Below are 55375 nucleotides of genomic sequence, written 5' to 3'. Positions count from 1 at the left end.
GGTACCCGCGCCCCCACTCCCCGACACCTGGGGCATCACCGTTTCGCCGAGTTGTCCGGTGGAATGACCGGCGCCGGGTCCGGGGTGGCTCCGGGCACGCCCACCGCGGCCAGGTTGTCGGTGGCGGGATGGTCATGCCCGGCGGGCCCCGCCGCATACGCACGCAGGAGCCGGAGCGTGATCGCGCGGATCGCTTCCCCTGCGGTCGCGTCGTCGTGGTCGGGGGTGCAGTGCGGCCCGAGCGCGCAGATCCAGTACTGCGTGCCCGCGGCGAAGACTCCGGCGCCGCCGGGCACGCTGTAGTAGGTGGTGTCGGCGAAGTCCGGCCGCCCGCCGCAGACCACCGGCGAGTGGAACAGCACCTCGATCGGGCGGGGCGTGGGCACGGACAGGTCCACGCGCTGGTACTCGTTGCCGACCAGCCCGGGCAACTTCTGTCCATTGTGGACGATCCCGGTGAGCAGCCAGTTGTCCTCGTCGGCCACCCGGAGGTCGGCGTGCACCGGATTGCATTGGTAGAAACTGCCGAGCAGCACGCTCTCCGGGCGCGGGAAGGGCGGCGAGCGCCATTCCGGGGTGGCCTCGAGCGGATCGGTCAGGTGCACGGGATCCTGCTCGAAGGACTTGTAGCCGATCTCCAGCCGGTTCGGGCCGAGCGGGCTCGAACCGAACCGGATGTGCCGGTAGATCTCGTTGCCGCCGAAGAAGGCGAGGTTGACGCCGTGGTCACGGGCGGCCGTGGTGTTGCGGCGCATGTCGGTCGACCAGTACTCGTCGTGGCCGAGCGTCACGATCGCGGCCGCGCCGTCGGCCAGATGCGGGTCGGCGTGCAGGTCCACGTCCGTGGCGTAACCCAGCGGAAGTCCCGCCGCCTCGGCGAAGTGCACCATCGGGAGTTCGAAGAACAGGAAGTCACCCGCGCCCTGCATGGCCTGTGCCTGGTAGGGCCGGTCGAACGAGACCGCGCGCGAGCGCTCGGCCCTGCTTCCGCCCGGTGAGTCGTACAGGCTGTAGCCACCCCACCGGTTGTAGGCCTGCCAGGTGGTCACGGCGTTGATGAGGACGATCTTTCCCGCGTTCGAGGGCGTGCGCACGGTCAACGGCACGAACTGCTGGGAGCCGTTGTCCCCGTCGAGCCGGAACAGGTAGTCACCGGGCTCCCAGCCCGCCGTCGGCACGGACAGCGACGGCTGCCACGGCGCGACGACGGTGGAGGCCGGCTGCTGCACCACGGCCGGCGCCTGCCGACGGCCGGGCTGAGATGGTGACGCCCACACCTGCCGCGCGTCCGAACCGGCATAGGCGCCCATCCGGTAGGCCGTCACCGTGAAGTGGGCGGCGGTGGTGCTGACGAACAGCCGGACCTCCTCCCCCGGCAGCACCGAAGTGTGGTCGGCGAATCCCTCGATGTCGTGCTCGGCGCCCGGATGCGTGATCTCCCAGCCCACCGTGCCCGCCTGCGGCACCGGCAGGGCCAGCGAGGGAGGCGGCTCGGCCGAGCCGGGCTCGACCGGGCGGATTTCGTTCGCGCCCTTCGCGCCGCTGGTGCACGCGGCGGCCAGCACGGACGAGACCAGCGCCATCGTGACGAAGGCAGCACGTATCGCGCGAGGTTTCCGGATCCGGGCCATGAAGAAATTGTGTACGCGGTTCGCCATTGAGCCAAACCCGGGTTCTGAACCAGGTGAGTTTATTGAACACCGGAACACTTCGAGGTAAATATCTGCCAATTCCGACAAAGAAAGAACCCTTCGCCGCAACATTTTCGTGGCACATCGTGAGCACCTCGTCACGGTGATATCCGTGACAGTAGCGCTACGCTTCGTGATAGTTCCGCCGAATTCGGCCCGGGGAGGTGTGGACCAGGTTCGCCGTGGGTACTCGGCCTCCGGCTTTGCCCCGGGACGGAAGGACCCACCGCGTTATGGACGTCATCGAGCGGGATGACTGTGTCTCCGGAGTCGCCGAGCAACTGGCTCGGGAATTCGGGAAGAGCGTGCCCAGAGCGGACATCGAGGAAGTCGTGGCCACGGCCAGACGCGACCTCGACGGGCAGGTTCCCCCGCACGCGCTGGACGAGTTGCTGCACCGGCTCGCGCACTACCGCCTGTCCCAGCTCAGCCCGGCCTGAAAACGGTTTCCCCCGGCGCACGGCGGGGTAAAGAGGGCGGGTGACAGCGACAGCCGGCACCATCCGCACCCAGATCCCCGCGAGACTCGACCGGCTGCCGTGGTCGCGTTTTCACTGGCGAGTCCTGGTCGGCCTCGGCACGGTCTGGATCCTCGACGGTCTCGAAGTCACGGTCGTCGGCTCGGTCGCCTCACGCATGACCCAGCACGGCAGCGGAATCGCCCTGACGTCGGCCGGTGTCGGCATCGCCGCGGCCTTCTATGTCGCGGGGGCGTGCCTGGGCGCGCTGCTCTTCGGCAGGCTGACCGACCGGTTCGGGCGGAAGAAGCTCTTCCTGCTCACGCTCGCGGTCTACGTGGGTGCCACGGTGGCGACGGCGTTCGCCTTCGCGCCGTGGTACTTCTTCCTCGCCCGGTTCGTGACCGGGACCGGCATCGGTGGTGAGTACGCGGCCATCAACTCCGCCGTGGACGAGCTGATCCCGGCCAGGGTGCGCGGCCGGGTCGATCTCGTGGTCAACGGCACCTACTGGGCGGGCGCCGCGCTGGGCTCGGCGGCCACCATCCTGTTGCTGAACCCCTCGTTCCTGCCGGTGGACCTGGGCTGGCGGGTCGCGTTCGGCCTCGGCGCGGTGCTCGGCCTGGTCATCCTGGTGGTGCGGCGGCACGTGCCGGAAAGCCCGCGCTGGCTGTTCATCCACGGCCGTGAAGCGGAAGCCGAACGGATCGTGACGGAAATCGAACGTGACGTCACCGAGCGCACCGGAGCGATACTCACCGAACCGGAATCGTCACTGACCGTGCGGCAACGGCGGTCCATTTCGTTCCGGGAAATCGCCGGCACCGCGTTCCGGAAATATCCCAAGCGGGCACTGCTCGGCATCGCGCTGTTCATCGGGCAGGCGTTCCTCTACAACAGCATCACCTTCAACCTCGGCAATGTGTTCGGTAATTTCTACGGCGTCTCGTCGGGGACCGTCCCGGTGTTCCTGATCGTCTACGCGCTCGGGAACCTGCTCGGCCCGGTCACGCTCGGGAGGCTGTTCGACTCCGTCGGCCGCAAACCGATGATCAGCTTGTCCTATCTCGGTTCGGCGGTCGCCACCATCCCGTTGATCTGGGTGTTCGTGACCGGCGCCGGGAACGCCTGGGTGTTCACCGCCCTGCTGGTGGTCACCTTCTTCCTCGCCTCCACCGGTGCCAGCGCGGCCTACCTCACGGTGAGCGAGATCTTCCCGATGGAGACCAGGGCCTTGGCCATCGCGTTCTTCTACGCGGTGGGCACCGGTCTCGGCGGGATCGCCGGTCCGCTGATGTTCGGTCAGTTCGTCGACAGCGGCAGCAAATCCCTGGTGGGTCTCGGCTTCGCGATCGGCGCGGCCGCGATGGCGCTGGGTGGCGTCGCGGAACTGATGTTCGGGGTCAAGGCCGAACGGGCCGGGCTGGAAAGCATCGCCAAGCCGCTGACCGCGGAGCAGCCCGCCTGAGCGGTTGACCGGACGACCGGTGGGTACCCGCCGGTATGGTCAGTTCATTGTTCCGTGGCGCGCTCGCGGGTGCCGCCGGTACCACCGCGTTGAACGCCGCCACCTACCTCGACATGGCCCTGCGCGGCCGGGGTGCCAGCGAAACCCCGGAGCAGACGGTGGACCGTCTGTCGGAAAAGGCCGGGATCACCGTGCCCGGCGACGAAGAACACCGAAGCAACCGGTTCTCGGGGCTGGGCGCGCTGATGGGGATTTCCACCGGGATCGCGGTCGGCGCCGGCTACGGGCTCGCACGCCGCCTCGGCTGGCGGCCCCGGCTTCCGGTGGGCGGGCTCGCCGCCGGGCTGACCGCGATGGCCGGATCGTCCGCTCCGATGACCGTCCTCGGCATCACCGACCCGCGCCAGTGGCGTCCCGCCGACTGGGTCAGCGACCTCGTTCCGCACCTGGCCTACGGCCTGGTGACAGCCGCGACCTACGCCGCCACCGAACGTTCCCGTCGCCGCGGGTGAACCGGGGTTTTCAGGCCACGTACTTCATTTCGCGGCCGTGCACGATGATCGCGTAGATCACCAGCACGTCGACGATGATGATCAGGATCGACCAGATCGGGTAGGCCGCGATGAAGCCCAGGTGCACGATGGCGCTGGCGGCGGCGAGCACGACGCCGCCGACGCGCGCCACGATGTTCCCGGTCAGCAGCGCGGCTCCGATCACCACGGCCAGCACCCCGAGGCCGAACTCGAGCCAGCCCCAGATCGTGTAGTCGACGTGGAGCACAAGCCCGTTCTGGGAGACGAAGTAGTAATTCCGGTCGAAGACCGCGACCAGGCCTTCGACCGCGTGGAACACTCCGAGCAGGATCATCATGATCGCGCCGAAGGCCACCCAGCCGGTCCAGCCGGTCGTTCGCGTGGGCGTCGTGGTGCGGCGCCGGTAATCGCGTCCGGCTGCGTGAGCCATGCCGTCCTCCCGGATTCGCGTGGGCACCTTGCCGGGAGCATGCTCGGCCGCGGGAGGTCGCGTCCTCACTCGGGAAAGGTGAAGCCCGCCGAGCGTCCACAACGGGGCGTTCACGTCCACGGCTTCACCTGGAGCCGGTGACGGGAAACCCGGAACGATGAGGCGACGTGACGGTCACCCTGCGAACCTCACCCGCTTGGGGTGGTGCCGGTTTCGCTCCCGCTTTCGACGCTTTTCCTTGTGACCACGCGCGATGCCGGACGGATCTCGCGGGCGCGCGGCGGCGATGGCCGCCGGGCGCCGGTACACCGGGCGGACCTCAGGATCGAAGCGTGGGGCCCGACACGGGAGGCGTGCTTCGCCGAGGCGGTACGCGCGCTGGTGGACAGTTTCGTGCGGCGGACGCTCCCGGTGCCCGCGTCCACGGTGTCCTACGAGGTGATCGGGGCCGGCGATGCCGCGTTGCTGGTGTCCGTGCTGGGTGAGGTGATCACCCGGATACGGAGGCGCAACGAGGTTCCCGTCGTCACCGAAGTGACGGCGACACCGGGCGGTGTGCTGTTGCGGTGCGAAGTCCTCGACACCGGCGCGGTGTTGTCGTCCGGCGTGCTGCCGAAGGGGATTTCCCGGCCTCGCGCCCGGATCGGGCCGACGGAGAACGGCTGGTTCTGTTCGGTGCGCGTGGACGTCTGAGGAGGCAATGCCCGCCGGTCAACGGTTCTCGGCATCGTCCCTTTCGCCACTGCCCGTTTCATCACTGTCCTGTTCGTCACTGTCCTGTTCGTCACCGCCCTGTTCGCGACTGTCCTTTTCGGACCGTCGTCGTTTCGTCTCGGTGTCCCCGCTGGAAAGGTTGAGCAGCGTGGCGACCCAGCCCGCGCGCGGATCGACGTCGATGAGGGTCGTCCTCACCAGCAGGGTCATCGGGACCGCCAGGATCGCGCCCAGCGGCCCGAGCACCCACGTCCAGAAGATCAGGGCGAGAAACGTCATCACCGCCGACAAGCCGACCGCGTCACCGACGTAGTAAGGCTGGATCAGCGACTGCACCACGAGGTTGAGCACGCAGTACACCGCGATCACGATCAGCATGAGCTGCCATCCGCCGACGAGGAGGGCCAGCAGCGCGGGCGGGATCAGACCGAGGATGAACCCGACGTTGGGAATGTAGTTGGTGACGAAGGAAAGCAGGCCCCACAGCAGCGCCACCGGCACCCCGAGGATCAGCAGCGCGATCGTGTCCAGTACCGCGACGATGAAGCCGAACACGGTGGTGACGGCGAGATAGCGGCGGGTCTTCCCGGCGAACTCGCCGAGCGCGGCCGCCGCGTTGGGCCGCTCGGCGGCGACCATCGCCATCCGCTCGTCGAACCCGTTGGCCTCCACGCTCAGGAAGAGCAGCAGCGCCAGCAGGAACACCACGCTCTCCACGACCCCCGACACGCCGCTCAGGAACGATCCGGCGTAGGCGGCGATCTTGCTGAAATCCGCGGAGTGCGCCAGGTCGCCGATCTGGCCCTTGCCGACACCGAACTTCGCCAGCGTGCCGGTGAAGCGGGCGATCAGCGCGTCGAACCGGTCCGCGTACTGGGGCAGCAAGGTGACCAGACGCGCCACCGAGACGATGAGCACGACGCCGAGCACGACGATCACCCCGTACACGAGCACGACGAGCGCGATCGTCGCCAGCCAGGCCGGGACGCGATGGGTGATCAGCCACCGGTGCACCGGCGCGATCGTGAGGACGATGACGAGCGCGAGCAGCACCGGTGAGACCAGCCAGGACACCGCCTTCACCCCGGCGACGGCGACCACGACCGACGCCGCGCCGACCAGCAGCACGACGGCACGGGGCACCACCGGTGCCGCCTGTGTCTCCGTCTGCCGCGAGGTCATCGCACTGACGCTAGAACCTCCCGCCTCAACCCGCCCTCACCCCACAAGGAGGAGCTGTCGCGCGAAGCGCGCCCGTTGAGGGTGGTGGTGGGCGACGGGAGGGGGAGCTGTCGCGCGAAGCGCGTCTTGAGGGCGTTCGCGCTGCTGGGCGCGATCGTCGTCCAGTTCAGCCCCGCTGAGCCAGGTTTCAGGCGCCGAGTCCGACCGCGCGGTGGAGGTCGGCGGCGTAGGCATCGGGCTGTTCCCAGGCCGCGAAGTGGCCGCCTGCCGGGTGTTCCACGTATTCGCACACGTTCAGGAACGCCTCGGCGTAGCTTCGCGGTTCGGGTTTGATGTCGTGCGGGAACACGGAGAGCACGGTCGGCGTGGCGATCCGGTCGGGGAGGGTGACCGGTTCGGTGTAGGTGGTGAAAGAGGTGCCGATCGTGCCGGTGACCCAGTAGGCGGTGACCCAGGTCAGAAGCTCGTCCCGGGTGAAGGCCGCTGGGCCGGACCAGGACTCCAGTTTCTCGATGATCCATGCCGCGAGGCCGGCGGGTGAGTCGCCGAGGGCGACGGCGAGCGTGTTCGGCCGCGTCGACTGTTCGGCGATGTACCCGCCCTCGGCCCGGAACCACTGCGCCGACCGGGCGAGATAGGCCGCCGCGTCCGGCGCGAGCTTCGCCGGGTCCGCCGTGAGCGCACGCTGTGGAGCGACGTTCGTGAGGTGCAGGGCGGCCACCCGGTCCGGGTGTCCGGCCGCGAGGAGTTCCGCGATGATGCCACCGACATCGCCACCGGACACCGTGTATCGCGAGTAACCGAGCTCGTCGAGAGCGTCGGCGACGATCCCGGCGATCCGGTTCGGTGACATGCCGGGCGTGGTGAGCGGAGCGGCGAACGGGAAGCCCGGCAACGCGGGAACCACTACGTGCAGGTCCGTGAGCAACGGCAGGACGCGCTCGAACCGCAACACCGAGTCCGGCCAGCCATGCAGCAGCACGACAACTCCCGCACCGGGGTCCGCGGACCGCTGATGGATCACCCGCAGTTCGGTGTCGCCTGCCCGCACCGTCACCCAGGGGAATGCGCGGATGCGGCGCTCGTGCACGTCCCAGTCGTAGCCGTCGGCCCAGTGGTCGAGCAGTTGGCCGAGGCGAGAGCCGGTGATGCCGCGCGTCCCGTCCTCGCTCCACGGGATCGTGACGCGCCGGGTCCGCCGAAGTCGTTCGCGTAGGTCGTCCGTCATGTGTATCAGCGTACACATAATGTGTATGCTCGTACACATGAGTGTGCGCAACGCGGCCGCCACCCGGCAACGGATCCTGGACCACGCGCGACGCCAGTTCGCCCGGCACGGGTACGCGGCGGTCACGGTCAAAGGCGTGGCCGACGCGGCCGGCGTGTCACCCAACCTCATCACGCGCTATTTCGGCGGCAAGGAAGGCCTTTTCCTGGCGGCGACCCAGGTGGAGATCCCGGTCTCGGACTCCTTCGACGGGGACCTTCCGGCGCTGGGTTCGCGGCTCGCGGCGAGCATCGTCCAACGCTGGTTCGGTACGTCCGGGGACGACCCACTGCTCGTGCTGCAACGTGCGTCCGGTGAGCGCCGGGAGGCGGCGGAGGCACTGGCCACCTTCCTCGACACGAATTCGCTGGAGCCGCTGTACCGCTACCTGCGCGCCAGTGGTCTGGACGACTCGGATGCCCGGGACCGGGCCGCGGCGATCGACGCCTTCGTCCTCGGCGTCTCGACCCGCCGGCGGGTCCTGCGTTCCGAACTCGGCGACCCCGCTGATCTCCAGGCCTGGCTGAGTGCCACCATCCAACGCCTTGCCGACGGATGACCTGTCCCGCAACGGGGTTGCCGTGGGCAGTTCGCCGCGACCGGCGAACTGCCCACGGCCGGCATGGCTCCCGTCGGCGTGATCAGCTGGTGTACCCGGTGCAGGCGCCGTTGTCGGAGCTCACGTCGTTGGTGCAGGCCTGCGCCGGGCCCGGGGCGTAGACCATGTCCGTGTACCACTGGCCGCCGCCGGCCACGTTGACCACGTTGTTCACCCGCAGGTGCTTCTGGGTCTTCGTCTGCTGTCGTTCGACGCTGATGTCCCAGACGGCGCTGTAGCCGGCGGTGAAGCGGGTCCAGTTCGTCTGGCAGGACGGAGACCAGCGCAGTTCGATGGTGCCCCAGGAATAACTCCTGGTGAAGCCCGGCACCGTGGAGGCGTCCGCCGAGCAGCCCCCCGCCACCGGATCCTGGGAGTCGCAGTTCGCGGTCTTCAGGTCCGGCCGGTCGGACGGCGTGTCATGACAGGTCTGAGCGGGCGCGGGCGGTGCCGCATGCGCGGTGCCGGTCAGCGACAGCGCGATGCCCAGCGAAATCGTGCCTGCCGCGGCGGCGAGGCGAGTCCTTCTCATTGTCCTTCTCCCGTCCGTTCCTCAGCAGCTGATGTCGACGCGGTCGATCGTGTTGTCGTAGCTCCCCATGAGAGTGCGTTGGTAAGGCGAAGTGGAGCCGAGCTCATACCAGAACCCACGCCAGTCGTAGTAGGTGATGGTGCTCGGGCTGTTGTTGTCCACCGACGAGATGCGGTCGTTGATGGGCGGGTTGAACTGGTTCGAATCGCCCAGGTTGTAGGAGCCGCAGGCCGGCGCGCGCCACAGCAGGTTGGTGAAGTTGCCGTTGTCGTAGAAGCAGGAATGACCCGCGCTGCAGCTGTCCGCGGCGGCCGAGCCGGGGACCAGCAGGGCCGCTGCGAGGCCGGCGGCGGCCGTCACGCCGAAAACGCGGAGCCGGAAATTGGTCATGGACGTCCCTCCAGGTGTCGTCGGACCTGAAGGGAAGCAGGCAGGTGACCAGCGGATCCATACGCCGGACCACGCTCGGACCAAGCCCGGACCGCTCGTGGACCGGCCGGCCGGAGATCAGGTGAGGCCGTGTTCCCGGGCGGCGGCGGCCGCGGCGCGGCGGTTGTTCACGCCGAGCTTGGCGTAGATGGCGCGGACGTGGGTCTTGATCGTGTTGACCGACACGGCGAGATCCACCGCCACCTCGTCGAGCGAGGCCTGGGACGTCAGCCGGCTCAGCACCACGTGTTCGCGCTCGGTCAGCGGCCCGTCACCAGGACCGCGTCCGTCCATATCGGACAGTGCGCGGCGGATCCGGGCGGCGAAGGCGTCCGCGCCGCCGAACCCGCCGATCTGCTCGGCGAGCAGCTGCCGCACCTGCTCGTCGGCCTGCCGGAACGGCCGGATCAGCACGTCCGGCTCGGCCAGGCGGACCGCGTTGCCGAGCGCGGTGCGCGCGAACGTCCGGCGGCCCGAGCGGATCGCCACCGCGCACTTGACCAGCCAGCCTTCCAGGCGCACCGGTGACGAAGCGGTGTCGACGACGGTGTCCGCGGCACGGTCGGCGGCGTCGATGTCCCCTCGCGCGAACCGGTCCCAGGCGATCATCAGCGGTAGCTCGGGCGCCCTCGGCGCACGCCGTTTCGCCCACAGGAAGACTTCCCTGGCCGCGGTGTGGTGACCGAGCCGCAGCGCGCACCGGTATTCGGCCAGCGCCGCCGTGACCGCGAGTTCGGGCAGCAGAGCGGTGTCGGCGAGGTCCCACCGCGCCCCGCGCAGGAGCTGGAGTGCGTCGCTGTGCCGTCCGGCGTCGAACCACGCCGCGCCACGCAGGACGCGGACCAGGTACCGCAACGCCGGATCGGGGGCGTCACCGGCGGTTTCCGCCGCGCGCGCGGCGTCTTCCAGCGCCCCGGCCGGATCGAGCCGCATCAGGCGGGCGAATCCCAGCATGAGCCGGCTCATCGCCAGCCACGGGCACCGGCGCCAGTCGTGCCGGTCGGCGATCGCCACCGACTCCGCGCAGGCCCGTTCCATGGTGCCGTAGTCACCGTCCATTCCGGACGCCACGGCGCGCGCGGTAAGGCCGTGCATGACGAGGTAGCCCAGGCCCTGCTCACGCGCCAGCCGGTCCACCGCGTCCAGTTCGCGGCGGGCGTGGTCGCGCTCGCCGGTGCGGATGAACGCCCAGCCCGCGCCCAGGCGGGCCCAGGCTTCCAGGCCGGGCCCGTCACCGAAGACCTCGCGCCACTGGGTCGCCTCGATCTCGGGCGCTTCGCCCCGGGCGAGCGCGTAGGTCGTGGCCACGAGGCGGCGCAAGGACATCAGCTCGCCACGGGAACCCGCCCCGGCGTCGGTCAGGCTGGCGTGGGCCGCGGTCAGCTCGCCGGCTTCCAGGTGCGCGACGGCGGAGATCAGCGCCAGCCACGGGTCCTCAGCCGCGGCCGGAGCGCCGATGATCGACAGCGCCCGCCGGACCAGGAGGTGATCACCGTTGAGCAGCAACGGCACCGCGTGACGGTGCAACAGGTCGACCACGGTTCCGCGTTCGTCGGCCTCGGCCGCGTGATCGAGGGCCTTGTGCGGCTGCGCCCCGGAGGCGAACCACGCCGCCGCGACCCGGTGGAGGTCCGCGGCCAGCTCCGGTCGCCGGCGGTGGAGGTCACCGCGCAGGTAGGTGCGGAGCAGCGGGTGCGTGCGGTACGCGACGACGCCGTCGCGCCCGACGGCCATCACCAGCGCGCTTTCCCGCTCCAGCGCGTCGAGGACGGCGCCCGCGTCCTCTCGTCCCGACAGCACCTCCGCCAGCAGGGGGTCGGCCTCGTCGCACACGCTGATCACCTGCAGGAAGTCGACCGTGTCCTCGGGCCAGCGGGCCAGCACCTCCCCCACCAGGTAGTCGGCGACCGCGTGGTCGTCACCGGCGAAATCGGCGAGGAAGGCGTCACGGTCGCCGGCCTCGCGCAGTGGGCGTGCCGCCAGTCTCAGACCGGCGGCCCACCCGCCGGTCCGCTCCACCAGCAGGTGCAACTGGTCTCCGGTCAGCGTGACTCCGGTGGCGCGCAGCAGCCGCTCGGCGTCCTCCTCGGAGAAGCGCAGATCGTGCGCGCGAAGCATGCCGAGCCTGCCCTCCATCCGCAGCCGTGCCAACGGCAACGGCGGATCCGCACGCGAGGACAGCACCAGCCGCAGCATGGCGGGCTGGTGCCGGATCAACGTCTCGAGACCGTGCATCGTCTCCCGGGCGGTGACCTCGTGCAGGTCGTCGAGCACCAGACAGACGGGGTGGGGCAGGAAATCCAGGGCGTCCACGATCTCGGCCAGGAATCCGGCCTGGTCGCCCGCCTCCGGCGGTTCGAGTTTCGCCAGTGGACTGTCCGTGGGCACGCATTCCCGCAGGGCCTCGAGCGTCCCGCCCCAGAACCGCCTGGGCTCGTTGTCCGCGCCGTCCAGTGACACCCACGCCTTCTCCTCGCCACCGGCCGTCTCGACCCAGTCGGCCAGCAGGACCGTCTTGCCATACCCGGCAGGTGCGGCCACGAGCGTCACCGGTGCCTCGACCGCCTTGCCGAGCAGGGCGCGCAACGGTTCGCGCCGGACGAAACTGGCGGGCATGCGCGGCACGGCGGTCTTGGCGGGCGTAACCCGCGTGCTCCCGGGTTTGTGTCGCATACGGCCGAACCTAAGACCGGACGGCGGAGGACAAGAGGGGCAAACGGTCCATGGCCATGGGCCGAACGGCCCTGCTCCTTCTTTCCAGGTGGCCGGCCGATCAACCGTCGAGCGGCGGATACGGCGTGTCGAGGAGCCCGCGTTCCACCGCGACGGAAACGGCGTCTCGGCGCCGTTTCACCCCCAGCTTGGCGTAGATGGACCGGACATGGGTTTTGACGGTGTTCGGTGAAACGGTCAGGTCCTGGGCGATTTCGTCGAGCGAGCGCAGCGTGGGCAGCAGGCGGAGGACACTGCGCTCCCGTTTCGTCAGCGGCGCCGGAACCGGGGGCGCCCCCAGCGCCCGCCGCGTCGCGAGAACGTCGGCGGCGAAGTCGTCCAGCCCACCCAACTCGCCCCGCCGCGCGCTGATCAGCTCGATGATCTCGGGGGCCGCGGTCACCAGCGGGAACAGCACGCCCAAGGACTTCGACACCGACAGCGCCTCGGTCAGTGCCGTGACGGCCCGGGCCTGATCCCCGGCCTGTCGCGCGATTTCGGTCTCGACCAGCCACGCCTCGGCCACCGACCACGGCAGCACCGTGGGTACGACGCCGTCGAGCACCGGCCGCAGGATCTTCGCGGCGGGCCCCGGGCGGCCGAGCACCAGTTGAGCCCTGGCCCGCATGAGGGCGATCTCGCCGGACTCCGGGAGGGAGGTCCTTGCCCTGCCAAGGACCTCCTGCGCGAGTTCACCGAGGCCGAAGCGCACGGCGGCGCGGTGCTCCAGCACCGCGCTGAGCGCGTTTTCCCCGACGGGGAGGCGAGCGTCACCGACGGCCAGCCGCGCTTCGTGGAGCCGCCGCAGTCCCCCGGTCCAGTCCCCCAGCTCGAACCGGGCCGCCCCGATCAGCACGCCCAGCAACAGGTTCAGGCTCTGGATGCCCGGAGGCGACCCGGTCACGGCCAGCCGTCCCGCCCGGCCGGCCTGCTTGACGCATGCGGCCGGATCGCCCCGGAGCAGCGCGCCGTAGGCGAGCAACACGCAGGCCGCCGCCCCGGCCACGGTCTGCTCCCACCCCCGCCGCGTCGCCTCGCTGTCGGCTTCACCGGCCAGCTCGTTCATCAGCGGGTAGTCGCCCACCGAGCCGGCGATCCAGCCCAGCGCCGTGAGGCACTGGATCGCCACATAGTCCTGGCCGCGATCGCGCGCCGCGGCCAGTGCGGTCCGCAGGTGGTCACGCGCCTCGTCACGGTCTCCCGCGGCCATCAGCGCGGTACCCCGGTGCAGTAACGCCACGGCGTCGAGGACGGGCCCGCGCGCGCTCCGCCGTTCCAGCTCGTCCGTGGTCCGGACCATTTCGTCGACGTCACCGGCGACCTGGGCCTGCCGGGATCGCACGAGCCGTCGCAGCGTCTCCACCTCGGCCGATGGCTCGGCGGGCCAGGCCGCGTCGGCGTGCGCGAGATGCAGGGCGGCCAGTTCCGGCTCACCCTGTTCGAGTTGGAGGAACGCGGAAACGAGCGCGAACAGGCTTTCCTCCGCGATCAACTGGTCGCCGAGGACGGCCAGGGCGCGGCGCAGCGCGTCGTGCTCGCCCGCGAGCACGAGCGTCACGGCTTCGCGCCGGAGGAGACCGGCGACCTGGCCGGCGTCCGACGTCCTCGCGGCATGGGCCAGCGCCCGCACGGGCCTGCCGTGGGCGGCGAACCAGCCCGCCGCCCTGGTGTGCAGCGCCGCGGCCCGGTGCGGGTCGGTCCGGCTCACCTCGGCCAGCAGTACCGAACGGACGAGCGCGTGGACGCGGTACCAGCACTCCGAGGGCGCTTCCGCGCCCGCCCTCGTCAGCAGGGATGTCTTGCGTTCCAAGGTATCCAGCATCGTGGCCGCGTCGGCGCGCCCGGACAGCGCTTCGGCGAGTTCGGCGCACACCTCGTCACACACGCTGACCGCGCGGAGGAAAGCCCGCAGTTCGTCCGGCAGCCGGGAGAGCACCTCGTCGATCAGGTAATCGGCCACGGCGCGGTCGTTCTCGGCGAATTCGGCGAGGAAACGGTCCGGGTCCGCGGCTTCGCTCAACGAGGCGGCGGCGAGCCGCAGGCCGGCCGCCCACCCCTCGGTCTGCTCGAGGAGTTGCCGCGCCTGTTCCGGAAGCAGTTCCACGCCCGCCGAAGAGAGCAGCGCGCGGGCCTCGTCCGGGGAGAATCTCAGGTCACCGGCCCGGATTTCGACGAGCTGGTCCGCCAGCCGCAACCGCGCCAACGGGAGCGGCGGATTGTGCCGCGAAGCCAGCACCAGGCGCAGCCCGGCGGGCTGGTGCCGCATCAGCGTTTCCAGTCCGTGCAACGGTTCCGGGTCGGTCAGCTCGTGCAGGTCGTCCAGCACCAGCCACACCGTGACGGGCACCTCCTCGATCGCGCCGACGGCCTTGGCCAGGAAACCGAGGTCCCGGCTGGGATGCCGGGGCACGGCGAGGGTGCGGAGCGCGCTCCCGGACGGCACCGTTTCGCACGCCTCGAGCGCGCCGAGGATCGCGGACCAGAACCGGCGATCGTCGTTGTCGTCGGAGTCGAGCGATACCCAGGCGACACCGTCGTGGCCACGTGCCCAATCGGCGAGCAGCAACGTCTTGCCGGAGCCCGCGGGGGCACACACCAGCACGGTCATGACTTCCCGTGCCTGATCGAGCACGGACAGCAACCGCGGCCGGACGACGAATCCCGATGGCACGGCGGGCGCCGTGATCTTGATCCTGGGTACCCGCCTGCGCGCCTGTTCTCCTGTCGCTTCGGCCATCGGCCCTCCCTGCGCACCGGCTGACCGCGTGCTCGTCTCGTCGCCGGGCGCCGCCCGGGCGGGCACGAAGGCTCGCCCGCGAGCAGCGCGAGCGGTGCCGCACACCGCCGCACCAGCACTGTCGCACCGGCGCGTCCCCGGCAGCCAGGACGGCGGCGACATCTCATTACCTCCGGGCGATGAATCCCGCCGCGGGGCGCATGACGGTTGGTGACCATGCCGGCATGTCCGTCGGCACCGAGCCACCGAGACAAGGGGAGTCGGAGATGACCCACGCAGAAACCCAGACCGGCGCGGGCGGCGTCGGCACGACCGGAGCGACGACCACACCTTCCGGATGGATGGCCTTCAGCGCCGCGCTGCTGATCGTCGCCGGCCTCTTCAACGTCATCATCGGGCTGGTCGCCCTGTTCAACGGCGCCTACTACGTGGTGGGCCCCAACGCCACACTGGTGTTCAGCCTGGCCGGCTGGGGCTGGCTTCACCTGGGCATCGGCGTCCTCGCGGTGATCATCGGGGCCGCGTTGTTCACCGGAACCATGTGGGCGCGCATCGCCACCGTGGTCATCGCCGGCCTCAGCGCGCTGGCGCACCTGGCGTTCCTGGGCGTCTTCCCGATCTGGTCACTCATCGTGATCGCCATTGACGTTCTGGTCATCTGGTCCGTCACCGTGCACGGCGAACGGATTCGCCTGAGCCAGAGCCAGTGAGCGGGCCCCGCGTCTTCAGGCGGTGTCGAACCGGTGTCACGCTACGAATTCCGGGTGAGCGGGCGGCTGTCGGAACGCGCCCAGCGCGCCTTCGGCGACTACCAGGAAATGCGGATCGTGCCGGCCGCGACGGAGACGCTCATCTACGTCTCCGTGACCGACGAGGCGCACCTGCACGGCGTTCTCGCGTTGCTCGCGAACCTGGGCCTGCACCTGATTTCGGTGAACCGGATGGCGGAACCGGTCGGCGAACCGGGCGAAGGGGAAAGCGGTCGGTGACCTCACTTGCCCCACCGGAGGGGAAAGGAGCGGCATGAACGAGCCCCGCACCCGGCCCTTCCCGGTGCCCGGGGTCCGGGTGCCGTGGTGGGTTCTGCTGGCCGTCGGCGTGCTCTGGCTGGTCTTCGGGATGGTGGTCCTGCAGTTCGACCTGACCTCCGCGAAGTCGATCGCGCTGGCCGCCGGCCTGCTGCTCGTGGTCACCGCGTTCGGGCAACTCGTCACCGCGCAGGCGGCGCACCGGTGGTGGTGGGTCCACGCGCTGCTCGCCGCGCTGTTCTTCGTCGGCGGGATGATCGCGCTCGTCTGGCCCGACCCCACCTTCCACGTGCTCGCCCGCCTGGTGGCGTGGTTCCTGTTCTTCAAGGGATGTGCCGACCTCGTCGTCGGGCTCGCCGTCCGCGCCGACGAGGTCGCGGAAAGGACCCTGTGGTGGGTCTTCCTGGTGCTCGCGGCCGTCGAGATAGGACTGGCGTTCTGGGCGGCGGGCAGCTTTACGCGGTCGGCCGCGCTGTTGATGCTCTGGATCGGTCTGGTCGCCGTGGTCAAAGGCGTCACCGACATCGCGCTCGCGTTCGGTCTCCGCTCGTGGGAACGACACCCTGGTTGAGGACGACCCGCCTGGCGAAGACGGGAAGAACTCACCATTTTCAGGTGGCGCGCACCGGCGACGACCGGCCGAGCGTGGCGAAGGTCGGCAATTTCTTTTCCGCCCGCCATGGGCGGAGGAGTGATCGGAGGCCCCCGTGTCGAACTATCCGCTGCTCAACCTGTTCCTCACCATGCTGTGGTTCTTCCTGTGGATCCTGTGGCTGATGCTGCTGTTCCGCGTGATCGTGGACATCTTCCGGGACGACGACCTGAGCGGCTGGGGGAAGGCGGGCTGGCTGATCTTCGCCTGCATCCTGCCGTTCCTGGGCATCTTCGTGTATCTCATCGTCCGCGGACCCGGTATGGGCGAACGTGAGGCCCGGCACGCGCGGCGCCAGGAACAGGCTTTCCGCGCCTACATCAAGGACGCGGCGGCCGAATCATCGGAGACCCCGACGGCGCCGAAGCCGCGTGCGGGCGTCGACGACCTCGAAAAGCTGATCGGCCTGCGTGACCACGGCGACCTCACCGAGGAGGAGTTCCAGCAGGCCAAGCGAAAGCTGCTGTCGGTCTGACGCGCCGGAACCCGGCTCAGCAGGGGGTGCGATGGGAGAACCTTCCCCCGGGCACCCCGCCGGTTCACGCCGGTGGGCCTCGCTCGCCGCGATCTGCACCGCCGCGGCGATCGTCTGGTTCGCCTTCGCCAATCTCGGCGTGGCGCTCCCGCGCATCGCCGACGAATTCGCCACCGACCTGTCCACCCTGCAATGGGCGAACAACGCCTTCAGCCTCGTCGCCGGCGCGCTGGTGATCGCCGCGGGCAACTTCGGCGATCTGTTCGGCCGCCGCCGCATGCTGGAGGCCGGACTCGCCTTGCTGGCCCTGTTTTCGGTCGTCGCGGCGGTTTCCCCGAGCGCCGGGGTGCTGGTTCTCGGGCGCGGGCTGATGGGGATCGGCGCCGCGCTCGTCCTGCCCGCCACCCTCGCCCTGATCCCGCCCCAGTTCTCCGGCCGGGTGGCGCGCTGGGCGTGGCCATCCTCAGCGCGTTCACGCGGGGCATCACCGTGCGGTCGGCGGAAAGCACCGTGGCCTCCTCGGGCCTGACCGAAACACAGCTCGCGCAGGCCCGGCAGTCACTGGTGAACTCCTCGTCCTTCAGCCAGGCGATCGAGACCCTTCCCTCCGGCATCCGCGACCGCGTCGTCCAGGCCGTGATCGGAGCCTTCACCACCGGCCTGGCCGGCACGATGATCGCCGCGGCGGTCCTGACCGTCGTCGCGATCGTCGCGGTGGCCCTGCTGTGGCCACGGCGATCGGCACGAACGCCCGTCGGCGAGACCGTCAGGCCGTGACCTTCGGCCCTAGCCCCACCTGTCTCCCACCACCACCCTCAATGGACACGCTTCGCGTGACGGTCACGTCCAGCGGTGTCGCCACGGAGCATCGGATGAATGTCACGAAAGGAGCACGCGAATGCGTCTCGAATTGACCGAAGAGGAAGCGGGAATCCTGCGTGAGGTGCTCCGCACGCACCTCGGTGACCTGTCGGCCGAAATCGCCAACACGGACAACCCGGCTTTCCGCCGGGCATTGCGTAACCGCCGCGACCGGCTGGCTCGCGTGCACACCGCGCTCGGGGAAGCCCCCGCCGTCACATCGTCGTCGTAACCACCCGAAGGAGGCCCGCGTCATGGACACTTCACCGTCCACAACGGACACCGCGCACGGTTTGCTGGCGGATCGTTTCGCCCCGCATCCGGATTTCGCGCAGATCCGGCATTCCGTGGTGGATGCCGAGGCAGGTGCCACCTACGCAGCCGCCCGCCACATCGATTTCGCCGAGGTGCACGGCATGCTCGTGGACGCGGCACTGTGGGCACGCGACCTTCCGCGACGGATGCGGAACAAACGAAGCGGAAATGGTGAACCGGGCGGATTCCCGGGCACGCCGGTGGTGACGGAACCGTCCGGCCGTCCCCGGCTTCGCTTCGACGACATGGTCGCCGGCTCGGACTGGGTCATGCTCGGCGAGCGTCCCGGCGAGGAGATCGCCGCCGGCGCGGTGGGACGGTTCTGGACGCCCGTCATCGAATGGCGTGCGGTGAGCGTCGACGAATTCGCCGCGTTCACGGAGCCCGGCTACGGCAAGATCGTGATGTCGTTGTCGGTGCGGCCCTACGGCGCGTCCCGCTCGCTGTTGTCCGACGACATCCGGGTGGTGTTCCACGACTCGGCGAGCCGGTCGCGATTCCGGCTCTACTGGGCCCTCGTTTCGCCGTTCGTCAAACTGATCCAGGACGCCACCCTGCGCGACATCACCCGCCAGGCACAGCGCTTCCCGGTCGGTTCTTCCTGATCTCCACCCTCACGCCCGTGCGCTGGAAACCACCGAGAGGTGGGTGATGAACCAGTCACGGGCCAGCGCCGCGACACGGTCCAGCGCACCGGGTTCCTCGAACAGGTGCGTGGCGCCCGGAACCACCGCGAGCTCGCTCTCGCACGTCATCACCGCACGCGCGCGCTGGTTGAGTTCGAGCACGATCTCGTCGTGCCCGCCCACGATGAGCAGCGTCGGAGTCCGCACATGCGCGAGGAATTCACCGGCCAGGTCGGGCCTGCCGCCACGGGAGACCACGGCGGCCACCTCCGCTGACGGGTCGGTCACCGCCTGGAGCGCGGCGCCGGCCCCGGTGCTGGCCCCGAAATAGCCGATCCGGAGGCCGTCCGTGTGCGGCTGCCGGCTCAGCCATTCGGTCACCGCGACCAGACGGTCGGCGAGCAGCCCGATGTCGAACACGCGCTCACGGTCGACTTCTTCGTGCTGGGTGAGCAGATCGAAGAGCAGGGTGCCCAGCCGTGCCCGGTTGAGCACGGCGGCCACGTGCCGGTTACGCGGACTGTGCCTGCTGCTGCCGCTTCCGTGCGCGAAGACGACCAGTCCGGCCGGATGCTCCGGAATCGTGAGGTGACCGGCCAGCGGCACCGATCCGGCCAGCACCTCGACCTCGTCGTCGATCAGGTACGGATCGTCGTCGTCCATCGCGGCGGCCGCCGGTTCCCGGCGCCGGTCCGCGCGGGCGAGCAGGTCGGCGACCTCCTCGTCGGTGGTCTGCCCGAAGTCGCGATACCACTGGCCCACGGCGGAGAACCAGGACGGCGCGTCCAGCCACACGACCTCGTCCGCGTCCTCGCCGACCGCGATGATCGCGTCGGGCGCCCCCACCGGCACCGCCACCACGACCCGCGCCGCGCCCATCGCCCGCGCCACCCGGCAGGCCGCGCGCGCGGTGGATCCGGTCGCCACGCCGTCGTCGACGATCACCGCCGTCCGGCCCGTCAGGCCGACCGGGGCCCTGCCGTCGCGGAACCGTTCGACGCGGCGGAGAAGTTCGGCCCGCTCGGCCTTTTCCACCACTTCGATCTCGTGCTCGGTCACTTCGACGCCCTGCACGACCTCGTCGTTGAGCACCCGGGTACCGCCTTCGCCGATGGCGCCCATCGCGAGTTCGGGCTGGTGCGGCACACCGAGCTTGCGCACCACGATCACGTCCAGCGGTTTGTCCAGTTCCCGCGCGACCTCGTAGGCCACCGGCACTCCGCCGCGGGGCAGACCCAGCACCACGACGTCGGAGTCACGGTAGGACCGCAGGCGTTCGGCCAGCCGCCGCCCCGCGTCGGTTCGATCGGTGAACAGCATCGCTACCTCCTCGAGCACTCACCCCCGGCCGCGCGCGTCGGCCTCCATCCCGGCCGGCCACGGCCGCGATTCCGGCGCGGAGCAGGTACGAGCGCACTCCACGCAACGCATCGCCCGGCTCCAGCGGGTGTCCGTGTGGGCGACGAGTCCGGCGCTCTCCGGCACGCGGTGAGCGCGCCGCCCGGAAACCAGATGATTGCGGCACAGACCCGCGCCGCAGTCGACGCAGACCGCTGACGCTTCGGCCACCATGCCGGTGGCGGCGCAGTCCAGACACCTCATCGCGCGCCTTCGCTCATGGCAGAACGGTGTCGCATCGGCCGCGCCCGCGGCTAGTGACCTACGGCCCCAATCCGGGGGCCATCGGATTGGAGTCCCGCGCCCTCACTTTCGGACACGGCGCGTCTCCGGAACGGCATCCTCGGGTCGACAGCACCGCGCGTTCGGAGTTTCCTTCGCCGGAGAGGAGCGCACGGCGTCCACAGTGGATGGTGGAGACCGGTGTCACACCGGGAAGTAGTTCCCATCACGTTTACCGCGCGGCGACGGCAGATCTACCCACATGGGGGACAAATTCGATCAATGACCTGCTTGAACCGCGCGAATACGGGTAGCACTGAAGTGATTTTGTCACAGGGTGAGAACGGAAGTTTGGTGAACATCGCGGAACGGCTCGATGTCAGGCGAAGCGAACAGGCCGGATGCCTCGTCGCGACGTTGACGGGAAGGCTCGACACGCGCAGCTACAGCGGTTTGCGGGACCTGCTCGTCAAACTGGCCCTGGAGGAACCCAGAGCCTTGATCGTGGACGTCGACGCGCTCGACATCCACGACGGTGGCGCGCTCACCGTTTTCCCGGCCGCGCAGGTCATGGTCCACGAATGGCCAGGCGTGCCGGTCCTGCTGGCCGCCGGCGACGCGGACCGCCGGACCGCGCTCGGCGAGGGCGCCGCCATGCGTTCCGTGCCCGTCTTCACCGGCGTGGAACCCGCCCTCGATTCGGTGAGGACCGTGGTAACACAGCGCCGCGCGGCGGCGGAGTTCCCGCCGCTGCCGTCGAGTGCCGCGGTCGCCCGCCGGTTCGCCCGCGATATCTGCCGGTACTGGCGCGTGCCGGTCGCACCGCACGAGGTCCTGTGCGTGGTGTCCGAACTGGTGGAGAACGCGGTTCGGCACGCGGCCACCAGGTTCCAGCTCCGCCTCCGGATGCGCGACGGGATGCTCGGGGTGGCCGTACACGACGGAAGCCCGCGGCCGGCCATGCTGCGCCAGGGTCCGTCCGGCATCCCGGCGGGCTTCGGCCTGCGCATCGTGGCCGAGCTCGCCCGGGACTGGGGCTGTCTGCCCGATCTGGGCAACGGCAAGGTCGTCTGGGCCGTGCTCTCCGGCGCCGAGGACTGGTTCCGTGCTCATCCGCCATGGCCGGTGGACGAGCCCTAGCGTGCTTTACGCAAATCCGATCGCGCGCCGGGGAAACACAGTCCTACTCCGGATCCGGCGAACCGCAGTAAGAGGTGTGCGGGTGCGCGAGCGCGGCGGCCACGGTGGCACAGACGGTGAGTTTTTCCTCGAGGCCGACCAGGGACAACACGCGCCGCACCCGGGTACCGGCGACCAACCGCAGCGTGACGGCGCGCTCGGCCGCCCGCGCGGCGGCCGAGACCAGCACCCCCAGGCCCGCCGCGCCGAAGAAGTCCACCTGTGAAAGATCCACCACCAGCAGCGTGGCGGTGGCCAGCTGCTCGGTGAGCGTGACGGCCAGCCGGGGTGCGGTGAGCGCGTCGACCTCGCCCTGCACGCCCACCACCACCGTGCCCGCGGCGCCGGGCCGGAGAATCCGCGACCACAGCAGCGATTCGCCGATCGGCGACTGCGCCCCAGGGTTCATCGGTTCCCGCACGGCTCTTCCCTCCGTCTCGCCCCGCGGAGCCCGCGGTGGCCGCTCCGCTCGCACTGGTCTGCCTGGTAGTACCCCACTAGTGGACCGGGTATGCAGGAGCGAGACAGCCACGACATTCGCGGCTTCGCCCGGCGGGAAAGTTCCGCCTTTCCCCGGCGGCGCGGCGGCGGGACGATAGAGCCGTGGACGAGCCCCAGGACCGGCTGCGCACGCCGTTCGCCATCGGCGTCTTCGTATTCGGCGTGATAGCGGCGATAACCCTCGGTGACGCCTGGTACTTCCTCACCGGCATCATCGCCGCGTTCTGCCTCCAGGTCACCAGCGCCTGAGGGAACCGGCCAAGAGCGCCGTCGGCCCGGTGTTCTACCGTTCCGGATCGTGGAAGCGAATCGTGCGTCCGCGCTCGGCCGTCGTTCGGTGCTGGGCGCCGGTCTCGGGCTGGGTGCGGCCTTGGTGACCGGGTGTGCCGGCGCGCCCCCTTCACCGGCCCCCTCCGCCGCGCCGGGCACCCCTGATCCGCCCCCGTCGCCCCCTCCGGCCCCGCCGCCGTCTTCGTCCCGGCCCGCGGCGGGTCCCGCGACCCAGATCACGCGCTCGTCGTCCGGACGCCCGGAAATCGCGCTCACCTTCCACGGCGCGGGCGAGTTGCCGATCACCCGGCAGGTCCTCGACGTACTGGCGCGGCATGACGTCAAGGTCACCGTGCTCGCCGTCGGTACCTGGCTGACCTCCGTCCCGGACGCGATTCGCGCGGTGCGCGACGGCGGGCACGAGATCGGCAACCACACGTGGAGCCACGGGGACCTCGCCGCGATGCGGCCCGCCGCCGTGCGCGACGAGATCGAGCGATGCCGGGACCGGCTGGCCGCCGTGGCCGGCACCCCCGGCGCGTTCTTCCGCCAGTCCCAGGGTCAGTACGCGACCGCGACCGAACTCGCCGAGGCGGGCCGGGCCGGCTACGACCGGGTCCTGTCCTACGACGTCGATTCCCTGGACTGGACCGACCCCGGACCGGCCCGGATCCGGGCGGCCGTGGCCGCCGCCAAGGCGGGCAGCATCGTCAGCATGCACCTCGGCCATCCCGGGACGGTCGCCGCGCTGCCCCTCGTGCTCACCGATCTCGCCGGCCGTGGCCTGAAACCGGTCACCGCGGGCCAGTTGCTCACCTGAACGATCCCCCACCGAACCGAGGCACCCCTTGAGACACCTTGTTTTCCGCAGAGTCACCGGTTTCGTCGCCGGTGTGGTGGTCGCCGCCACCACGCTCGCCGCTTGCTCGTCCAGTGAGCCCGCGGCTCCGCCTCTCCCGCCGCCGCCCCCGCCGAAGACGGAGACCACCTCGGAAGCACCCGCGGCTCTGGCCGACGCGCACAACGTCTACGCGGGTGCCGGCGCCAACATGTTCTCCGACGCGGCGAAGGCGGCCAAGCCGCTGGTCTACGTCCCGCACGCCAAGTCGGGCGACGTGTGGGTGATCGATCCGGCGACGTTCGCGGTGGTCGGGAAGTACCCGGCGGGCAAGGAGATCCAGCATGTCGTGCCCTCCTACGACATGAACACCCTCTACGCCACCGACGACATGGCCAACCACGTGCTGGCCTTCGACCCGAAGACCGGCCTCCCGGGACGGCAGATCCCGGTGACCGACCCGTACAACATGTATTTCACGCTCGACGGCAAGTACGCGATCTCGGTCGCCGAGGCACGCCGCCAGCTGGTCTGGTACGACCCGGTCTCCTGGGCACAGCGCGACGTGACCCCGGTGCCCGAATGTGCCGGCATCGACCACGCGGACTTCTCCCCCGACGGTCAGACAGCGGTGTTCACCTGTGAATTCTCCGGGCAGATCGCGGTGATCGACATCCCGACGCACAAGGTGCTGCGGCTGGTGCCGATGCCCCAGCGGCACACGCACATGGGCCCCCAGGACATCAAGCTCGCGCCGGACGGCTCGGTGTACTACATCGCGGACTCCGACGCGAACGGCGTGTGGGTGCTCGACGGCGCCGCGACCAAGGTGCTGCGCTTCATTCCGACCGGCATGGGCGCGCACGGCATCTATCTCTCCCGCGACGCCGAGCGGCTGTTCGTGACCAACCGCCACGACGCCAGTGTCAGCGTGCTCAACGCCTACACCGGCGAAGTCATCACGAAATGGAAGATTCCCGGTGGCGGCAGCCCGGACATGGGCAACGTGACCGCCGACGGCACCCAGCTCTGGCTGTCCGGCCGGTACGACCGGTCGGTGTACGTACTGTCCACAAAGGATGGTTCGCTGATCAGGAAGATCCCGGTGGGCGACGAGCCGCACGGCCTGTGCGTCTGGCCGCAGCCCGGGCACTACTCCCTGGGCCACACCGGCATCACGCGCTGAGCTTCGCCTGATGCACCTCACGGTGGCACCGGCGTGACTTCCGGTCGCGTGCGCCGGAAATAGCCGAGCGCCGGAAATGGCCGGGCGTCCGTACCACGTACGGACGCCCGGGCGACGGGGGCCGACGCCGGGGAACGCGATGAAGGCAACCCGACCGACACTCCCTCCCCGCAGCCGCACCCTCCCTGCCCGCAGCCGCTCGCTCCCTGCCAGTCGGCGCTTCGATGGAGCTGCCGTACCCACCGACTGGTCCAGTCGTGCGTTGCCCGCAGGGACGCATCCGGCCGTTTTCACTCTTTCCGGCGGTCTCTTCTTTACCTAGATCTATGCCGTTCAATCGTTCGATAAAATAGGGCCATGAGCGCCCCGACCGCACCCACCCTGCCCGACTTCTCTGACCTGCGGGACCTGCCGGAGTTCCCCGGCATTCCGTCCAGCCGGCCGGGGATGCTGCGCCGGATGCGGCAGGTGCAGGCATGGGTGAACCGGTTGCAGGCCCACTATTTCGAGGCACTCGCCCATTTCACGCGTACGGCGGAGGAACCGGCGACGGTGCCGCACGAGGTGGCACTCGCGCTGGCCATCGGCAAACAGGCGGCGCACCAGCAGGTGGAGTTGGCCCAGGCGTTGACCACACGGCTGCCGCACACCCTGGAGGCCATGCAGCGCGGCGAAATCGACGGATACAAGGCCGCGAAAATCCTCGAACCCACCACGATCCTGACCGATGACGAAGCCCGCCAAGTCGACGCGGTGATGTCCACCCGCCTGGCCGGGAAAGACCCGGGCGGATTACGCCGGTCGACGAACCGGGCCGTCGCCCGCATCGACCCGGAGGGCTATGCCGGGCGCTGTCGTGCCCGCCGTGTGCGGCGGAAGGTGGAGCTGATTCCCCTCGATGACGGGATGGTCCAGCTCTCCGGCGATCTCCCAGTGGAAATCGGTGTGGCCGCCTACCAGAGGATCGATCGAGAGGCCCGGCGCCGGAGGGCGCGGGACAAGACCCGCACGCTTGAGCAGCATCGGGCCGACGTCTACGCGGAGTTGCTGCTCACCGAGCAGCGCGGCGGCGTGACCACACCGCGTGCGGAAGTCTTCGTGTATATGGATGTGCTGACGTGGCTAGGTCTCAATGAGGATGTCGCGGAGTTGGGCGGGCAGGGCGTGATCCCCGCCTGGCTGGCACGGCAAATCGCCTACAGCGATAACGCGACGGTGCGGCGGGTTATCACGGATCCGGACACCGGGCAGATCGTGTCGGTGGGCCGCAACGCCTACCGGCCCCCCGCCGGGCTGGCCCGCCTCATCCGTGTGCGGGACCGCGAATGTCGCCTGCCGGGCTGCTACCGCCCCTCCCAGGCATCAGACATCGACCACAGCGAACAGTGGTACGCCCACGACGGCGAAACCGCCGACCAGAACCTCGTCGCACTCTGCCGAACCCACCACGGATTGAAACACCGGCTCGGCTGGGGCTTCCACATCGACAAAAAGACCGGCCGCCTGACCGTGATCACCCCCACCGGCGACCACCACACCAGCGACCCACCACCACTCCACGAACCCCGAACACCCGACACCGACGAGTCGGCAATAGACAAATCCATAGCAGATACGTCCACAGTGGATGACACCGCCACAGAAACCCTCGCGGGGCGCCAGACCGTTACCGGCGACCGGTATACAGAGAGCACACCACGACAGTCGGAAGCTCATCCCGACCCGAGCGAGCCCCCGCCCTTCTAAGGGCTGTCTCGTAACCCCGCTGGAGGGCGGGGCGGGCCGGTGTGATAGTTGATCTTGGTGTGGTGCAGGTGATTTCGGCGTCGTGTTCGGAGTGGATCGTCCCGTTCACTGGTTTGCAGCCGGGCCAGTTCCGCAAGCTGGTACGGCTGGTGGCCCAGCGCGGAGGCCCGGACATCGACGACGGGCGTCCGGGCCGGCCGTGGGCGTTGCCGCTGGCGGACCGGGTGCTGCTGGTGGCGACCTACTGGAGGACGAACCTGACCATGCGCCAGATCGGCCCGTTGTTCGGGGTGTCGCACTCGGCCGCGCACCGGGTGATCGACAGCCTGAGCCCGCTGCTGGCACTGGCCCCGGTCCGCACACGGCGAGTGGACTCGGTCGCATCGTGGACGGCACCCTGGCTCCCACCAGGGATCACCGCGTGGCCGCGCGGAGTAAAAACTACCGATACTCCACCAACGTGCAGGTCGCCATCGACGCCGAGACCCGACTGGTGATCGCCACCGGCAACCCGCAACCCGGCAACCGCAGGCGACTGCACCGCCTACCACGACTCCGGCACCGCCGACACCCTCGCCGGCCGGCCGGTCATGGCCGACGGCGGCTACCAGGGAAACCCGAGCGTGATCATGCCCTACCGCAAACCGGCCGACGGCAGCGACCTGCCCGCATGGAAACAAGAACTCAACACCACCCACCGCAGCATCCGCGCCCGGGCCGAACACGCCTTGGCCGAATGAAGTGCTGGAACATCCTGCGCGACTACCGCCGCGCCGCCCACACCCTCGCCGACACCGTCTCCGGAATCGCCCACCTCCACAACATCTGCCTCCTCGGCTGACCACATCCCCAACCCCACCAACAACAAGATCAATTACGAGACATCCCTTAGCCGTTGCGGGTCGTGACGTTGGTGTCGGCTGCGGGGGGTGAGGGGACGGGTCTTTCGGCGGCAGATGGGAAACGCGACCAACACATCCGCCAGAGGAAAAGACCCGTCCATGCACCACCGTCGTAATGCCACGCTGTCCGTCGAGGGCCGCCGCCGACTCGTCGCGCGTTGCCAGACCCGTCCGATCGCCCACGTCGCCGCCGAGATGGGCATTTCCCGCCAATGCGCAAGCAAGTGGGTCACCGCCGGCGCCGCCACGGCGAGGCAGGGCTGCTCGACCGGCCCAGCGTTCCGCACCGCCAGCCGACCACCATCCCAACCGGGGTTGTCACCAGGATCGAGCAGCTATGCCGCCAGCGGCAAATGGTCCGCCCTGAGGGGCCAGGCGAAGGGCCGGGGTCTTGCCGGGCACGAGCGGTCAGAATGTGGCGATCGGGTTGACCGGGCTGCCGGACGTACCGGCGAAGCGGACCGGCGCGACCGCGAGGTGGAAGTCCCACTGGCCGAGTTCGGCGGCCGTCGTCGCGCACGCCTCCAGGTCGCAGTTGTCGAGCAGCCACAGCCCCATCGCAACGAGGCCGACGGCGTGAACCGGCATCAGCACGTCTTCGTACCCCGACGGCTGAACATCCTGGGGGGTGTCAGCGCCGATCAGCGCGACCTCCCGTTCATGCAGCCACGGCAGGCAGGACGCGTGCCAGCCGGCCTGCGTGAAACCGCCGGTGTCACCGGCCTCGTGCCGGGTACGGCCGTAGCCGGTCCGCAGGAGTACCGCGTCGCCGGACCGCACCCGCACCCCCTGGCGGCGCTCGGCCTCCTCGAGGTCTTCGGGAAACACACCCTGCCCCGGTTCCAACCACGGGACATCGCGGACGCCGGCGATGTCCAGCAGGACACCACGCGTGATGATCCCGTTCGCCGCCGCCGTGACGGCCGCCCACGCCGATCCCGTCGCGGCGCCGACCAACGAGTGCGACCGCCCGTTGTACATCGTGCCGTCCCAGAAGATGTGGCACGGCGAGTCGACGTGGGTGAGAGTGTTGCCGTGGAAGGTGATGCCGAGCCGCTCGGACGAGAAACCCCAGCGCCGGTCGTTGCGGAAGCCGGGCAACGGCATGTTCTCGGCACCCGGCATGTCGGCGGCGCACGGGCACGCCGTCGTCGACCGCTCCATGTCGTCCGGTACGGCGACCTCCCATGCGCACGACACGCTCCTGCCGTGGCGCACGGCCCGCGCCGCCGCCAGCCGGACGTCGTCGGTGATGTGGTTCAGCGTGCCCAGCTCGTCATCTGCGCCCCACCGTCCCCAGTTCGACAACGTGTCGAAGTACCCGAGCACCTCGTCCTGCGCCGGCATCGGTCGCCCTGCCGTCATCCCAGCATCGACTCCTCATCACGCGGCCCGCGACACCGAGCCCGCTGACCTGGCATGACACCTCCTCTATTCGACCAACGACACGCAGGCGCACCGATCACCCAAGGAAGCTGGTCAGGAAGACCGCCTAAGACTAGTCGCCGGCCACGAGACACGCGTCAGAACCACGTCCTCGGACGGATGCGGTTGGCGCGGTCGACCAGCGCGATGCGCGCGAGGCGGGAACCGGCGTGCCGCGCGAGAGCCAGATAGCAGTCCTGTAGTCCCAGACGCAGATCGTATTCCCGGAGAGGTCGTCCGAGTACCGTCCCGGAGGTGGCGGGCGGCGCGCCGTTCGCCCGTTCGCGGACCCAGGTCAGCGCGGCTTCCAGCAGTTCGCAGGCGGCCTCGGCGCGGCGGGCCTCGTCGATTTCGAGGCGCGCCAGCGCGTCCCCGGCCCTGACAATGTCCTCTTCGGACACCGAAAGTTCGGACATTTCGGACGGGTTGGACAGTCCTATCGGGCCGCTGCCGATCCGCGCCCGGATCGCCGCGAGCTGCGCCGCGAGGTAACGGCCCGAGGTGTCCGGCACCGATTCCAGCACCTCCACCGCTTCGTGACGCCGGCCTTCGGCCAGCAGCGCCCGCGCGAGCCCGAACGCGGCGCTGATGAAGCCGTGGTCGGTTCGCCACACCAGCCGGTAATGACGGGCGGCGTCGCCGTGGTCACCCGCGAGCTCGGCGCACGCCGCGATCGCCAGCTTCGGCGCGGCTTCGCCGGGCACCAGATCGTAGACCGCCTCGAACGACTGCCGGGCCCGGTGCGGCGCGCCCTCGGCCAGCGCGGCCAGGCCGCGGTGCCATTCGACCCGCCAGTCACCCGGCTCCATCCTGACGGCGTTGAGCGCCTTCCTGGCACCCGCGATATCACCGAGCTCGATCCGGGTCCTGGCCAGGCGGAGCTGAACCTCGACGCTGTGCACCGGCGCTTCGGCCAACTCCCCAGCCAGCTGGGCGGGATCGGTCTCGGTGAGCCCGGCGAGGAACACCGCGCCCGGGTCCACCACGTCCATTTTGGACACAGGCAGCGCGGCGGCGACCTCGGCGGGTTCCGGTGTGCCCGGCACGCCGAAACCGCGCCGTTCCGGGGTGAACTCGACCGAGGGTCCCGGCCGCGGCTGCCCGTCCCCTGCCGCCGCCACCTCGCGCAACACGCCTTCGAGCTGTTCCCGCATCTCCTCCGCCGACGCGAACCGGCGGCCGGGGTCGGGGTGCGTGGCCCGGCACAGAAACCGGTGGTAGGAACCGAATTCGGCGAGCAGCGGCGCGGTGGACGGCCCGGGCAGGGTGTCGTGGTGAGCGGCGTGGAAGTCGCCCGGGATGGTCATCACCGCCAGCGCCCGGCCGACCGAGTACAGGTCCGAAGCGGGGGACGGCGGCCGCCGGACGATCTCGGGCGCCTGATAACCCGGCGTGCCGTAGACCGGGCTGTGCCGGTCGTCGACGTGCCGTACCGCGCCGAGGTCGATGAGCTTGAGCTGCTCCTCGACCTGGATCACGTTGTCCGGCTTGAAATCGCAGTAGACCAGCCCGCCGGCGTGCAGATAACCCAGCGCCGGAAGGATTTCCAGGATGTAGGCGATCGCCTGGGGCAGCGGAAGGCGGGCCCCCTCGTCCCGCTCGCGGCGCTGCCGGATCATGTCCCTGATGGAGGTCCCGCCGACGTACTCCATCACGATGTAGCCGGTGCCGTGGTGCTCGACGAAGTTGAAGATCCGCACGATCGACGGGTGTTCGACCTGCGCCAGGAACCGTCGTTCGGCGACGACCGCGGCCATCGCGGCGGAGTCGCCGGAATCGAGCAGGCCCTTCAGCACCACCCAGCGGTCGGCCACGGCGTGATCGAGTGCGAGGTAGATCCAGCCGAGACCGCCGTGCGCCAGACAGCCCAGCACCTCGTACTGACCGCCGACCAGCTCCCCGCGCGCAAGTTTGGGAGTGAAGGAGTACAAGTGCCCGCAACGCGGGCAGTACCCCTCCACGCGACCGTCGCGGCCACGCCCCACCTTGGCTCCACACCGGCTGCAGAACCGTTTGTGCTCCGGCACTTCCGGGTCGGTGAGCACCGCTTCGCGCGGATCACGCCGGGGTACTACCGGCACCTCGACGACGCCCCGGCCGAGCAGGCCACGCCCACTCGAACGGCCGGAACCCCGGGACGGCCGGGACGGGGCCGAACCGGCGGACTGCGCGGTCCACGAAGTGGCGGCCGCGGTTGCCCGCCCCGACTCCTCCTCGTCGAACGCCCGGGGCGGAATCACCCCACAGGTGTCGCACGCTCCGTCGATGATCACGCCGTCGCAGTCGGCGCGGGGGCAGGCTCTCATGGCACGGCCCTCCTCCGCCTGGTCCCGGCCATGCCGCTCACCCCGCATACCGCGGCTCGGGCGGGTCCGGGACCGGGCCGGGCAGAAGGCTCCCCAGCCAGTGCCGGTAGGCCCCGGTCCAGGTCCCGTCGGCCTTGATCCGCTCCAGCACGCCGTTGACGAACCGGACGAAGTCGGTGTCCTGCTGGGGAATCGCCATCCCGTACGGCTCGTCGGCCAGGGGTTCGCCGACCACCTCGGTGTAGCGGTCCTGCGCGGCGAGCCCGGCCAGGATCACGTCGTCGGTGGACACCGCGTCGACCTGACGCTGCTGCATCATCACCAGGCAGTCCGTCCAGTCCGCGACCGAGACCGGTACCGGCCGGGCGGGCAGCGACGCGAGGTGGCTCAGGGAGGTCGATCCCTTCGTGGCACAGACCCGCCTGCCCGCCAGGTCGGCGGCGCCGGTGATGCCCGAATCCCGTTTCACCAGAAGTCGTTGGCTGGCGTCGTAATAGACGGCCGAGAAACTCACCTCACGCCTGCGCTCGCAGGTGATGCTCATGGTCCGGACCACGATGTCCACGGCGCCGTCGCGCACGGCCGGAATCCGCTGCTCGGAGGTGAGCGCACGAAGCTGGATCCGGGACGGATCCCCGAACAGCGCCCGGGCGACGGCGCGGGCCATGTCGATGTCGAAGCCCTGGATCTGACCGGTGAAGGGGTCACGGAAACCGAAGTTGTAGGTGTTCTGGTCGACTCCGACGACGAGTTTGCCGCGCGCGACGATCCGGTCCATTGTGGACCCCGGCGGCATCCGGCCGGGTTCGGGCAGCGGGCCGGACGGCGCCAGGCTGGCGAGCGGATCACCGCAGTCCTCGCCGGTGTTCACACCGGCCGGAGCCGCGGCCTCGGTGACCCCGCCGGGAGTGGGCACCTGCGCGGCCACCACCGGAACCGTGGTGCCCGCGACGGTTCCGCAGCCGCCCAGCGCGAACACGGCGGCGATCACGACCACCGCCCGGGCCCTCACCGGTAGTCCCTGAGCCGGCGCCAGATCCCGGTCGTGGACGCCACGGCGGTCACCGCGGCCATCGCGGAGACCACGACGACCGCCCCGCTGAGCGCGCCACGCGCACCGGTCACCTCTTCCGCGAAGGCTCCCCGGGTGCGCTCGATCGCGTCGCGCAGGTTCGCGTCGAGCCGGTCGAAGGCCGACCCGGCCGTTCGCGGGTCGTCACCGATCGCGTCGGCCACCGCGGTTCCGTAGTCGCCCGAATCGTCGGCCGCGCGTAGCGCGCCGTGCGCGGCCACCCACGTAGCGTGGTCGGCTCGCGCGGCCGCGATCTCTTCGCGCACCACGTCGTCGGTGGCCAGCGAAGCGGCGGTGTCGAGCAAGGCGCCCAGTTGCCGGTCCGACTCGGTATAGCCGGCCTCCGCCGACTGGCCGGTGCCGCGGGCGACCAAGGTCAGCGTCTCGTCGGCCCGCGCGGACAGCGTCGCGATCCTCGCTCTGGCGAGCACGTCGACCTGCGCCGAACCGGCGGTCCGGCTCGCGTCGACGGCGCTGCCCGCCGCCACGCCCGCGACGACCATCCACACCAGCGAAAGCGCGGCGGCGGCGGTCGCGGTGAGCAGGCCGGTGTTGAACACGCGGTTGGTCCGCAGGCTCACCGAGCGCTGGACGAAACCGAGCACGCCGAGCACGAACACCCCGAGCAGCAGCTCGGCGAGGGGGAATTGCCTTGCCCGCTCCTGGTCCGCGCTGACCTGGGCTGCCTCGGTCCGGTAGAGGTCCTGGGCGGCGGGCAGCAACCGGGTGCGCATGAGCGTCGAGGCCTCGCGCTGGTAGGCCGCGCCGAGCGGGAGGCCCATCCGGTTGTTCGCCCGTGCCGTCTCCACCAGGCCGGTGTAGACGGGCAACTGCTGGGCGATCGTGGCCAGCGGGCTGCCCGGGGCCGTGATGTCGGCCGGTTCCCGCGCCGCGATGGCGAACGCGAGCGCGGACGCCGCTTGCGCGACCCCGCTTTCGTAGCGCTGCCGGGTTTCCACCGGTTCGAGACCACCGGAAAGGAACGCGCTGTTCGCGGTCGCGTCGGCATCGGAAAGCGAGCGATAGATCTCCTCGGCGGCGACGCTGAGCGGTCCGCTGCGGACCGCGAGATCGTCCACGGCGCGCGCCCGCGCGGTGACGCCGAGCACGCTGAGGGCTCCCGCGAGTAAGGACACGAGGATGAGCGCGAGCGTGAAGGTGCCGAGGATCCCGGGCGTCGTCCGGGCCAGGGCGGTGAGTCCCTGCAGTCGTCTGCCCGCCAGGACGGCGGTCATGAGATCACCTCCCCCCGGCTGAGCATCACCGCCCGGGGGCCCGGTGTTAATGTTTGAGCCCTTTTCGCCACCACACCGCCACCTCCGCGTGACCAGCACGCGACGGCCGGTGGTGCCGCCCGGCCCAAGGAGGCGGCTACTTCGCTTAAGGTACGGCTATGGCGACTTGGGAAGACGTCCGCCGGATCGCCCTGTCACTGCCGGAGACCAGCGAAAAGCTGTCGTGGGGCCTGCCCAGCTGGCGGGTGAAGGACAAGGGGTTCGTCTGGGAGCGGCCATTGCGGCGCGCCGACTACGAAGCGCTCGGCGAGGCGGCACCCGACGGACCCGTCCTCGGCGTCCGGGTCGCCGATCTCGGCGTCAAGGAAGCCCTGCTCGCCGACGATCCCGGCGTCTACTTCACCACGCCCCATTTCCAGGGGTATCCGGCGGTTCTGGTCAGGCTCGATGCCATCGGCACCGGCGAACTGCGCGAAGTCGTCGTCGATGCCTGGCTCTGCCGGGCGCCGAAACGACTGGCCACCGCCTACCTCGCCGAAAATTCGTGACTTCCGGCGGATCGAGGCCGGGCCTGGTTTCGGGCGGCCCCGGTCAGGAGCCGCTGCCGTACCACCGGGTCAGGATCTCCAGGTTGTGCCCGTCCGGGTCATCGAAGTACAACCCGCGACCGCCGTCCCGGGTGTTGATCTCGCCGGGGTGGTCATGGCGAGGATCGGCCCAGTACCGCAGGCCCCGGTCCTTGATCCGTCCGAAGATCTCGTCGAACTCGGTTTCGCCCACCAGGAACGCGTAGTGCTGGGGAGCGATTTCCCCCTCGTGGTCGGCGAAGTCGAGGGTCAGGTCGTTGTCCACCTGGACCACCATGAACGGACCGAACGGCGTCGCGTCCGGCAGTCCCAGGATTTCGGTCAGGAACGCGGCCGCGGCCTTCTTGTCGTGCGCCGCGACGATGGTGTGATTGAGTTGAACAGCCATGCCTCCACGGTAGAACCTCGACCTAACTCAAGCTCAAGTCCGGCGCGTCCCGCCGGACGGCGTTTCACCAGCTGAGATGACCGATTTCGCCGCGATATCGTTGTGGAAGCGCTTTCACCGACCGTGAACGGCGCGAGGGGGATCCTCGGACTCGTTGTGACATAGTGCGTACTCGCACGTCGGACCGGAATGGATCACCACCCTCAGGAGGGAATACGTGGTTCCCGACGTCACCGAACGGGCGGTCTGGGACGCGGTCGATCCCGCCACCCGCGGTGCGCTCGTGGCGCGGGCCGACGCCGAACTCACACGTGAAGCCCCCGCCCCGCCCGTCAGAACCTGGACGCGGGCGTTCCGGAAAAACCGCCCCACCGCCGACGAGGAAGCCTCCGTACGGCTGCGCGAACGCGTGACGTTGTTCGTCCTCGCCGCCGTGCTCACCGACGACATCGCGCCCGCCACCGCACCGCCGGGCGCTTCGCCCTATCTCGACGCCGCCGTCGACGGCCTGGCCGCCCTCTCCGAAGCAACGAGCTGGGGCCTGCCCCCGCACACCCGCCGGCGCGCGCCCCGCGGCGAGGTCCTGCCCGATCCCGACGAGCCGTTCGTCGACCTGGGCGCGGCCGAGATCACCTCCCTGTTCGCCTGGGCCGACCACGTGCTGGGTCCGCACCTGGACATCCGCGCCCCGGGCCTGCGGCGGCGGTTGAGACGCGAGGTGAACCTGCGGGTGCTGACCCCGTTCGAGCACACCCGCGACCAGCGGTGGGGTCTCGACGGCGACGCGCGCTGGAACCCGTGGATCCACGGCGCGGTCCTGGCCGCGGCCCTGCTGCTGGTCGAGGACCAGCGACGGCGGGAGCGACTGGTGACCCTCGTCGTGCAAGGTCTGGACCACTTCACCGCGACCCTGCCGGACGACGGTGGCGTCGAAGAAGGTGTCGCCTACTGGTGGCACGGTCCCTGCCGGCTGCTGGAGGCGCTCGACCTGCTCGCCGAAGCGGGCATGCGCCACGACGAGCACCTGCCTCTGCTCGCCGAACTGATCCGGTTCCCGCACCGCATGCACCTCGGCGGTGACTGGTACGTCAACGCCGGGGACGCACCGCCGCGACTGCCGCCCGGCGAGCCGTGGCACGTGCTGCATCGATGGGGTGAACGGCTCGGAGACGAGGACGTACGCGCGCACGCGCTGTGCCGGGGCCGCGAACGGTCGCTGATCATCCGCCCGGAGGCCGGACTGGGCCGCGCCCTGGCCGGGCTGTCCGACGAGGGGTGGCGTGACGCCGCGCCCGCCACCCGGGACGGCTGGCTGCCTCGTGAAGTGTGGTTGCCGCGCGTGCAGATCCTGGTCGCCCGGGAGATGGCCGGGACGCCGGAAGGCCTGACACTGGCGATGAAGGCGGGGCACAACGGCGAACGGCACAACCATCTCGACATCGGCTCGTACTGGGTCGCGCTGGACGGTGTCCCGGTCGTGGTCGACGTGGGCCAGCCCGCCTACGCCGCTCCAGGTCCCGGCCCGGACCGGCATCAGGAGTGGCCGCTGCGCGCCGAATGGCACAACGTGCCCGAGCCGGGAGTGGAACAGCAGACGGGCGGCCATCATTACGCCCGCGACGTCCATGCCGAGACCGGCGTGGACCAGGTGGAACTGCGCGCCGACCTGGCCGGCGCCTATCCCGCGGGACGGCTCACCCGGTGGCGGCGGTCGGCACGGCTGGTACGCGATCCGGCGCACATCGTGGTCGAGGAGAACTGGGCACCGCTGCGCGGCATCCCCGTGTCGCTGCGGCACATGCTGGCCGGACGGGTCGAACTGGGCGAGAACTGGGCACTCGTACACTCCGAGGGCACGCTCCGGATCTCCTGGCGGGGCGCGACGGCCGAACTCGACCACCGGATGGTCGACGACCCGTTGCTGCGCCGTACCTGGGGCGAGTCGCTGACCCGGCTGACCCTGCGGGTGCCCGACACCGGCGCGTTCTCGGTGCGGTTCGAACGCGCGGCCGGCTCGTACCGGTGATTGGTCTGGACAAGATGCCCGGACGCCGCCTAGCGTTGCGGCGGCGAGAGGAGAAGCCCCGGATGCGGCGACAGGTGCGGGAACTGCTGGACGAGCTCGATGCCCGGGAGGCGGACATCGGCCGGGCGGCGTCGCTGGTGCTGGATTCGATCGAGGCCGGCGGGATCGTGCACGCCGCGGGTGCCGGGCATTCCCTGGCGATGGTGTGCGAGACCTTCTACCGCGCGGGCGGCCTGGCCCCGGTCCGGCCGCTGTGGGAGCCGGAGTTGCTGCCGCTGGCCGGCGCGCGGCGCAGTTCGGCGATCGAGCGCGAGCCCGGACGGGGCCGGGCGGCGGTCGCGCGGGCGAATCCCGCGCCACCCGATGTGATGGTGGTCTTCTCCACCAGCGGCCGGAACCCCTACCCGGTCGAGATCGCCCAGGAATCGCTGGCCCGGAACGTGCCCGTGCTGGCGGTGACCTCCCTGCCCGCCTCCGCCGCCGCGACCGACCGGTCCGGCACCCGGCTGGCCGACCACGCGACCGTGGTGCTCGACACCGGCGTGCCGCCCGGTGACGTGGTCGAGCCGGAGGAGGAGCCCCGCACGGCGGCGGTGTCCACGATCCTCGGCGCGTACCTGTGGTCGGCCCTGCTCACCGAGCTCGACCGGCTCGCCACCGCACGCGACGTCACGCTGCCCGTCTGGACCAGCGCCAACGTGCCCGGCGGTGACGAACGCAACGCGGCGCTGATGGCGCGTTACGGCGAGCGCATCCCCGAACTCGGAGCCTGAGCGAGCGTAGCTCCGCCCGAAGAGTGGATCCGCGGTGAAAGTTCCTCCGGACGGCGCCGCGTTGTACCGGCATCCGGCCGATTTCGCTTGCGGACGGAGAGATTCGTTCGAAACGATGGCGGACGACTCTGCTTGTCCTCCCGGGGGTGCCGATGAGGGAAACCGTCCGAAGAACCGTGCTGCGCACCGCGGCCCGGGGACTCCGGAAAGGCCTTGCCCTGCCCGATCCGCTGCTGCGCCGGATCGTGGGCGGCCCGGTCCGGGTCGACGGCGACGAACTGAGCCCGACCGCGCAGCTGCTCATCAAGGTCGAACGGCTGTTCCAGCGAGACGAACCGCCGCTGGTGTCCGACCTCCCCCGCGCGCGCCGGGAGTTCGATCTGGTCTCCTCGACGATGCTCGCTGGTTCCGGGCCCGGCGTCAGGGTCTCCGACACCATGGTCGGCGGCGCCGAGGGGCTGCTGCGCGCGAGGATCTACCTGCCGCCCGGCGCCACCGGCGCGACACCGACGATGGTGTACTTCCACGGCGGCGGCTTCGTGCTCGGCAGCATCGACAGCCACGACGGGGTGTGCCGGTTCCTGAGCAGGCACAGTGGCGTCCGGATCATCTCCGTCGAGTACCGGCTGGCGCCCGAGAACCCCTACCCGGCGGCCGTCGACGACGCCATCGCGGCGTTCCGGCACGTGGCCACGCACAGTGAACGCTTCGGTGTTTCGGCCGGCGCGATCGGGGTCGGTGGCGACAGCGCCGGCGGGGCCATCGCCGCGGTCACGGCGCACGTGTGCATCCAGGAGCAGACCGTGGCTCCGGACTTCAACCTGATGATGTACCCGGTGACCGACGGTGTCGGCGGCCACCCGTCCCGCGAGTTGTTCCGGCAGGGTTTCTTTCTCGACGCCGAAATGATCGCCTGGTACCAGTCGCACTACGCGCCCGATCGCGCGCTGCTGACCCATCCCCGGATGTCGCCGTTGCGCGCCGAAGACTTCACCGGCCTGCCGCCGACGTGTGTGGTCACGGCCGGTTTCGACCCTTTCCGTGACGAGGGAGAGGACTACGCGAACCGTCTGCGCCGCGACGGCGTGCCGGTCACCCGGCTGCACTACGGCGGGCTCGTGCACGGGTTCGCCACCTTCCTCACCAGCGACGCGCACTCACGGCGGGCAGCACACGGGATCGCCGGCGCCTTGCGCCGCATCGCGAAGCCCGCTCCCCCCGACTCGCAGGCCGACCTCGCGACCTGACCGTCAAGCATCGGTGCTCAGTGGGGCGGGCGCAGCCATTCGACGGACCCGATCGCCTCGGTGACCGAGCCGAAGAGCCGCGCGGAGCCGTACGCCCGCTTGAAGTACAGGTGCGCGTCGTGCTCCCAGGTGATCGCGATACCGCCGTGGAGCTGGATCATCTCCGCGGTGACCAGTTCGACCGCCTCCGAGCACACCACCTTGGCCACGGCGGCCGCCGCATGGTCGACCGGGGCCACGGTGTCCGTGGTGCCGGACCCGGCGGCCAGCGCGGCCCAGGACGCCGACCGCGCCGCTTCGACCCGGACGTGCGCGTCGGCCATCCGGTGCTTGAGCGCCTGGAACGACCCGATCGGCCGGCCGAACTGATGCCGCTGCCGGGTGTAGTCCACGGTCAGTTCGAGGGCGCGCCGCGCCAATCCCACCTGTTCGGCCGACAGCATCGTCAGCGCGAGGGCACGCAACCGATCGATCGGGTAGCAGGCCGTGCCGAGGCGGCGGGCGGGCGAGCCGGAGAACTCGATCGCCGCGAACCTGCGGGTCGGGTCCATGCCCGGTGTGTGCCGTGGGGCGACCTGGTCACGGTCGACCTCGAAGAGGCCGACTTCGTCGCCGGCCCGTGCCAGTACCACCAGCAGCCGCGCGATGTCCCCGTCGAGCACATAACACGCCGTGCCGTCCAACCGGTATCGGCACTCACCGTCCACAATGGACTCCGATGCCGTGCACGCGAGTGAGGACCAGCCCTGCTCCCCCGCCCACGCCAGCGCGGCGACGGTGCCCTCGGCGATCGCGGGGAGCCACCGCGAGCATGCTTCCTCGTCCCCGGAGAGGAGCAGCGCGTAGGCGCACAGCGCCGAGCCCAGCATCGGGGCGGGAGTGAGGCCACGCCCCAACTCCTCCAGCACGACGGCGACTTCGCCGAGACCCGCGCCGACTCCGCCATAGGCCTCCGGCACCGCCAGCGCGGCCACGCCTATCTGGCCGCACAACGTCGCCCAGAGGTCCTCGTCGTATCCCTGCGGCATCTCCATCGCGGCCCGTACGTCGGAACGCTTTTCCAGCAGTCCCCGCACGGCCTCCCGCAGCGCCCGCGCGTCGTCGTCGTCCATCAGCCCAGCCCCTCCAGCACGCGCCGCCGGTGGAACGCGCCACCGCCCCAGGCTCCGACGAGCGCCCGGACCTTCGTCAGCCACAGGCCGAGGTCGTGCTCGGCGGTGAAGCCGATCGCGCCGTGCACCTGCAAGGCCGTGCGGGCCGCGAGGTACGCGGCGTCACCGGCCGCGACCTTCGCGGCGGAAACGTCCCGCGTCACCGAGGCGGCCGAGCCGTCGATCGCCACCGCCGCGCCGTGGATCAGCGGACGGGCCAGTTCGAGCCGGGTGACCACGTCCGCGAGGAGATGCTTGATCGCCTGGTACCCCCCGATCGGCCGCCCGTACTGATGACGCTGCTGGGCGTAGGCGACGGCGGTGTCCAGCAACCACTGTCCGGCACCGAGCAACTGCGCCGCGACGGCCAGTACCGCGTAGTCGAAGGCACGGGCCACGTCGGCGTCCACAATGGACTCTTCGGCCGTTCCCCGTACCCGGAACAGCCGCCGGGCCGGGTCGATCGACGAGACCGGAGTCGCCTCCTCGACCGCCATCCGTGCCGCTTTCCCGCCGTCCAGGCGCAGCACGACCCGCGCGATGTCGGCGTCGAGCGCGAACGGCACCTCGGGCGGCGCCAGCACGGTCACGATTTCGGTGTTCCCCGGCAGCAGGAGCGGCGCGACGACGACGGACTCGATCAGAGGGCCCGGCACCGCGTGGTATCCGAACGCTTCGAACGCCACCACCACGTCGGCGGCTTCGATGTCGGACTCGCCGAGCAACTCCAGCACGCCCATCCCGGCCAGGTTGCGCCACACCTTCAGGCCTGGTTCGTGGTCTCCCCGGGACCAGGCGCGCACCGCTGCCGGAGTGTCCGATCCGGACAGAAGATCGTGCAGCGCGGCGGCGAAATCCCGCTGCTCGGCCGACAACGTGAATTTCACGGGCGTGCCTCCCTCGGCAGCTTCAGCAGCCGTTCGGCGATCGTGTTGCGCTGGATCTGGTCGGTGCCCCCGTAGATCGGGCCGGCGAGGGAGAACAGGTAGCCGTCGGTCCACGGCCCGGTGAGTTCTCCTTCCGGGCCGAGCAGATCGAGCGCGGTCTCGTGCAGCTCCAGGTCCAGACGCGACCAGAACAGTTTGTTCACGCTGGACTCGGGCCCCAGCCCGCCACCGGATTCCAGCCTGGTCACCGTGCCGAACGTGTAGAGCTGGTAGGCGCGCGCCGAGATCCAGGCGTCGGCCACGCGGTCCGCGGTCGCTTCCGGCTCGCCGCACTCGCGCCACAGGTCCACCAGGCGGTCCGCCGCGGCGAGGAACCGGCCGGGACTGCGCAACGACAGGCCCCGCTCGTTGTTGGCCGTGGTCATCGCGACCCGCCAGCCCTCCCCCACCGCGCCGATCACGTCACGGTCGGGTACGAACACCTCGTCGAAGAAGATCTCGGCGAAACCCGGCTCACCGTCGAGTTGCGGGATCGGCCGGACACCGACTCCGTCGGCCCGGAGGTCGACCATGAAATAGGTCAGCCCACGGTGCCGCCGCTCGGCGGGATCGGTGCGGAACAAACCGAAGGCCTTGTCGGCGAACGCGGCGCGCGAGCTCCACGTCTTCTGGCCCGACAGCAACCAGCCGCCGTCGGTCCGCTCCGCGCGGCTCCGCAGCGCGGCGATGTCACTGCCCGCCTCGGGTTCCGACCACGCCTGCGCCCACACTTCTTCGCCGCGCGCCATCGGCGGCAGGATCCGGTCCTGTTGTTCCCGCGTGCCGTGCTCGAACAGGGTCGGCGCGAGCATGAAGATCCCGTTCTGGCCCACTCTGCCCGGCGCGCCCGCGGCGTAGTACTCCTCCTCGAAGAGCACCCATTGCAGCAATGACGCTTCCCGGCCGTGGTAGGCACGGGGCCACGACACCACCGACAACCGCGCGTCGGCCAGCTTCGCCTCCCATTCCCGGTGCGCGGCGAAGCCTTCCGCGGTGTCCATCGACGGCAGGGCCGGCCTCGGCACGTTTTCCGCGAGCCATTCCCGGACCTCGGTCACGAAGGCCGCGGTCGCGGCGTCGACATCGAGGTCCATCACCGCCCTCCCGCGTCTCGCATCGACCGGGCGGAATGACCGCCCAGGGAGTCGTCCGAGGTTTCCGCGTTGTGCGCGTGCGCGAAGTGGTGCAACCCGAACACGGAGTCCATTCCGGACCGCATGCCCATCAGGTCCTCGGCCTGGTTGACCGCTTTCTTCGCCAGCGCGAGGCCGAACGACGGCATTTCCGCGATCTTTCCGGCCAACGCGAGAGTCTCGTTTTCCAGCTCGTCGCGCGGAACCACGCGGTTGATCATTCCCCATTCCCTGGCTTGCGCGGCGCTGAACCGCGCACCGGTGAACAGCACCTCCTTGGCCGCGCGCGGACCGAGCACCCACGGGTGCGCGAAGTACTCGACCCCGGGAATTCCCATGCGCACCACGGGATCGGCGAAGAAGGCGTCGTCCGAGGCGACGATCAGATCACACACCCAGGCCAGCATCAGCCCGCCCGCGATGCACGCGCCCTGGACACTGGCGATCATCGGTTTCGGGATTTCCCGCCAGCGCCGGCACATTCCCAGATACACTTCGGACTCCCGGGCGAACCGCCGGTCTCCGCCTTCCTTCGTGGTGTGGTCCCACCACATCACGGCCCTGTAGTCGAAGGAGGTGTCGGCATCCCGTTCCGGCGATCCGATGTCGTGCCCGGCCGAGAAATGCTTTCCCGCACCGGCCAGCACGATCACCTTCACTTCGGCGTCGTCCACCGCCCGCGCGAATGCGTCGTCCAGGGCGTAGGTCATGGCCGAATTCTGCGCGTTGCGGTATTCGGGGCGATTCATCGTCACCACCGCCACTGGGCCACGACGCTCGTAGCGGACGGTCATAGTTGCTCCTTCTCCTCGGGCCTTTTCCCCGGGTTCGGTCAGCAAGCGTTTGAGAACCTTGCCGGAAGCGTTGCGGGGCAAGGATTCCATGAACACCACCACACGGGGCCTCTTGTAGTTGGCCAGGCGCTCGGCGCAGAACGCCCGCACCCGCTCCTCGGTCAGATCCTCTCCCACGATGCAGGCCTTGCCCACCTCGCCGAGCCGTTCGTCTTCGACGCCGACCACGGCGACCTCCCGCACTCCGGCCAGCCCTTCGAGAACCTGTTCCACTTCCGCCGGGTAGACGTTGAACCCGCCGCAGATGTACATGTCCTTGATCCGGCCGGTGATCATGAGGTTGCCCTCGGCGTCGAGCCTGCCGGCGTCGCCGGTGTGCAGCCAGCCGTCCGCGTCGATCGTCCGCGCGGTGGCCTCCGGATCGTCGAGGTAGCCCAGCATCACGTTCGGGCCGCGCACCAGGATCTCTTCGCCCCGGATCGTGACCTCGCAGCCCGCGGCGGCCCGTCCGGACGTCCGCGAGACCACCTCGGCCGGGTCGCCGGGACGGCACATGGTCACCACCACGGCCTCGGTCAGGCCGTAGGCGGTCAGCACCGTGCGGAAACCGAGTTCGGCGCGCATGCGCTCGACCAGGGTCACCGGCACGGTCGCGGCTCCGGTGACCGCGAGGCGCAACGAGGAGGTGTCCCGGGGCGGATCGCGCAGCAGTTCCTGGAAGATCGTCGGCGCGCCGGGGAGCACGGACACCCGCTCGCTCTCGATCAGCGCGGCCGTGACCCCCACGTCGAACACCGCCTGCGGGATGATCGTGGCACCGGTGGCCAGGCAGGCGAGAATGCCCGCCTTGTACCCGAAGCTGTGGAAGAACGGATTGATCACCAGGTACCGGTCGTCGCTGGTCAACTCGCCGCAACCGGCCCACGCGGTGGCGACCGCGAGAGCCTGCCGGTGCGCGGACATCACGCCCTTGCTGCGGCCGGTCGTGCCCGAGGTGAACAGGATGTCGCTCACGTCGTCCGGGGAAACGGCGTCGGCCGCCGCCTCGATACCGGTGAGCGGCACATCCTGGGCTCGTTCGGTGATTTCGTCCCAGCAGAGCGCGTCTTCGGCCGGCCCACCGCCGATCCGCACGACGCACCGCAGGTCCGGCAACCCCTCTGGTCCCGCCGCCTCGCGGATTCCCGCCAGCCGGTCGACGCCGAGGAAATCCCCCGCGACGACCAGCGCGCGTGCCCGGCTGCGGCGCAACAGATCGACCGTCTCCACCCCGGTGAACCGGGTGTTGACCGGCACGATGGTCGCGCCCCCGTACAACGCGCCCAGCGCGGCGATCACCCAGTGGTAGGTGTTGGGGGCGTTGAGGGCCACCCGGTCGCCAGGGCGCACGCCCTGTCCGGCGAACATCCTGGCGGCGAGGCGAACACGTTCCAGAAGTTCGGCGTAGGTGAGCCGGACATGCCCGTCCACGATCGCCTCGTTGTCCCCGAAAAGGGCTGCTGCCGCGCGTATCGCGGCCGGAATCGTCACCGGCTCCATGGCACCTCCCACACTGGACACCAAATCTAGAACATGTTCTCATTATCAGGCTAGTGCACGGAGGTGTGAGTGAACGATCCCGAGCGGATCCGAGCCGAAGCCGCGGACTGGCTGGCGAGCAATCTCACCGGCGAGTTCGCTCGGTTGCGCGGGCTCGGCGGCCCGGGCCGCGAGCACGAGGCGTTCGACGCCAGGCTGGCGTGGGAACGGCACATGGCCGCCGCGGGGTGGACGTGTGTCGGGTGGCCGGAAGAGTTCGGCGGTCGCGGTCTGTCCCTGGCCGAACAGGTCGCCTTCCACGAGGAGTACGCCGCTTCGGGGGCGCCCGCCCGGGTCAACCACCTCGGCGAGCACCTGTTCGGGCCCACCCTGATCGCGCTCGGTACGCCGGAACAGCGAAAACGCTTCCTGCCGAAGATCGTCCGCGTCGAGGAACTGTGGTGCCAGGGATATTCCGAGCCCGGCGCCGGGTCCGACCTCGCCGCGGTCTCCACGTCGGCGGTCCTCGACGGGGACGAATGGGTGGTCAACGGGCAAAAGGTCTGGACCTCGCTGGCCCACGTCGCCGACTGGTGCTTCGTGCTGGCCCGGACCGAGCGCGGCTCAGTCCGTCATCGCGGGCTGTCCTACCTGCTCGTTCCGCTCCGGCAGGAGGGCGTGACGATCCGCCCGATCCAGCAGCTCACCGGAACCTCGGAGTTCAACGAGGTGTTCTTCGACGGCGCGCGCACGGCCGCGGACCTCGTGGTCGGAGAACCGGGTGAAGGCTGGCGGGTCGCGATGGCCACGCTCGGTTTCGAACGCGGGGTGTCGACGCTGGGCCAGCAGATCGGGTTCCGGCGCGAACTCGAGGGCGTGATCGAGCAGGCACGGCGCACCGGCGCGATCGACGACCCGGCACTGCGCGACGAGCTGAACCGGGCCGAGATCGGCCTTCGGGTCCTGCGCGCGCACGCGCTGCGCACCCTCGGCGAGTCCGCCGGGCCCGAAGTGGCCGTCGGCAAACTGCTCTGGGCCGGGTGGCATCGGAGACTCGGCGAACTGGCCGTGCGCGCACGCGGCGCGCGGGCTCTGGTCGCCGATCCGGGCCTGGACGAGTGGCAGCGGCTTTTCCTGTTCTCCCGCGCCGACACCATCTACGGCGGTTCGGACGAAATCGAGCGGACCATCATCGCCGAGCGGATACTCGGCCTGCCCAAGGAGGTACGTGGGTGAAGGGGCACGACCTGCTCGCGGACAAGATCGTCGTGGTCACCGCGTCCGCCGGAACCGGCATCGGCTCGGCGGCCGCCCGGCGCGCCCTCGAAGAGGGCGCGCGCGTCGTGATCAGCGACCGCCACGAGCGCAGGCTCGCCGAAACCGCCGAAGAACTCGGCATGCTGGGCCCGGTGCACGCGATTCCCTGTGACGTCACCGACGAGGATCAGGTGTGCGCGCTGATCGACGGCACCGCCGAACGCTTCGGACGGCTCGACGTCATGATCAACAACGCCGGCCTCGGCGGCACCAGGTCGGTCATGGAGATGACCGACGAAGAATGGTCGCGCGTGCTGGACGTGACCCTCACCGGCACTTTCCGGTGTACCAGGGCGGCTTTGCGGCGATTCGCGGAGCAGGGTGGCGGCGGCGTGATCGTGAACAACGCCTCGGTGGTCGGCTGGCGTGCGCAGTCCGGTCAGGCGCACTACGCGGCCGCGAAGGCCGGGGTGATGGCGCTCACCCGGTGTTCGGCGATGGACGCCGCCGACCTCGGCGTCCGGATCAACGCGGTCGCGCCGAGCCTGGCCACGCATCCCTTCCTGGCCAAGGTCACCAGCGAAGAACTCCTTCGCGACCTGGAAAAACGGGAGGCGTTCGGCCGGTCCGCGACGCCGGAAGAAGTCGCCAACGTCATGGTTTTCCTCGCCAGCGACTACGCCTCCTACCTGACCGGCGAGGTCGTGTCCGTCAGCAGTCAGCACCCGTAGGAGAAACCGTGGCTACTCTGCCCTCCGCCTACCTCATCGACGCCGTGCGCACCCCGGTCGGACGCCGCGGCGGCGCGCTGTCGTCGGTGCACCCCGCCGATCTCGGCGCGCACGTGCTCAAGGCGGCCTTCGAGCGCACCGGTCTCGATCCGGGCCTGACCGACGACGTGATCTTCGGTTGCTGCGACACCATCGGCCCGCAGGCCGGCAACATCGCCCGCACCTGCTGGCTGGCCGCCGATTTCCCGGACCACGTGCCCGGGGTGACGGTCGACCGCCAGTGCGGTTCTTCGCAGCAGGCCGTCGCTTTCGCCGCGCAGGCGGTGATGTCGGGAACGATGGACCTGGTGGTCGCCGGCGGCGTGCAGAACATGAGCGCCATCCCGATCAGCGCGGCGATGCTCGCCGGGCGCGAATACGGCTTCGACGACCCGTTCTCCGGTTCGAAGGGCTGGCAGGAACGCTACGGCAGCATCGAGGTGTCCCAGTTCCGGGCCGCGGACATGATCGCCCAGCGCTGGGAGATTTCCCGTGAAGCCATGGAGGAGTTCGCGCTGAGCAGTCATCGGCGGGCCCTCGAAGCCGCCGACTCGGGCCGGTTCGAGCGGGAAATCGCGCCGATCGACGGGTTCAGCCGCGACGAGGGGCCGCGGCGGGACACCAGCCTGGAACGCATGGCCGGGCTGAAACCCTTGGCCGAGGGCTCCCGCCTGACCGCCGCGGTCGCCAGCCAGATCTCCGACGGGGCCAGCGCGGTGCTCGTCGCGTCGGAACGATTCGTTCAGGAACACCAGATCACGCCCCGGGCCCGGGTTCATCACCTGTCGGTGCGCGCGGCCGATCCGGTGTGGATGCTGACCGGACCGATCCCCGCGACCGCCCACGCGCTGCGCAAGGCCGGGCTTTCCGTGGAGGACATCGACCTGTTCGAAGTGAACGAGGCCTTCGCCAGCGTCGTGCTCGCCTGGCTCGACGAAACCGGCGCCGACCCGGCACGGGTCAACGTCAACGGCGGAGCCATCGCGCTGGGTCACCCGATCGGCGCCACCGGCGCCCGGCTCCTCACCACGCTGCTCCACGAACTCGAACGGCGAGAGGGCCGCTACGGGCTCCAGACCATGTGCGAGGGCGGTGGCACGGCCAACGTCACCATCATCGAGCGGCTCTGATCGGCGAAAAACGCGCAATTGTGGACCAGTCCGTCCGGGCTGGTCCATAATTTTTCCCGTTTTGACCAGAAACCCTACGCGATCGTCCACTTTCGCACATTAGCCTCACCCGGACTTCTTGACACATATTCTTGCACTTTCGGGAAAACCAGGTACCCGTTCACCGGCCCTCCGTAACGTTGTGGAACCATCGGCCGGCCGGTACTGGACACCGGCGCGTCTGACCGGTACGGGGGATTTCCAGCCTTGACCGACCTGAAAAAATCCATGGGCGGAATCGCGGGCACCTTCATGGCGTTGTCCGCCGTGCTGGGCAGCGGAATGATGATCCTGCCCGGGGTCAGCTATCACCAGCTGGGCAAATCCGCCTGGATCCCGTGGGCGATCGCCGCGGTTTCCGTCATTCCCCTGCTGTCCTGCTACGCATGGCTCGGCCGGCGCTATCCCTCGGCGTCCGGTATCGCCTATTACGCGGAGGTCGCCCTGGGGCCGGCCGTGGGACGCACCGTCGGGATCATCGCGACCATCGGACTGGTCGCCGCGGTGCCGGCGACGGCCCTGACCGGCGGACGCTACGTCGCGCAGTTCCTGGGTATCGGTGCCGCGGCACAGGTCTTCCCGATCGTCGTGCTGGCGGGCGGCACGATCGTCGCCTACCTCGGGGCGAACGTCTCGAGCAAGCTCCAGGTCGCGTTGATCATCGGCCTCTTCGCCCTGGTGACCTGCATCGCGGTCGTCGCGCTGGCCGTCCACGGTTTCGCGCCGCCGAACCTGGCCTTGCCCGCGCACGGCGACCTCGGCGGCGTGCTCACCGCGGTCTACGTGGCTTTCGTCGGGTGGGAGACGGTCGCCTTCACGTTCGAGGAACACAAGCGCTCGGACCTGATCCCCCGCATTTTCGCGGCATCCTTCGCGATCGTGGTGGTGCTGTACGCACTGCTGCTGCTCGGTCTGTTCGCCACCGTGGACCCCGCCGACGGCCGGCTGGATTCGGCCCCGCTGGTACTCCTCGCGGAACGGGCGCTGGGTTCCCTGGCTCGCCCGGTCATGCTGATCGTGGTGATCGCCTGCATCACGGCCAACGTCTTCGCCGCGGCGCTCGCGTTGTCGCGCCTGGTGTTCGGCCTCGCGCGAAGTGGTTATCTGCCGGCCAAGCTGAGCCGGGTACGGGAACGTGACCGCAATCCCGTCGCGGCGGTGCTCGTGGTGGGCGCGACGTTGACGCTGATCGCGACGCTGGGCGCGAGTGGCCTGTTCTCCTTCGAGGTCTTGTTCAGTGTCACCGGCGGGCTTTACTTCGTGCTGTACGGAATCGGCGTCGCCGCGTTCGCGCGGCTGGCCAAAGGGATCAAAGCAAGGGTCATCACGGTCGTTTCGGCCATCACGGTCGCCGCGGTGACGCTGATCGCGGGACCGTCGATGTGGTGGTCGTGGGCCGCATTCCTCGTGGTTCTGCTGGGCGTCGTCGCACTCGGCCGCCGGACGTCGAAGACCGCCGACGCGGAAACCATCCAGTTCAACGTCGCGGCGCTGCGCGCGGCGGAGCAGGAAACCGTGCAGTTCAACGTCGCCGGGCTGCGCACGGCCGATCGGGAAACGCTCCAGTTCGACGTGGGCTGGCTTCGCGGCGCCGACGCGCCGACCCTCGAATTCCCGACGATCAACCTGGGCCCCCGGCCGAAGAAGGCCCGCGAGCACGCCACCCACCCCTGAACCGGGACCGCGCCCGGCGTGTTCTCACCGAGCGCGGAGGCCGTCGACTAGCACCGACACGATCGTGGGTGCCCGCGTATCCCAGTCCGATTCCGGGATACGCGACAACGCGCCCAGCAGCAGGATGACGTCCGTGGCGTCGACCTCCGCACGCACCTGGCCGGCGGCTTTGCCTTGATCGAGCAGCTTTCCGAGCGCGTCGTCGAGCCGATGGTGGTGCGCTGAGTAGAGGTCCTGCCAGGCGGAAGCCTCGATCGCCGCCATCACACCGCGTTTGACCCGCGCATACGCGACCAGCCGGTCGAGCCAGCAGGTCAGCGCCTCCAGCGGAGGGTGCTGCGCCAGCAACGGCGCCACCGCGTCCACCAGCTGGGTCAGTTCATGCCGGTACACCTCCGCGAGCAGATGCTCGCGGGTCGGGAAGTGCCGGTAGAGCGTGCCTTGCCCGACCCCCGCCGACTTGGCGACCGCGTGCAGCTTCAGCTCGGCGATCGCACCGTTCGACCTGCTCAGTTCGGCCCTGGCGACCTCGACGATGCGGTCACGATTGGCGGCCGCGTCAGACCGGAGCTCACGATTCGCCACGGCACTGCCTCCCCTCCGTCGAACAAGTGGACAAGTGTCCGGTACTGTGGAAGTCAACCGGACAGTTGTCAGATTAGCGGGAAGGGGTCTCGATGAACGGACTCGACGGCAAGGTCGTCGCCATCACCGGAGCCAGCAGCGGTATCGGCGCGGCGACCGCGGTGGAACTGGCCTCCCGGGGCGCGGCCGTCGTGCTGGGCGCCCGGCGCACCGACCGGCTCGACGCGATGGTGGCGCGGATCCGGGCCGAGGGTGGCCGTGCCGAGATGCGGGAGGTCGACGTCACCCGGCGAGCCGATGTCGAGGAACTGGTGGCGCTGGCGGTGGAACGGTTCGGGCGCCTCGATGTCCTGGTGGGCAATGCCGGAGTCGCCCGGCTCGCTCCCCTGGCGGCGCTCGACGTCGACGACTGGGACGCGATGATCGACGTCAACCTGCGCGGTGTCCTGCACGGCATCGCCGCCGCGCTGCCGGTGTTCCGTCGTCAGGGTCGCGGGCACTTCGTCACCACCGTGTCGACATCGGGGCTGAAGATCGTGCCGGCGCAGGCTGTCTACGCGGGCACCAAGAACGCCGTCCGGACGCTGCTGGAAGCGCTGCGCCAGGAATCCACCGACGGCGTTCTCCGCACGACCTCCATCTCACCGGGCTACGTCCACACCGAACTCGTCGACCACGTCGACGACCCCGCACAGCGTGCGCAAGCCCAGCAGGCCATGGCGACGCTGGCCATCAGCCCCGACGCCGTGGCCCGCGCCATCGCCTTCGCCATCGAGCAGCCCGACGACGTCGAAATCGGCGACATCACCATCCGGCCCGCCCGGCAGGGGTGACCGGGAGCCTTCATCGCGCCGGAGTGCGGCCCGACGCGCTCTCGGCGTAGTCGCGGAACGTGCGGACGGCCGGCGGCAACGGCCGGTCCGCGGACCAGACGAGACCGATCTCGCGGCAGGCCGGCGGGTGGAGCGGGATCTCCACCGTGCCGGGGTTGGGCAACGGTTCGGACTCCGGGAGGATCGTGACGCCGAGCCGGGCGGCCACCATTCCGCGCAGGGTGTCCGCTTCCTCGCCTTCGAACGAAACCCGCGGCGTGTACCCCGCCTGGCCGAGCAGGTCGTCGACGATGCGGCGGACACCGGCTCCCGGTTTGAGCGACACGAACTCCGACTTCGCGAGTTCGGCGATCCGGACCCGTTTGCGCGAGGCGAGCGGATGTCCTTTCGGGACAACGGCCACGAGCGGCTGCAGCGCGAGAGCGGACATTTCGAAGCCGGGATCTCCGGTGGGCAGCGGCGCGGTGAGGATCAGATCGGCTTCGCCGGTCCTCAACCGCCGCAACAGTTCTTCGCTCGCGCCCTGGACAAGGGTGAACCGGACGCCGGGATGCGCGGCGCGGAACCCCGCCAGCAGTTCCGGGACCCGGACCCCTCCCATGGTGTGCAGGAAGGCCAGCGAAATGTGCCCGGACTCCGGATCGGCCTCGGCAAGGGCGGCCCGGAAACCTTGCCGCAGCTCACCCGCGGCCCGGCGCGCGGCTTCGGCCAGCAGCCCTCCCGCGTAGGTCAGCCGGATGCCCCGCCCGGCACGGGCGGCCACGGGAGTGCCCACCTGATCGGCCAACTCGGCGAGCCAGCGACTCGCCGTGGGCTGGGGGACGCCGGCGAGCGCGGCCGCACGCGTGAGGTTGCTCTCCTCGGCCAGTACCTCCAGGAGTGCCACGCGCGGGGCGAGCCACGCAACGCCCGTGGTCAGTGGGTCTTCCATCAGAACAATCCACCTGTGGATGACAAACGGACATTTTCAGTATTGGACGAATAATATGTCCCTGCTTACGGTCTGTCCACGTGACCGCCACCCAGACACCGGCCGCGGGGCTTCGCCACCTGCGTGGCACACCCGACTTCCGTCGCATCACCCTGGCGCTCTTCGCGTCCGGGCTGGCTACTTTCACCACTCTCTACTGCGTGCAGGCACTTCTGCCCGCGTTGAGCACCCAGTTCGGGCTGACGCCGGCCGAGTCGAGCCTTGCCGTCTCGTTCGGCACGAGCGGGCTGGCGGTGGGCATCATCCCGTTGACGGCGTTGTCGGGAGTCATCGGGCGGACGCGAATGATGGCCCTCTCCCTGTTCGCCGCGGCGGCGCTGGGGATCGTCCAGTCCGTAAGCCCGGCCTTCACGGTCCTGCTCGCGCTGCGCGCCCTGCAGGGGTTCGCGCTCGCCGGTCTGCAGGCGACCGCGATGTCCTATCTGGCGGAGGAGATCGACCGCCGGTCACTGGGCTACGCGATGGGCCTCTACATCGCGGGCAACGGGATCGGCGGAATGGCTGGCCGCCTGATCGCGGGACTCGTGGTGGACCTGGCGAACTGGCGGTGGGCGCTGGCGGTCGTCGGCCTCGTCGCGCTCCTCTGCGCGGTCGTGTTCCGCGTCAGCATCGTGGAGTCGGCACATTTCGTCCCGGCTCCGCCCCGCTTCCGGCAGTTGGCCGGTGCCGTGGGCGCCGCTTTCACCGATTCGGGCCTTCTCCGCCTGTTCGCCTGTGGCTTCCTGCTGATGAGCTCCTTCGTGACGGTCTACAACTACCTGGGTTTCCGGCTCCTGAGCCCGCCGTTCGCGCTGGCCCCGATCGCCGTCGGAATGATCTTCGTGGTGTACCTCGCCGGTTCGGTGTCCTCGACGCTGGCCGGCCGCCTGGTCGATGCGCTCGGGCGGCCGCGCATGCTGCCCGTCACCGCCGCGATCACGCTCGCCGGCGTCGCCCTGATGCTTTCGCCGGACATCGTGGTCGTCGTGATCGGACTCGTCGTCACCACCGCGGGGTTCTTCGCGGCCCATTCCGTGGCCAGTGGCTGGGTCGGTCCGCGGGCGGCCACCCTGCGGGTGCAGGGACCGTCGGTCTACCTGTGCTGCTACTACCTCGGCTCCAGCGTGGGCGGTTCGGTCGGCGGGCTCGCCTACGGCGCGGGCGGCTGGTCCGGTGTCTCGCTCTACGTCGGCGCGCTCGTGCTGGGAGCGCTGGCGCTGGCGTTGACCCTGCGCAAGCTCGCCCAGGCGACGCCTCGATGAACTAGCTGTGTTTCCAAGGCGCGAACACGCGCTAGCCTAGCCGCCGCATTCCCGGGTCACGACGCCTGTGTTTTGCGGGGGACACGGCCCCCCACACCCCCCGCTGGGGGCAAGCCCCCAGACCCCCGGGAGGACACGGTCGTCCGGCTCGCCGGCGACGGAAGCCGGCAGGTTCTTCAGGATCGCCGTGGCGCGGGCGACCACACCGTCGATGAGTCCCGCCACCGTCGGCAGGTCGTCGAGCAGGCCGACGACCTGTCCGGAGGCCAGGACACCGGCATCGGTCCGGCCTTCGACCAGCCCGGAGCGCAACAGCATCGGCGTGTTCGCGGCCATGACGACCTGGCTCCAGCCGAGGTCGCCGCTGTGGCGCATGGCCATTCCCTCACGGATCATCGCGGCCGGTGAAAGCCCGGTGAGCGCGCGGAACCGGATCGCGTTGCGCAGCGCGTGGACCAGACCACGCACCCGCCCGGCGCGCTCGAGCCGGTCGACGAGTTCGGTGCGCAGCACGCGGTGCGGCATGCCGTCCACCCTGCGGGTGACCACCGTGCCGCCGAGGCCCTGCTCCAGATAGAACCGCTTGACCTCGTCGGGGACCGTGCTTTCCCGCGTCAGCAGGAACCGGGTGCCCATCGCGATGCCCGCCGCGCCATAGGCCAGCGCGGCGGCGAGACCGCGCCCGTCGAAGAAACCGCCCGCGGCCACCACCGGAATGTCCACCGCGTCCAGCACCGACGGCAACAGCAACGTGGTCGCCACCGGCCCGGTGTGCCCGCCGCCTTCCCCGCCCTGCACGATCACGGCATCGGCGCCCCAGGCCGCGACCTTCTCGGCGTGCCGGGCCGCACCGACCGAGGGAATCACCACGATCCCGTGATCCTTCAGCTTCGCGATCATCTCCTGGCGGGGGGCGAGCGCGAACGAGGCCACCTTGACCCGCTCCCGGATCAGCAGATCCACCCGGTCCCCCGCGTCGGCGGCGTCCGCGCGCAGGTTCACGCCGAAGGGTTGGGCGGTGCGCCGCTTGACCTCCGCGATGGCCGATTCGAGTTCGTCGAAGGTCATCGTGGCGGACGCGAGAATGCCGAGCCCGCCTGCCTCCGCGGTCGCCGACACCAGGCGCGGTCCGGCCACCCAGCCCATCCCGGTCTGGACCACCGGATGCCGGACCCCGGTCAGCCGGGTCAGCGCGGTCTCGATGCTCACGAGGGCACCTCCCTGTCCCGCAACGCATCCGGGTCCAGCACCTCGCGGATCAGTTTCAGTTCCTCGTCGGTCGGTTCCCGCGTCACCTCGGTGGCGGACATCTCCACCGGGAAGGACGTCGCTTCCTCCACTTCGGACGGTTCGACGCCCGGATGGAGGGACACCAGCCGCAGGGTGTGATCCGGCCCGGAGAAGTCGAACACGCCCAGGTTGGTCACCACGCGATACACGTCATGGAACCGCTGCGCGGAGGGCCCCGTCGCGGCCGCGTTGTCGTAGCCCACCCCGGACACGACGTCCACCGATTCGACGAACACGCGCTTGCCGTGCCGGGGCACCCAGTAGCTCGTGCGATGGTTGACCGTGTTGCCCGGCGCGCCCCGCACGCCCAGCAACTGCCGCACCGGACGGTCGTGGTCCCCGATCGCGGAGATGTTCTGGTTGCCGAAGCGGTCGAGCTGGTTGGCGCCCATCACCACGTGCCGCCGCCCGTGGGGCACGATGGTCTCCAGCATCGCCCGGAACGGCTGCCATCCCTCGAGCACCCCGGAGGAGTCCAGCAGGTAGGCCTCGCCGTTGGACAGCAGCAGATCCGGCTCGAAGGTCAGCCGGGCCAGCTTCGCGCCCAGGGACGGGATCAGCCCCATCGGACTGGCCAGGATCTCCCCGTCACCCCGGAAAACCTCGGCGAGCGCCACCACCGCCACCTCGGCCCTCGTCACACTCACGCGACCGCCTCCTGTGTCTCGCGGGACACCCGCACCCGGTCGGCCCACGCGATCGGGGCTCCGCCATCGTCGATCACGCGGCCTCCTGTGTCTCGCGGGACACCCGCACCCGGTCGGCCCACGCGATCGGGGCTCCGCCATCGTCGATCACGCCGCGGCCTCCTGTGCGAACTTGTCCACTTCGGACAGATAGGTTCGTTCGTCGCCGGAGAGGAACCGGTCCACGAACTTCGGCCAGGCGGCCGCGTCCTTCGCGGAAGCCACATAGTGCCGCTGGAACCGTTCGTCGCGGCCGTAGTCCGGCGCGGCCATGGTGAAATGCGCTCCGCGCGGAGTTTCCACGACGCCGTCGACCGAACTCCGGTTGAGCAGCAACGACTGCACCGGCGCCGTCTCGGTCAGTTGCGCGGTGTCCACGATCTTTTCCACCGAGACGAACCGTTTCCGCGCGGCCAGGCAGAACAGGTCGTCGAAGTAGGGATCCGGCCCGAGATACTGGGCGTTGCCCCGCCGGTCGGCGCGATTGAGGTGCACCAGCGCGACATCCAGTGGTTGCGCCGGAACCGCCAGAAGCTCTTCGGAGTCCTCGTAGGGCGAGCGCACGGTCCGCAGGTCCGGGTTGAACCGCATCACGCCGGAGCCGAGCCCGGCCCGGGTGGGCAGGAACGGCAGACGCTGCGCGGCCGCCGAGAGCGCCGTGCAGAACATGCCCTCGTCGTACTCGGTGACCTCGATCTGCCCCGATTGACGCGCATAGCCGAACCACGGGTCGTACGGCACCGAATCCAGCGTCACGAAGCCGAAAACGACCCGCCGCACCTTTCCCGCCGCGCACAGCAGGCCGACGTCCGGTCCGCCGTAGGACACCACCGTCAGGTCCTTCACCGGCGACCTCAGGATCGCGCGCACCAGTGCCATCGGCTTGCGCCGCGAGCCCCAGCCGCCGATCCCGATCGTCATCCCGTCCGACAGTTCGGCCACGACATCGTCGGCCGTCGTCGTCTTGTCCGCCATCACCGCTCCCGCTCCAGGAACCCTTGTCGTGCCTCGTCCGCGGCGCCCACCAGGTTGAGTTCGAAGGTGAAGCCCTGTTCGAACCGGTAACTGCGGTGCACCTGCTGCGGGTCGATGCCGTTGAGCGCCTCCTTGGCCGCCCGGATCACCCGCGTGTCCTTCTTCGCGATGTCCCGCGCGATTTCCAGCGCCGCCTCGTCGAGTTCGTCGCGGGGCACCACCCGGTAGACCGAACCGTGGGACCGCAGTTCCTCGGCGGTGATGGTCCGGGCGGTGAAGTACAACGTGCGCATCAGATGCTGCGGCACCAGGCGCGCCAGATGCGTCGCCGCGCCCAGCGCGCCCCGCTCCACCTCGGGCACCCCGAAGGTCG

The 55375-nt window shown here is 70.0% G+C and carries 54 protein-coding genes and 3 pseudogenes (1 of these 57 cut by a window edge); 30 read left to right on the top strand and 27 right to left on the bottom strand.

Annotated features, from left to right (window positions below; all coding sequences use genetic code 11):
- Positions 1-35: 35 nt before the first annotated feature.
- On the bottom strand, positions 36-1631 hold the full coding sequence (locus ACFSXZ_RS10780) for a N,N-dimethylformamidase beta subunit family domain-containing protein (RefSeq protein ID WP_378263928.1): 1596 nt from the start codon (positions 1629-1631) through the stop codon (positions 36-38).
- Between the two features lie 293 nt (positions 1632-1924).
- On the opposite strand from ACFSXZ_RS10780, the gene ACFSXZ_RS10775 reads away from it, so the two are divergent.
- From ACFSXZ_RS10775 to ACFSXZ_RS10765, 3 genes are read left to right on the top strand one after another with little or no spacing between them, the layout of a single operon-like run.
- Positions 1925-2131 (top strand): hypothetical protein, encoded by a 207-nt coding sequence (locus ACFSXZ_RS10775; protein WP_378263926.1) that lies wholly within the window; start codon positions 1925-1927, stop codon positions 2129-2131.
- A gap of 40 nt (positions 2132-2171) precedes the next feature.
- A complete protein-coding gene (locus tag ACFSXZ_RS10770) occupies positions 2172-3617 on the top strand; it encodes an MFS transporter (RefSeq protein WP_378263924.1) in 1446 nt (481 codons plus the stop codon).
- Positions 3618-3652: 35 nt separating this feature from the next.
- Complete coding sequence (locus tag ACFSXZ_RS10765; protein WP_378263922.1) at positions 3653-4129, top strand: hypothetical protein; 477 nt, start codon at positions 3653-3655, stop codon at positions 4127-4129.
- Between the two features lie 10 nt (positions 4130-4139).
- Here the strand turns inward: ACFSXZ_RS10765 and ACFSXZ_RS10760 are convergent, their stop codons facing one another.
- On the bottom strand, positions 4140-4649 hold the full coding sequence (locus ACFSXZ_RS10760; RefSeq protein WP_378263920.1) for a DUF7144 family membrane protein: 510 nt from the start codon (positions 4647-4649) through the stop codon (positions 4140-4142).
- Positions 4650-4820: 171 nt separating this feature from the next.
- Between ACFSXZ_RS10760 and ACFSXZ_RS10755 the strand changes: the two genes are divergently transcribed.
- Complete coding sequence (locus tag ACFSXZ_RS10755) at positions 4821-5273, top strand: archease (RefSeq protein ID WP_378263918.1); 453 nt, start codon at positions 4821-4823, stop codon at positions 5271-5273.
- 18 nt (positions 5274-5291) lie between these two features.
- Here ACFSXZ_RS10755 and ACFSXZ_RS10750 read toward each other — a convergent pair whose 3' ends face one another.
- Complete coding sequence (locus ACFSXZ_RS10750) at positions 5292-6476, bottom strand: AI-2E family transporter (RefSeq protein ID WP_378263916.1); 1185 nt, start codon at positions 6474-6476, stop codon at positions 5292-5294.
- A 187-nt stretch (positions 6477-6663) separates the two neighbouring features.
- The gene (locus ACFSXZ_RS10745; RefSeq protein WP_378263914.1) at positions 6664-7704 is read right to left on the bottom strand and encodes an epoxide hydrolase family protein; all 1041 of its coding nucleotides are present in this window, start codon (positions 7702-7704) and stop codon (positions 6664-6666) included.
- Between the two features lie 37 nt (positions 7705-7741).
- Here ACFSXZ_RS10745 and ACFSXZ_RS10740 point away from each other — a divergent pair, with 37 nt between their 5' ends.
- Positions 7742-8302 (top strand): TetR/AcrR family transcriptional regulator, encoded by a 561-nt coding sequence (locus tag ACFSXZ_RS10740; protein WP_378263912.1) that lies wholly within the window; start codon positions 7742-7744, stop codon positions 8300-8302.
- Between the two features lie 82 nt (positions 8303-8384).
- Here ACFSXZ_RS10740 and ACFSXZ_RS10735 read toward each other — a convergent pair whose 3' ends face one another.
- The 4 genes from ACFSXZ_RS10735 to ACFSXZ_RS10720 form a co-directional block, all read right to left on the bottom strand.
- Complete coding sequence (locus ACFSXZ_RS10735; RefSeq protein WP_378263910.1) at positions 8385-8873, bottom strand: DUF2690 domain-containing protein; 489 nt, start codon at positions 8871-8873, stop codon at positions 8385-8387.
- 21 nt (positions 8874-8894) lie between these two features.
- Entirely contained in the window at positions 8895-9263 is a 369-nt protein-coding gene (locus ACFSXZ_RS10730) for a peptidase inhibitor family I36 protein (protein ID WP_378263908.1), read from the bottom strand.
- Between the two features lie 117 nt (positions 9264-9380).
- Positions 9381-11975, bottom strand: a complete 2595-nt coding sequence (locus ACFSXZ_RS10725) for a helix-turn-helix transcriptional regulator (protein ID WP_378263906.1) — start codon at positions 11973-11975, stop codon at positions 9381-9383.
- 100 nt (positions 11976-12075) lie between these two features.
- Positions 12076-14751, bottom strand: coding sequence for a LuxR C-terminal-related transcriptional regulator (locus ACFSXZ_RS10720; protein WP_378263904.1), 2676 nt, complete (start codon positions 14749-14751; stop codon positions 12076-12078).
- Positions 14752-15017: 266 nt separating this feature from the next.
- Here ACFSXZ_RS10720 and ACFSXZ_RS10715 point away from each other — a divergent pair, with 266 nt between their 5' ends.
- The 8 genes from ACFSXZ_RS10715 to ACFSXZ_RS10680 all read left to right on the top strand — a co-directional run bounded on the left by ACFSXZ_RS10715 (position 15018) and on the right by ACFSXZ_RS10680 (position 18687).
- On the top strand, positions 15018-15461 hold the full coding sequence (locus ACFSXZ_RS10715; RefSeq protein ID WP_378263902.1) for a DUF7144 family membrane protein: 444 nt from the start codon (positions 15018-15020) through the stop codon (positions 15459-15461).
- Positions 15462-15494: 33 nt separating this feature from the next.
- The gene (locus tag ACFSXZ_RS10710; protein WP_378263900.1) at positions 15495-15740 is read left to right on the top strand and encodes a hypothetical protein; all 246 of its coding nucleotides are present in this window, start codon (positions 15495-15497) and stop codon (positions 15738-15740) included.
- A gap of 34 nt (positions 15741-15774) precedes the next feature.
- Positions 15775-16350 (top strand): HdeD family acid-resistance protein, encoded by a 576-nt coding sequence (locus tag ACFSXZ_RS10705; protein ID WP_378263898.1) that lies wholly within the window; start codon positions 15775-15777, stop codon positions 16348-16350.
- Between the two features lie 136 nt (positions 16351-16486).
- On the top strand, positions 16487-16906 hold the full coding sequence (locus tag ACFSXZ_RS10700) for an SHOCT domain-containing protein (RefSeq protein ID WP_378263896.1): 420 nt from the start codon (positions 16487-16489) through the stop codon (positions 16904-16906).
- 31 nt (positions 16907-16937) lie between these two features.
- Positions 16938-17435: an MFS transporter gene (locus ACFSXZ_RS10695; protein ID WP_378263894.1), complete on the top strand. Its 498-nt coding sequence runs from the start codon at positions 16938-16940 to the stop codon at positions 17433-17435.
- Complete coding sequence (locus tag ACFSXZ_RS10690) at positions 17417-17683, top strand: hypothetical protein (RefSeq protein WP_378263892.1); 267 nt, start codon at positions 17417-17419, stop codon at positions 17681-17683. The genes ACFSXZ_RS10695 and ACFSXZ_RS10690 overlap by 19 nt, the downstream gene beginning before the upstream one ends.
- A gap of 121 nt (positions 17684-17804) precedes the next feature.
- Positions 17805-17999, top strand: a complete 195-nt coding sequence (locus ACFSXZ_RS10685; protein WP_378263890.1) for a hypothetical protein — start codon at positions 17805-17807, stop codon at positions 17997-17999.
- Positions 18000-18021: 22 nt separating this feature from the next.
- Positions 18022-18687: a hypothetical protein gene (locus tag ACFSXZ_RS10680; RefSeq protein WP_378263888.1), complete on the top strand. Its 666-nt coding sequence runs from the start codon at positions 18022-18024 to the stop codon at positions 18685-18687.
- Between the two features lie 9 nt (positions 18688-18696).
- On the opposite strand, the gene ACFSXZ_RS10675 is transcribed toward ACFSXZ_RS10680, so the two are convergent.
- A complete protein-coding gene (locus ACFSXZ_RS10675; protein WP_378263886.1) occupies positions 18697-20028 on the bottom strand; it encodes a phosphoribosyltransferase family protein in 1332 nt (443 codons plus the stop codon).
- A gap of 18 nt (positions 20029-20046) precedes the next feature.
- Positions 20047-20310: a DUF2180 family protein gene (locus ACFSXZ_RS10670; RefSeq protein ID WP_378263884.1), complete on the bottom strand. Its 264-nt coding sequence runs from the start codon at positions 20308-20310 to the stop codon at positions 20047-20049.
- A 372-nt stretch (positions 20311-20682) separates the two neighbouring features.
- Between ACFSXZ_RS10670 and ACFSXZ_RS10665 the strand changes: the two genes are divergently transcribed.
- The gene (locus ACFSXZ_RS10665; protein ID WP_378263882.1) at positions 20683-21468 is read left to right on the top strand and encodes an ATP-binding protein; all 786 of its coding nucleotides are present in this window, start codon (positions 20683-20685) and stop codon (positions 21466-21468) included.
- 43 nt (positions 21469-21511) lie between these two features.
- Here the strand turns inward: ACFSXZ_RS10665 and ACFSXZ_RS10660 are convergent, their stop codons facing one another.
- Complete coding sequence (locus ACFSXZ_RS10660) at positions 21512-21928, bottom strand: STAS domain-containing protein (RefSeq protein WP_378263880.1); 417 nt, start codon at positions 21926-21928, stop codon at positions 21512-21514.
- A gap of 182 nt (positions 21929-22110) precedes the next feature.
- Here ACFSXZ_RS10660 and ACFSXZ_RS10655 point away from each other — a divergent pair, with 182 nt between their 5' ends.
- The 6 genes and pseudogenes from ACFSXZ_RS10655 to ACFSXZ_RS10630 all read left to right on the top strand — a co-directional run.
- Positions 22111-22257 carry a hypothetical protein gene (locus ACFSXZ_RS10655; protein ID WP_378263878.1) on the top strand — a complete coding sequence of 49 codons (147 nt, stop codon included), beginning with the start codon at positions 22111-22113 and terminating at the stop codon, positions 22255-22257.
- Positions 22258-22306: 49 nt separating this feature from the next.
- Complete coding sequence (locus ACFSXZ_RS10650) at positions 22307-23098, top strand: polysaccharide deacetylase family protein (RefSeq protein WP_378263876.1); 792 nt, start codon at positions 22307-22309, stop codon at positions 23096-23098.
- A gap of 28 nt (positions 23099-23126) precedes the next feature.
- Positions 23127-24302 (top strand): YncE family protein, encoded by a 1176-nt coding sequence (locus ACFSXZ_RS10645; protein WP_378263874.1) that lies wholly within the window; start codon positions 23127-23129, stop codon positions 24300-24302.
- Between the two features lie 357 nt (positions 24303-24659).
- On the top strand, positions 24660-26048 hold the full coding sequence (locus ACFSXZ_RS10640) for an HNH endonuclease signature motif containing protein (protein WP_378263872.1): 1389 nt from the start codon (positions 24660-24662) through the stop codon (positions 26046-26048).
- Between the two features lie 62 nt (positions 26049-26110).
- Positions 26111-26889: pseudogene (locus ACFSXZ_RS10635) on the top strand (transposase family protein).
- A gap of 160 nt (positions 26890-27049) precedes the next feature.
- Positions 27050-27319 (top strand): annotated as a pseudogene (locus ACFSXZ_RS10630) (helix-turn-helix domain-containing protein); the annotation flags it as partial.
- Positions 27320-27358: 39 nt separating this feature from the next.
- Here the strand turns inward: ACFSXZ_RS10630 and ACFSXZ_RS10625 are convergent.
- From ACFSXZ_RS10625 to ACFSXZ_RS10610, 4 genes are all read right to left on the bottom strand, one after another.
- Positions 27359-28315, bottom strand: a complete 957-nt coding sequence (locus ACFSXZ_RS10625; protein ID WP_378263870.1) for a cyclase family protein — start codon at positions 28313-28315, stop codon at positions 27359-27361.
- Positions 28316-28473: 158 nt separating this feature from the next.
- A complete protein-coding gene (locus tag ACFSXZ_RS10620; protein WP_378263868.1) occupies positions 28474-30681 on the bottom strand; it encodes a serine/threonine-protein kinase in 2208 nt (735 codons plus the stop codon).
- 37 nt (positions 30682-30718) lie between these two features.
- Positions 30719-31693 (bottom strand): glutamate ABC transporter substrate-binding protein, encoded by a 975-nt coding sequence (locus ACFSXZ_RS10615; protein WP_378263866.1) that lies wholly within the window; start codon positions 31691-31693, stop codon positions 30719-30721.
- Positions 31690-32988, bottom strand: coding sequence for a hypothetical protein (locus ACFSXZ_RS10610; protein WP_378263864.1), 1299 nt, complete (start codon positions 32986-32988; stop codon positions 31690-31692). The genes ACFSXZ_RS10615 and ACFSXZ_RS10610 overlap by 4 nt, the downstream gene beginning before the upstream one ends.
- A 158-nt stretch (positions 32989-33146) precedes the next feature.
- Here ACFSXZ_RS10610 and ACFSXZ_RS10605 point away from each other — a divergent pair, with 158 nt between their 5' ends.
- Complete coding sequence (locus tag ACFSXZ_RS10605) at positions 33147-33536, top strand: MmcQ/YjbR family DNA-binding protein (RefSeq protein ID WP_378263862.1); 390 nt, start codon at positions 33147-33149, stop codon at positions 33534-33536.
- A gap of 43 nt (positions 33537-33579) precedes the next feature.
- Here the strand turns inward: ACFSXZ_RS10605 and ACFSXZ_RS10600 are convergent, their stop codons facing one another.
- Positions 33580-33963, bottom strand: a complete 384-nt coding sequence (locus ACFSXZ_RS10600) for a VOC family protein (protein WP_378263860.1) — start codon at positions 33961-33963, stop codon at positions 33580-33582.
- 217 nt (positions 33964-34180) lie between these two features.
- Between ACFSXZ_RS10600 and ACFSXZ_RS10595 the strand changes: the two genes are divergently transcribed.
- The 3 genes from ACFSXZ_RS10595 to ACFSXZ_RS10585 all read left to right on the top strand — a co-directional run bounded on the left by ACFSXZ_RS10595 (position 34181) and on the right by ACFSXZ_RS10585 (position 38009).
- Entirely contained in the window at positions 34181-35989 is a 1809-nt protein-coding gene (locus ACFSXZ_RS10595) for a heparinase II/III domain-containing protein (RefSeq protein ID WP_378263858.1), read from the top strand.
- A 62-nt stretch (positions 35990-36051) separates the two neighbouring features.
- Complete coding sequence (locus ACFSXZ_RS10590) at positions 36052-36762, top strand: SIS domain-containing protein (protein WP_378263856.1); 711 nt, start codon at positions 36052-36054, stop codon at positions 36760-36762.
- A 152-nt stretch (positions 36763-36914) separates the two neighbouring features.
- Positions 36915-38009 (top strand): alpha/beta hydrolase, encoded by a 1095-nt coding sequence (locus ACFSXZ_RS10585; RefSeq protein ID WP_378263854.1) that lies wholly within the window; start codon positions 36915-36917, stop codon positions 38007-38009.
- Positions 38010-38026: 17 nt separating this feature from the next.
- On the opposite strand, the gene ACFSXZ_RS10580 is transcribed toward ACFSXZ_RS10585, so the two are convergent.
- From ACFSXZ_RS10580 to ACFSXZ_RS10560, 5 genes and pseudogenes are all read right to left on the bottom strand, one after another.
- Positions 38027-39121 (bottom strand): acyl-CoA dehydrogenase family protein, encoded by a 1095-nt coding sequence (locus ACFSXZ_RS10580; RefSeq protein ID WP_378263852.1) that lies wholly within the window; start codon positions 39119-39121, stop codon positions 38027-38029.
- Positions 39121-40047: an acyl-CoA dehydrogenase family protein gene (locus ACFSXZ_RS10575; RefSeq protein WP_378263850.1), complete on the bottom strand. Its 927-nt coding sequence runs from the start codon at positions 40045-40047 to the stop codon at positions 39121-39123. Before ACFSXZ_RS10575 ends, ACFSXZ_RS10580 begins: the two co-directional genes overlap by 1 nt.
- Entirely contained in the window at positions 40044-41180 is a 1137-nt protein-coding gene (locus ACFSXZ_RS10570; RefSeq protein ID WP_378263848.1) for an acyl-CoA dehydrogenase family protein, read from the bottom strand. Before ACFSXZ_RS10570 ends, ACFSXZ_RS10575 begins: the two co-directional genes overlap by 4 nt.
- Complete coding sequence (locus ACFSXZ_RS10565; protein ID WP_378264778.1) at positions 41180-42013, bottom strand: enoyl-CoA hydratase; 834 nt, start codon at positions 42011-42013, stop codon at positions 41180-41182. The genes ACFSXZ_RS10570 and ACFSXZ_RS10565 overlap by 1 nt, the downstream gene beginning before the upstream one ends.
- A gap of 51 nt (positions 42014-42064) precedes the next feature.
- A pseudogene (locus ACFSXZ_RS10560) lies at positions 42065-43552 on the bottom strand (FadD3 family acyl-CoA ligase); the annotation flags it as partial.
- Between the two features lie 69 nt (positions 43553-43621).
- On the opposite strand from ACFSXZ_RS10560, the gene ACFSXZ_RS10555 reads away from it, so the two are divergent.
- From ACFSXZ_RS10555 to ACFSXZ_RS10540, 4 genes are all read left to right on the top strand, one after another.
- Positions 43622-44767 carry an acyl-CoA dehydrogenase family protein gene (locus tag ACFSXZ_RS10555; protein WP_378263846.1) on the top strand — a complete coding sequence of 382 codons (1146 nt, stop codon included), beginning with the start codon at positions 43622-43624 and terminating at the stop codon, positions 44765-44767.
- Entirely contained in the window at positions 44764-45519 is a 756-nt protein-coding gene (locus ACFSXZ_RS10550) for an SDR family oxidoreductase (RefSeq protein WP_378263844.1), read from the top strand. The genes ACFSXZ_RS10555 and ACFSXZ_RS10550 overlap by 4 nt, the downstream gene beginning before the upstream one ends.
- Before the next feature lie 17 nt (positions 45520-45536).
- Positions 45537-46688 carry an acetyl-CoA C-acetyltransferase gene (locus ACFSXZ_RS10545; protein ID WP_378264776.1) on the top strand — a complete coding sequence of 384 codons (1152 nt, stop codon included), beginning with the start codon at positions 45537-45539 and terminating at the stop codon, positions 46686-46688.
- A gap of 246 nt (positions 46689-46934) precedes the next feature.
- A complete protein-coding gene (locus ACFSXZ_RS10540; protein ID WP_378263842.1) occupies positions 46935-48401 on the top strand; it encodes an APC family permease in 1467 nt (488 codons plus the stop codon).
- A 24-nt stretch (positions 48402-48425) separates the two neighbouring features.
- Here ACFSXZ_RS10540 and ACFSXZ_RS10535 read toward each other — a convergent pair whose 3' ends face one another.
- On the bottom strand, positions 48426-48986 hold the full coding sequence (locus ACFSXZ_RS10535) for a TetR/AcrR family transcriptional regulator (protein WP_378263840.1): 561 nt from the start codon (positions 48984-48986) through the stop codon (positions 48426-48428).
- 92 nt (positions 48987-49078) lie between these two features.
- Here ACFSXZ_RS10535 and ACFSXZ_RS10530 point away from each other — a divergent pair, with 92 nt between their 5' ends.
- The gene (locus ACFSXZ_RS10530) at positions 49079-49819 is read left to right on the top strand and encodes an SDR family oxidoreductase (RefSeq protein WP_378263838.1); all 741 of its coding nucleotides are present in this window, start codon (positions 49079-49081) and stop codon (positions 49817-49819) included.
- Positions 49820-49829: 10 nt separating this feature from the next.
- On the opposite strand, the gene ACFSXZ_RS10525 is transcribed toward ACFSXZ_RS10530, so the two are convergent.
- Positions 49830-50750: a LysR family transcriptional regulator gene (locus ACFSXZ_RS10525; RefSeq protein ID WP_378263836.1), complete on the bottom strand. Its 921-nt coding sequence runs from the start codon at positions 50748-50750 to the stop codon at positions 49830-49832.
- Positions 50751-50830: 80 nt separating this feature from the next.
- Between ACFSXZ_RS10525 and ACFSXZ_RS10520 the strand changes: the two genes are divergently transcribed.
- Entirely contained in the window at positions 50831-52051 is a 1221-nt protein-coding gene (locus ACFSXZ_RS10520; RefSeq protein WP_378263834.1) for an MFS transporter, read from the top strand.
- A 36-nt stretch (positions 52052-52087) separates the two neighbouring features.
- On the opposite strand, the gene ACFSXZ_RS10515 is transcribed toward ACFSXZ_RS10520, so the two are convergent.
- The 4 genes from ACFSXZ_RS10515 to ACFSXZ_RS10500 form a co-directional block, all read right to left on the bottom strand.
- Positions 52088-53254 (bottom strand): NAD(P)H-dependent flavin oxidoreductase, encoded by a 1167-nt coding sequence (locus tag ACFSXZ_RS10515; protein ID WP_378264774.1) that lies wholly within the window; start codon positions 53252-53254, stop codon positions 52088-52090.
- 2 nt (positions 53255-53256) lie between these two features.
- Positions 53257-53988, bottom strand: coding sequence for a CoA-transferase subunit beta (locus ACFSXZ_RS10510; RefSeq protein ID WP_378263832.1), 732 nt, complete (start codon positions 53986-53988; stop codon positions 53257-53259).
- Positions 53989-54135: 147 nt separating this feature from the next.
- Positions 54136-55002 carry a CoA transferase subunit A gene (locus tag ACFSXZ_RS10505; protein ID WP_378263830.1) on the bottom strand — a complete coding sequence of 289 codons (867 nt, stop codon included), beginning with the start codon at positions 55000-55002 and terminating at the stop codon, positions 54136-54138.
- Positions 55002-55375, bottom strand: partial view of an enoyl-CoA hydratase family protein gene (locus tag ACFSXZ_RS10500; protein ID WP_378263828.1) — the 3' portion only. Its footprint extends 373 nt past the window's final position; the window shows 374 of its 747 coding nt (coding positions 374-747); its start codon lies off the right edge, out of view; the stop codon is at positions 55002-55004. The genes ACFSXZ_RS10505 and ACFSXZ_RS10500 overlap by 1 nt, the downstream gene beginning before the upstream one ends.

Origin of the sequence: Amycolatopsis pigmentata, from assembly GCF_042684065.1 — a bacterium.
GTDB classification, from domain to species: domain Bacteria; phylum Actinomycetota; class Actinomycetes; order Mycobacteriales; family Pseudonocardiaceae; genus Amycolatopsis_E; species Amycolatopsis_E pigmentata.
This window is presented reverse-complemented; position numbering and strand designations above follow the sequence as displayed.

What these genes read in the sequence shown, in the direction of transcription:
- ACFSXZ_RS10585 (WP_378263854.1), top strand. Translation starts at nt 36,915, where the DNA reads ATGAGGGAAACCGTCCGAAGAACCGTGCTGCGCACCGCGGCCCGGGGA.
- ACFSXZ_RS10735 (WP_378263910.1), bottom strand. Translation starts at nt 8,873, where the DNA reads ATGAGAAGGACTCGCCTCGCCGCCGCGGCAGGCACGATTTCGCTGGGC.
- ACFSXZ_RS10765 (WP_378263922.1), top strand. Translation starts at nt 3,653, where the DNA reads ATGGTCAGTTCATTGTTCCGTGGCGCGCTCGCGGGTGCCGCCGGTACC.
- ACFSXZ_RS10680 (WP_378263888.1), top strand. Translation starts at nt 18,022, where the DNA reads ATGGACACTTCACCGTCCACAACGGACACCGCGCACGGTTTGCTGGCG.
- ACFSXZ_RS10530 (WP_378263838.1), top strand. Translation starts at nt 49,079, where the DNA reads ATGAACGGACTCGACGGCAAGGTCGTCGCCATCACCGGAGCCAGCAGC.
- ACFSXZ_RS10750 (WP_378263916.1), bottom strand. Translation starts at nt 6,476, where the DNA reads ATGACCTCGCGGCAGACGGAGACACAGGCGGCACCGGTGGTGCCCCGT.
- ACFSXZ_RS10745 (WP_378263914.1), bottom strand. Translation starts at nt 7,704, where the DNA reads ATGACGGACGACCTACGCGAACGACTTCGGCGGACCCGGCGCGTCACG.
- ACFSXZ_RS10670 (WP_378263884.1), bottom strand. Translation starts at nt 20,310, where the DNA reads ATGAGGTGTCTGGACTGCGCCGCCACCGGCATGGTGGCCGAAGCGTCA.
- ACFSXZ_RS10725 (WP_378263906.1), bottom strand. Translation starts at nt 11,975, where the DNA reads ATGCGACACAAACCCGGGAGCACGCGGGTTACGCCCGCCAAGACCGCC.
- ACFSXZ_RS10625 (WP_378263870.1), bottom strand. Translation starts at nt 28,315, where the DNA reads ATGACGGCAGGGCGACCGATGCCGGCGCAGGACGAGGTGCTCGGGTAC.
- ACFSXZ_RS10780 (WP_378263928.1), bottom strand. Translation starts at nt 1,631, where the DNA reads ATGGCCCGGATCCGGAAACCTCGCGCGATACGTGCTGCCTTCGTCACG.
- ACFSXZ_RS10675 (WP_378263886.1), bottom strand. Translation starts at nt 20,028, where the DNA reads ATGCTGTTCACCGATCGAACCGACGCGGGGCGGCGGCTGGCCGAACGC.
- ACFSXZ_RS10775 (WP_378263926.1), top strand. Translation starts at nt 1,925, where the DNA reads ATGGACGTCATCGAGCGGGATGACTGTGTCTCCGGAGTCGCCGAGCAA.
- ACFSXZ_RS10570 (WP_378263848.1), bottom strand. Translation starts at nt 41,180, where the DNA reads ATGGACCTCGATGTCGACGCCGCGACCGCGGCCTTCGTGACCGAGGTC.
- ACFSXZ_RS10590 (WP_378263856.1), top strand. Translation starts at nt 36,052, where the DNA reads ATGCGGCGACAGGTGCGGGAACTGCTGGACGAGCTCGATGCCCGGGAG.
- ACFSXZ_RS10730 (WP_378263908.1), bottom strand. Translation starts at nt 9,263, where the DNA reads ATGACCAATTTCCGGCTCCGCGTTTTCGGCGTGACGGCCGCCGCCGGC.
- ACFSXZ_RS10685 (WP_378263890.1), top strand. Translation starts at nt 17,805, where the DNA reads ATGCGTCTCGAATTGACCGAAGAGGAAGCGGGAATCCTGCGTGAGGTG.
- ACFSXZ_RS10505 (WP_378263830.1), bottom strand. Translation starts at nt 55,002, where the DNA reads ATGGCGGACAAGACGACGACGGCCGACGATGTCGTGGCCGAACTGTCG.
- ACFSXZ_RS10695 (WP_378263894.1), top strand. Translation starts at nt 16,938, where the DNA reads ATGGGAGAACCTTCCCCCGGGCACCCCGCCGGTTCACGCCGGTGGGCC.
- ACFSXZ_RS10605 (WP_378263862.1), top strand. Translation starts at nt 33,147, where the DNA reads ATGGCGACTTGGGAAGACGTCCGCCGGATCGCCCTGTCACTGCCGGAG.
- ACFSXZ_RS10565 (WP_378264778.1), bottom strand. Translation starts at nt 42,013, where the DNA reads ATGACCGTCCGCTACGAGCGTCGTGGCCCAGTGGCGGTGGTGACGATG.
- ACFSXZ_RS10740 (WP_378263912.1), top strand. Translation starts at nt 7,742, where the DNA reads ATGAGTGTGCGCAACGCGGCCGCCACCCGGCAACGGATCCTGGACCAC.
- ACFSXZ_RS10525 (WP_378263836.1), bottom strand. Translation starts at nt 50,750, where the DNA reads ATGGAAGACCCACTGACCACGGGCGTTGCGTGGCTCGCCCCGCGCGTG.
- ACFSXZ_RS10705 (WP_378263898.1), top strand. Translation starts at nt 15,775, where the DNA reads ATGAACGAGCCCCGCACCCGGCCCTTCCCGGTGCCCGGGGTCCGGGTG.
- ACFSXZ_RS10720 (WP_378263904.1), bottom strand. Translation starts at nt 14,751, where the DNA reads ATGGCCGAAGCGACAGGAGAACAGGCGCGCAGGCGGGTACCCAGGATC.
- ACFSXZ_RS10715 (WP_378263902.1), top strand. Translation starts at nt 15,018, where the DNA reads ATGACCCACGCAGAAACCCAGACCGGCGCGGGCGGCGTCGGCACGACC.
- ACFSXZ_RS10580 (WP_378263852.1), bottom strand. Translation starts at nt 39,121, where the DNA reads ATGGACGACGACGACGCGCGGGCGCTGCGGGAGGCCGTGCGGGGACTG.
- ACFSXZ_RS10620 (WP_378263868.1), bottom strand. Translation starts at nt 30,681, where the DNA reads ATGAGAGCCTGCCCCCGCGCCGACTGCGACGGCGTGATCATCGACGGA.
- ACFSXZ_RS10640 (WP_378263872.1), top strand. Translation starts at nt 24,660, where the DNA reads ATGAGCGCCCCGACCGCACCCACCCTGCCCGACTTCTCTGACCTGCGG.
- ACFSXZ_RS10600 (WP_378263860.1), bottom strand. Translation starts at nt 33,963, where the DNA reads ATGGCTGTTCAACTCAATCACACCATCGTCGCGGCGCACGACAAGAAG.
- ACFSXZ_RS10610 (WP_378263864.1), bottom strand. Translation starts at nt 32,988, where the DNA reads ATGACCGCCGTCCTGGCGGGCAGACGACTGCAGGGACTCACCGCCCTG.